The sequence below is a fragment of the endosymbiont of Galathealinum brachiosum genome (assembly GCA_003349885.1).
In the GTDB taxonomy this organism is placed as follows: Bacteria; Pseudomonadota; Gammaproteobacteria; order SZUA-229; family SZUA-229; genus SZUA-229.
On sequence record QFXC01000013.1, the window covers coordinates 576712 to 634382 of the forward strand.

At 38.9% G+C, this 57671-nt stretch carries 58 protein-coding genes and 1 riboswitch (2 of these 59 only partly in view); of the genes, 40 read left to right on the forward strand and 18 right to left on the reverse strand.

The window, feature by feature from the left end; translation table 11 throughout:
• A protein-coding gene (locus tag DIZ80_15510) for a phosphomethylpyrimidine synthase ThiC (protein ID RDH81485.1) crosses the window boundary here: on the reverse strand, positions 1–722 show its 5' portion. It extends 1168 nt beyond the left edge of the window; the window shows 722 of its 1890 coding nt (coding positions 1–722); its start codon is at positions 720–722; its stop codon lies off the left edge, out of view.
• Between the two features lie 40 nt (positions 723–762).
• A riboswitch (TPP riboswitch) is annotated at positions 763–957 on the reverse strand.
• A gap of 116 nt (positions 958–1073) precedes the next feature.
• Here DIZ80_15510 and DIZ80_15515 point away from each other — a divergent pair.
• Genes DIZ80_15515 through DIZ80_15540 form a run of 6 tightly spaced genes read left to right on the forward strand, consistent with a single transcriptional unit; the run spans position 1074 to position 6063 of the window.
• The gene (locus tag DIZ80_15515; GenBank protein RDH81486.1) at positions 1074–1733 is read left to right on the forward strand and encodes a protein-L-isoaspartate O-methyltransferase; all 660 of its coding nucleotides are present in this window, start codon (positions 1074–1076) and stop codon (positions 1731–1733) included.
• Between the two features lie 34 nt (positions 1734–1767).
• Positions 1768–3114: a type I secretion protein TolC gene (locus DIZ80_15520; protein RDH81487.1), complete on the forward strand. Its 1347-nt coding sequence runs from the start codon at positions 1768–1770 to the stop codon at positions 3112–3114.
• 37 nt (positions 3115–3151) lie between these two features.
• Positions 3152–4138: a lipid A biosynthesis lauroyl acyltransferase gene (locus DIZ80_15525; GenBank protein RDH81488.1), complete on the forward strand. Its 987-nt coding sequence runs from the start codon at positions 3152–3154 to the stop codon at positions 4136–4138.
• A gap of 16 nt (positions 4139–4154) precedes the next feature.
• On the forward strand, positions 4155–5378 hold the full coding sequence (locus DIZ80_15530; GenBank protein RDH81489.1) for a 3-deoxy-D-manno-octulosonic acid transferase: 1224 nt from the start codon (positions 4155–4157) through the stop codon (positions 5376–5378).
• Positions 5375–5638, forward strand: coding sequence for a transcriptional regulator (locus DIZ80_15535; GenBank protein RDH81490.1), 264 nt, complete (start codon positions 5375–5377; stop codon positions 5636–5638). Before DIZ80_15530 ends, DIZ80_15535 begins: the two co-directional genes overlap by 4 nt.
• Before the next feature lie 11 nt (positions 5639–5649).
• On the forward strand, positions 5650–6063 hold the full coding sequence (locus DIZ80_15540; protein RDH81491.1) for a GNAT family N-acetyltransferase: 414 nt from the start codon (positions 5650–5652) through the stop codon (positions 6061–6063).
• Positions 6064–6102: 39 nt separating this feature from the next.
• Here the strand turns inward: DIZ80_15540 and DIZ80_15545 are convergent, their stop codons facing one another.
• The gene (locus DIZ80_15545; GenBank protein ID RDH81492.1) at positions 6103–6519 is read right to left on the reverse strand and encodes a hypothetical protein; all 417 of its coding nucleotides are present in this window, start codon (positions 6517–6519) and stop codon (positions 6103–6105) included.
• 267 nt (positions 6520–6786) lie between these two features.
• Between DIZ80_15545 and DIZ80_15550 the strand changes: the two genes are divergently transcribed.
• Positions 6787–8442, forward strand: coding sequence for a hypothetical protein (locus DIZ80_15550; GenBank protein ID RDH81493.1), 1656 nt, complete (start codon positions 6787–6789; stop codon positions 8440–8442).
• A 99-nt stretch (positions 8443–8541) separates the two neighbouring features.
• On the opposite strand, the gene DIZ80_15555 is transcribed toward DIZ80_15550, so the two are convergent.
• The 4 genes from DIZ80_15555 to DIZ80_15570 form a co-directional block, all read right to left on the reverse strand.
• On the reverse strand, positions 8542–8907 hold the full coding sequence (locus tag DIZ80_15555; GenBank protein ID RDH81494.1) for a hypothetical protein: 366 nt from the start codon (positions 8905–8907) through the stop codon (positions 8542–8544).
• A gap of 42 nt (positions 8908–8949) precedes the next feature.
• Positions 8950–9189, reverse strand: coding sequence for a hypothetical protein (locus DIZ80_15560; protein RDH81495.1), 240 nt, complete (start codon positions 9187–9189; stop codon positions 8950–8952).
• A gap of 180 nt (positions 9190–9369) precedes the next feature.
• Positions 9370–9921: a hypothetical protein gene (locus DIZ80_15565; protein ID RDH81496.1), complete on the reverse strand. Its 552-nt coding sequence runs from the start codon at positions 9919–9921 to the stop codon at positions 9370–9372.
• 127 nt (positions 9922–10048) lie between these two features.
• A complete protein-coding gene (locus DIZ80_15570; protein ID RDH81497.1) occupies positions 10049–10813 on the reverse strand; it encodes a 3-deoxy-D-manno-octulosonic acid kinase in 765 nt (254 codons plus the stop codon).
• A gap of 509 nt (positions 10814–11322) precedes the next feature.
• On the opposite strand from DIZ80_15570, the gene DIZ80_15575 reads away from it, so the two are divergent.
• A complete protein-coding gene (locus tag DIZ80_15575) occupies positions 11323–12276 on the forward strand; it encodes a hypothetical protein (GenBank protein RDH81498.1) in 954 nt (317 codons plus the stop codon).
• A 146-nt stretch (positions 12277–12422) separates the two neighbouring features.
• Complete coding sequence (locus DIZ80_15580; protein ID RDH81499.1) at positions 12423–12743, forward strand: hypothetical protein; 321 nt, start codon at positions 12423–12425, stop codon at positions 12741–12743.
• A 112-nt stretch (positions 12744–12855) separates the two neighbouring features.
• Here the strand turns inward: DIZ80_15580 and DIZ80_15585 are convergent, their stop codons facing one another.
• Both DIZ80_15585 and DIZ80_15590 read right to left on the reverse strand, forming a co-directional pair.
• Positions 12856–13683: a fatty acid desaturase gene (locus DIZ80_15585; protein ID RDH81500.1), complete on the reverse strand. Its 828-nt coding sequence runs from the start codon at positions 13681–13683 to the stop codon at positions 12856–12858.
• Positions 13684–13720: 37 nt separating this feature from the next.
• Entirely contained in the window at positions 13721–17422 is a 3702-nt protein-coding gene (locus DIZ80_15590; protein ID RDH81501.1) for a methionine synthase, read from the reverse strand.
• Between the two features lie 168 nt (positions 17423–17590).
• Between DIZ80_15590 and DIZ80_15595 the strand changes: the two genes are divergently transcribed.
• From DIZ80_15595 to DIZ80_15695, 21 genes are all read left to right on the forward strand, one after another.
• The gene (locus DIZ80_15595; GenBank protein RDH81502.1) at positions 17591–18301 is read left to right on the forward strand and encodes an arginyltransferase; all 711 of its coding nucleotides are present in this window, start codon (positions 17591–17593) and stop codon (positions 18299–18301) included.
• Between the two features lie 349 nt (positions 18302–18650).
• The gene (locus DIZ80_15600; protein ID RDH81503.1) at positions 18651–18959 is read left to right on the forward strand and encodes a BolA family transcriptional regulator; all 309 of its coding nucleotides are present in this window, start codon (positions 18651–18653) and stop codon (positions 18957–18959) included.
• A 201-nt stretch (positions 18960–19160) separates the two neighbouring features.
• The gene (locus DIZ80_15605) at positions 19161–19925 is read left to right on the forward strand and encodes a transcriptional regulator FNR (GenBank protein RDH81504.1); all 765 of its coding nucleotides are present in this window, start codon (positions 19161–19163) and stop codon (positions 19923–19925) included.
• 164 nt (positions 19926–20089) lie between these two features.
• The gene (locus tag DIZ80_15610) at positions 20090–20593 is read left to right on the forward strand and encodes a hypothetical protein (protein RDH81505.1); all 504 of its coding nucleotides are present in this window, start codon (positions 20090–20092) and stop codon (positions 20591–20593) included.
• Between the two features lie 193 nt (positions 20594–20786).
• On the forward strand, positions 20787–21800 hold the full coding sequence (locus DIZ80_15615) for a tRNA dihydrouridine synthase DusB (GenBank protein RDH81506.1): 1014 nt from the start codon (positions 20787–20789) through the stop codon (positions 21798–21800).
• Positions 21797–22090, forward strand: coding sequence for a DNA-binding transcriptional regulator Fis (locus DIZ80_15620; protein RDH81507.1), 294 nt, complete (start codon positions 21797–21799; stop codon positions 22088–22090). Before DIZ80_15615 ends, DIZ80_15620 begins: the two co-directional genes overlap by 4 nt.
• A gap of 192 nt (positions 22091–22282) precedes the next feature.
• On the forward strand, positions 22283–23851 hold the full coding sequence (purH, locus tag DIZ80_15625) for a bifunctional phosphoribosylaminoimidazolecarboxamide formyltransferase/inosine monophosphate cyclohydrolase (protein ID RDH81508.1): 1569 nt from the start codon (positions 22283–22285) through the stop codon (positions 23849–23851).
• A 93-nt stretch (positions 23852–23944) separates the two neighbouring features.
• Positions 23945–25213, forward strand: a complete 1269-nt coding sequence (locus DIZ80_15630) for a phosphoribosylamine--glycine ligase (protein ID RDH81509.1) — start codon at positions 23945–23947, stop codon at positions 25211–25213.
• Positions 25214–25321: 108 nt separating this feature from the next.
• Positions 25322–26245, forward strand: a complete 924-nt coding sequence (locus DIZ80_15635; GenBank protein ID RDH81510.1) for a hypothetical protein — start codon at positions 25322–25324, stop codon at positions 26243–26245.
• Between the two features lie 489 nt (positions 26246–26734).
• Positions 26735–27313 (forward strand): electron transport complex subunit RsxA, encoded by a 579-nt coding sequence (locus DIZ80_15640; protein ID RDH81717.1) that lies wholly within the window; start codon positions 26735–26737, stop codon positions 27311–27313.
• 5 nt (positions 27314–27318) lie between these two features.
• On the forward strand, positions 27319–27879 hold the full coding sequence (locus DIZ80_15645) for an electron transport complex subunit RsxB (protein ID RDH81511.1): 561 nt from the start codon (positions 27319–27321) through the stop codon (positions 27877–27879).
• A gap of 51 nt (positions 27880–27930) precedes the next feature.
• On the forward strand, positions 27931–29529 hold the full coding sequence (locus tag DIZ80_15650) for an electron transport complex subunit RsxC (GenBank protein ID RDH81512.1): 1599 nt from the start codon (positions 27931–27933) through the stop codon (positions 29527–29529).
• 53 nt (positions 29530–29582) lie between these two features.
• A complete protein-coding gene (locus DIZ80_15655) occupies positions 29583–30668 on the forward strand; it encodes an electron transport complex subunit RsxD (protein ID RDH81513.1) in 1086 nt (361 codons plus the stop codon).
• Positions 30669–30675: 7 nt separating this feature from the next.
• Positions 30676–31368: an electron transport complex subunit RsxG gene (locus DIZ80_15660; GenBank protein RDH81718.1), complete on the forward strand. Its 693-nt coding sequence runs from the start codon at positions 30676–30678 to the stop codon at positions 31366–31368.
• Position 31369: 1 nt separating this feature from the next.
• Positions 31370–32065, forward strand: a complete 696-nt coding sequence (locus tag DIZ80_15665; protein RDH81514.1) for an electron transport complex subunit RsxE — start codon at positions 31370–31372, stop codon at positions 32063–32065.
• A gap of 12 nt (positions 32066–32077) precedes the next feature.
• On the forward strand, positions 32078–32713 hold the full coding sequence (nth, locus tag DIZ80_15670) for an endonuclease III (protein ID RDH81515.1): 636 nt from the start codon (positions 32078–32080) through the stop codon (positions 32711–32713).
• A gap of 9 nt (positions 32714–32722) precedes the next feature.
• Entirely contained in the window at positions 32723–33142 is a 420-nt protein-coding gene (locus DIZ80_15675) for a DUF1841 domain-containing protein (GenBank protein RDH81516.1), read from the forward strand.
• A gap of 197 nt (positions 33143–33339) precedes the next feature.
• Entirely contained in the window at positions 33340–33738 is a 399-nt protein-coding gene (locus DIZ80_15680; GenBank protein RDH81517.1) for a hypothetical protein, read from the forward strand.
• A gap of 233 nt (positions 33739–33971) precedes the next feature.
• Positions 33972–35456: an FMN-binding glutamate synthase family protein gene (locus DIZ80_15685; protein ID RDH81518.1), complete on the forward strand. Its 1485-nt coding sequence runs from the start codon at positions 33972–33974 to the stop codon at positions 35454–35456.
• Positions 35457–35545: 89 nt separating this feature from the next.
• Complete coding sequence (locus tag DIZ80_15690; protein RDH81519.1) at positions 35546–36148, forward strand: hypothetical protein; 603 nt, start codon at positions 35546–35548, stop codon at positions 36146–36148.
• Between the two features lie 305 nt (positions 36149–36453).
• Entirely contained in the window at positions 36454–36690 is a 237-nt protein-coding gene (locus tag DIZ80_15695) for an ATP-binding protein (protein RDH81520.1), read from the forward strand.
• A 10-nt stretch (positions 36691–36700) separates the two neighbouring features.
• On the opposite strand, the gene DIZ80_15700 is transcribed toward DIZ80_15695, so the two are convergent.
• Positions 36701–37153 (reverse strand): hypothetical protein, encoded by a 453-nt coding sequence (locus tag DIZ80_15700; protein RDH81521.1) that lies wholly within the window; start codon positions 37151–37153, stop codon positions 36701–36703.
• Between the two features lie 15 nt (positions 37154–37168).
• Entirely contained in the window at positions 37169–37750 is a 582-nt protein-coding gene (locus tag DIZ80_15705) for a TetR family transcriptional regulator (GenBank protein ID RDH81522.1), read from the reverse strand.
• A gap of 227 nt (positions 37751–37977) precedes the next feature.
• Here DIZ80_15705 and DIZ80_15710 point away from each other — a divergent pair, with 227 nt between their 5' ends.
• The 5 genes from DIZ80_15710 to DIZ80_15730 all read left to right on the forward strand — a co-directional run bounded on the left by DIZ80_15710 (position 37978) and on the right by DIZ80_15730 (position 45778).
• The gene (locus DIZ80_15710) at positions 37978–38967 is read left to right on the forward strand and encodes an ABC transporter (GenBank protein ID RDH81523.1); all 990 of its coding nucleotides are present in this window, start codon (positions 37978–37980) and stop codon (positions 38965–38967) included.
• Between the two features lie 6 nt (positions 38968–38973).
• Positions 38974–39747 (forward strand): ABC transporter permease, encoded by a 774-nt coding sequence (locus tag DIZ80_15715; protein ID RDH81524.1) that lies wholly within the window; start codon positions 38974–38976, stop codon positions 39745–39747.
• 131 nt (positions 39748–39878) lie between these two features.
• The gene (locus tag DIZ80_15720) at positions 39879–42503 is read left to right on the forward strand and encodes a hypothetical protein (protein RDH81525.1); all 2625 of its coding nucleotides are present in this window, start codon (positions 39879–39881) and stop codon (positions 42501–42503) included.
• A 55-nt stretch (positions 42504–42558) separates the two neighbouring features.
• On the forward strand, positions 42559–44211 hold the full coding sequence (locus DIZ80_15725) for an acetolactate synthase large subunit (GenBank protein RDH81526.1): 1653 nt from the start codon (positions 42559–42561) through the stop codon (positions 44209–44211).
• A gap of 148 nt (positions 44212–44359) precedes the next feature.
• Positions 44360–45778 carry an aldehyde dehydrogenase gene (locus DIZ80_15730; GenBank protein RDH81719.1) on the forward strand — a complete coding sequence of 473 codons (1419 nt, stop codon included), beginning with the start codon at positions 44360–44362 and terminating at the stop codon, positions 45776–45778.
• Positions 45779–45796: 18 nt separating this feature from the next.
• Here DIZ80_15730 and DIZ80_15735 read toward each other — a convergent pair whose 3' ends face one another.
• On the reverse strand, positions 45797–46849 hold the full coding sequence (locus DIZ80_15735; GenBank protein RDH81527.1) for a small-conductance mechanosensitive channel-like protein: 1053 nt from the start codon (positions 46847–46849) through the stop codon (positions 45797–45799).
• Positions 46850–46966: 117 nt separating this feature from the next.
• Between DIZ80_15735 and DIZ80_15740 the strand changes: the two genes are divergently transcribed.
• The 3 genes from DIZ80_15740 (at position 46967) to DIZ80_15750 (ending at position 49332) form a co-directional block, all read left to right on the forward strand.
• On the forward strand, positions 46967–47359 hold the full coding sequence (locus DIZ80_15740; protein ID RDH81528.1) for a hypothetical protein: 393 nt from the start codon (positions 46967–46969) through the stop codon (positions 47357–47359).
• Between the two features lie 9 nt (positions 47360–47368).
• On the forward strand, positions 47369–48181 hold the full coding sequence (locus tag DIZ80_15745; GenBank protein ID RDH81529.1) for a hypothetical protein: 813 nt from the start codon (positions 47369–47371) through the stop codon (positions 48179–48181).
• Positions 48182–48243: 62 nt separating this feature from the next.
• A complete protein-coding gene (locus tag DIZ80_15750; protein ID RDH81530.1) occupies positions 48244–49332 on the forward strand; it encodes a glycosyl transferase family 1 in 1089 nt (362 codons plus the stop codon).
• Here DIZ80_15750 and DIZ80_15755 read toward each other — a convergent pair.
• Complete coding sequence (locus tag DIZ80_15755) at positions 49315–50391, reverse strand: glycosyl transferase (protein ID RDH81531.1); 1077 nt, start codon at positions 50389–50391, stop codon at positions 49315–49317. The two genes, DIZ80_15750 and DIZ80_15755, sit on opposite strands and share 18 nt — an antisense overlap.
• A 5-nt stretch (positions 50392–50396) precedes the next feature.
• A complete protein-coding gene (locus DIZ80_15760; protein RDH81532.1) occupies positions 50397–51155 on the reverse strand; it encodes a glycosyltransferase family 2 protein in 759 nt (252 codons plus the stop codon).
• A gap of 104 nt (positions 51156–51259) precedes the next feature.
• On the opposite strand from DIZ80_15760, the gene DIZ80_15765 reads away from it, so the two are divergent.
• Positions 51260–52312 (forward strand): CDP-glycerol--glycerophosphate glycerophosphotransferase, encoded by a 1053-nt coding sequence (locus tag DIZ80_15765; protein RDH81533.1) that lies wholly within the window; start codon positions 51260–51262, stop codon positions 52310–52312.
• Positions 52313–52320: 8 nt separating this feature from the next.
• On the opposite strand, the gene DIZ80_15770 is transcribed toward DIZ80_15765, so the two are convergent.
• Positions 52321–53046 (reverse strand): hypothetical protein, encoded by a 726-nt coding sequence (locus DIZ80_15770; GenBank protein ID RDH81534.1) that lies wholly within the window; start codon positions 53044–53046, stop codon positions 52321–52323.
• 263 nt (positions 53047–53309) lie between these two features.
• On the opposite strand from DIZ80_15770, the gene DIZ80_15775 reads away from it, so the two are divergent.
• The gene (locus DIZ80_15775) at positions 53310–54095 is read left to right on the forward strand and encodes a glycosyl transferase (protein ID RDH81535.1); all 786 of its coding nucleotides are present in this window, start codon (positions 53310–53312) and stop codon (positions 54093–54095) included.
• Positions 54096–54097: 2 nt separating this feature from the next.
• On the opposite strand, the gene DIZ80_15780 is transcribed toward DIZ80_15775, so the two are convergent.
• The 4 genes in view from DIZ80_15780 to DIZ80_15795 are tightly spaced (at most 47 nt apart) and all read right to left on the reverse strand, a layout consistent with a single transcriptional unit that may run on beyond the window.
• On the reverse strand, positions 54098–55174 hold the full coding sequence (locus tag DIZ80_15780) for a hypothetical protein (protein ID RDH81536.1): 1077 nt from the start codon (positions 55172–55174) through the stop codon (positions 54098–54100).
• A 47-nt stretch (positions 55175–55221) separates the two neighbouring features.
• Positions 55222–56256, reverse strand: coding sequence for a nucleotidyl transferase (locus DIZ80_15785; GenBank protein ID RDH81537.1), 1035 nt, complete (start codon positions 56254–56256; stop codon positions 55222–55224).
• Positions 56253–57236 (reverse strand): hypothetical protein, encoded by a 984-nt coding sequence (locus tag DIZ80_15790; GenBank protein RDH81538.1) that lies wholly within the window; start codon positions 57234–57236, stop codon positions 56253–56255. Before DIZ80_15790 ends, DIZ80_15785 begins: the two co-directional genes overlap by 4 nt.
• A 3-nt stretch (positions 57237–57239) precedes the next feature.
• Positions 57240–57671 carry the 3' portion of a hypothetical protein gene (locus DIZ80_15795; protein RDH81539.1) on the reverse strand. Its footprint extends 378 nt past the window's final position, so only the last 432 of its 810 coding nucleotides appear in the window; its start codon lies beyond the right edge, outside the window; it ends in the stop codon at positions 57240–57242.

The window sequence follows — 57671 nt, forward strand, 5'->3', positions numbered from 1 at the left end:
GTGACCGCCGAGTTACCGATATTAGTGTTCACTTTCACGCGAAAGTTACGTCCGATAATCATTGGTTCAACTTCAGGGTGGTTTATGTTTGCCGGAATGATTGCACGGCCACAGGCAATTTCAGAACGTACAAATTCAGCTGTCATTTCATCGGGTATTGATGCCCCGAAGCTTTCACCCGGATGTTGTCTAAGTAATTTTTTATATGCCGGGTCTTTGCGTAGTTCAGTTAATTTCTGATTTTCACGAATCGCCACATACTCCATTTCAGGTGTAATAATGCCCTGTCTTGCATAATGCATCTGCGTTACATTTTTACCCGCTAAAGCACGGCGTGGTTTGCTGATATGCTCAAAACGTAAACTGGCTAATTCAGGGTTATTCTGGCGTTCAGTACCAAACTCGGATGTTGGCCCATCTAACTCTTCCGTATCATTACGTTCTAAAATCCAGTTGCCACGCACATCAGGCATGCCTTTCATCAGGTCAATCTCAACTTCCGGATCAGAGAATGGCCCGGATGTATCGTAAACAGGAATCGGCGGGTTAACTTCAAAACCCATGCTGTCAGGCGTATCGTCCTGATCAATCTCACGCATACCCACACGTATATCATCACGTGATCCAGTCACATAAACTTTACGAGAGTTTCTAAAAGGTCGTGTAACCTCTTCTGATAACTTCGAGGTATTCTTAATAAATTCTTCTGGTATGGCGCTCATAGTGTTTCCTCATAATGAGTGTGACTATGGCAAAAGGAAGGAGCAAACAGCAAAGCTTCCCTTCGCCAGTGTAATCTGGTTCAGGTTCTAAGGGTTTAGGACACAACGAACAGTTATTCGTAATACCCTTATCTAAATCAGGAAAGATCTCTATCACTTAAAGATCACCGCGCTTTAGACAATTCTCAAAACTGTGCACTTTTAGAGCCTGCACAGAGTTCCCCTAGCTTGTGGCCGCTAAGTTTACCTGAGCATGATCATTAGGTATAGGACTATCCAAGATAGTTGACAGGGGGTAGAATCAGGCACAAATAATATAAATATTACCAATAAATACCTCAGGGGAACTCAATGCCGTCACATCTGGATCAATGTCGTTACAATATGGTTGAACAACAGGTACGCCCATGGGATGTACTGGATGATAAGGTGTTGAGTACTCTGGAAAATATTCCCCGTGATCAGTATGTGCCAGCGCAGTATTTAAATCTGGCTTACGCAGATACAGCCATTCCCCTGAACGATACCCAGAAAATGATGCATCCAATAATTGAAGGCCGCATATTACAGCTACTGGATATTCAGCCAGAAGATGATGTTCTGGAAATTGGCACCGGTAGTGGTTACCTTACGGCCTGCCTGGCAAATCTGGCCTGTCATGTAGAAACCGTTGAAATAGATGAAACTTTGGCCAAGAAAGCGGCTCAAACTTTGCTCGAGCAGGGTGTATTTAACATTAGCCTGAGTTGCACTAATGGCCTTGATTTGCCTGATGTAAATAATAAATACGATATTATTGTTTTAACCGGTGCAATCAACGAAATTCCCCAGTCATTTAAAAACGCACTCACCGACAACGGAAAAATGTTTGTAGTTGATGGCGTAGACCCGGTAATGACTGCGCACATTATTACACGTACCGGTGATAATGAGTGGTCTGATGAAACAATATTTGAAACTGTATTAACACCTTTGGTACACGGTGAACAGATACCTGAATTTAAATTCTAAGCACACTTAAAATTAAAAAGTAAATTTGTAAAATATGAAAAAAATAACCCTTGGCATAATGACTGCCTCCTGCCTGATATTTAACTTTCAGGCACACGCACAGGACGATGCACCTTATACATTTAACTTCGCACAGGCTCTGGAAACGGCTTCATCCCATGATCAGGATTTGCAGGCCGCCGAGTTTGCTTATCAAAGTTCAGTTGCGGGTCGTGGTTTAAGTAAAGCCGCTTTATTGCCTCAGTTAAATTTTTCAACTTTTGTCAGTCATACAGAATCAAAAACTGAGAATAGCTCAAACGCGTTGATTTCAGATGGAACCATCGATTTCGATACCGAAGGTTACAACCTTTCCCTGAGCCAGTCACTTTACAACCACAGTTTATATAAAAAGCTTCAACAGACTGATATGGCAATTGCATCTGCTACCGCCACAGTAGAAGCAGCAAGACAGGATTTAGTGGTTCGACTGGCAACCGCCTATTTCAATGCACTGGGAGCACAGGATAATTTAAAATTTGCCACCGCAGAAAAAGAAGCCATTGGCAAACAGCTGGAACAGTCACAGAAACGTTTTGAAGTGGGTTTAATTGCCATCACGGATGTAAAAGAAGCACAGGCCAGTTACGATACCTCTGTAGCTCAGGAAATAGATGCACAAAATATACTAGCTGCACAGTTCGAAGCATTAGCAGTCATCCTGGGCACTTATACTACAAGCATTGCCGCCATGAAAGAGGACATTCCTCTGTTAATTCCCGAACCAGCCAGCATGATAAAATGGACTGAAAGCGCTGAACAAAACAATCTGGCGTTAAAAGCAGCCCAGTTTAATTACCAGGCATCTCAGAAGCAGGTGGATGCTGATCAATCTGAACACTACCCATATCTCGATCTGGTTGCTCAACATAATTACAACAGCCCTGATGGTGGTCGTTTCTCATATTCTGATTCAACAGACACAGACATTAGAGTTCAGTTAACCATCCCTATTTATAGCGGTGGCTTTACCAGCTCTAAACATAAACAGTCTGTTGCATTAAAAGAGCAGGCACGTTCATTAAAAGAAAAAGCGAAACGTCAGACGCAACAGCAAACCCGTGACGCTTATCTGGGTGTTACTTCAACCATCGCTCAGGTTAAAGCACTAAAACAGGCACTGCTTTCAACTCAGGCAGCACACGAAGCAACTCAGGCCGGTTTTGAAGTTGGCACCCGTACAGCGATTGATGTGCTATCTACCTTACGTGAAGTCTATCGAGCAGAACGTGATTATGCTCGTGCCCGTTACAACTACGTAATTAATACCTTACGTTTAAAACAGGCGGCTGGCACACTATCCATGGAAGATGGCCAGAACATTAATGCTTTTCTACAATAATTTTTTCTAAAATTTAATATTTTACTAAAGCAGATGAATAGGCCTGCCTTTTCATCTGCTATTTTACAACCCGTTAAGAGTGTCTATTTTGATAAAGGCAGTTAAATTCAGCGACTACCTTGCACCTAAATACTGGCCTACCTGGTTTGCTCTGGCTATATTACGTCTGGTCGTTTTTCTCCCCTTACCCGTCATAGAAATATTCGGTGCCATACTGGGTAAATTAATTTATCTGGCAATGCCAGACAGACGCACCGTTGCAGATATTAATCTACGCTTTGCGTTTCCTGATGCCGACGAAAAAGAAATTCTTCGTATGCGCAAACTCTGTTTTAAAAATATGGGTATCGCCGGTTTCGAGCTAGCGCTTAGCTGGTGGCAGGACAAACGCCTGCTTGAACTGTGCGAAGTAGAAGGCCTGGAAAATATCACCCGGCAACAGGAACAGGGCAAAGGCGTTATTATTTTAACCGCGCATTTTACCTGTCTGGAAATTGGCGGTCCTGTGCTTAACCATTACGTGCCCTTTCAGGTTATGTACAAACGGGCGCATAATAAATTGTTTGATGCCTTTATGCGTTATCACCGTGCTCGTTTATATAAAGCCATTGTTGATTACCATAAACCTATATCGATGATTAAAGGTTTGAAAAAAGGCAATGCAGCCTGGTATGCACCCGATCAGGATTTTCGCGGTAAAGATATGGTGTTTACACCCTTCTTTGGTGTGCAGGCATCTGCTTTAACCGCACCGGCACGCTTTGCACAAATGACCGGCGCTGCGGTTGTGCCTTATTATATAAAACGTAAAGATGCAGGCCAGGGTTACAAACTGGTAATATTGCCCGCACTGGAAAACTTCCCTACAGGTAATACTGAAGAAGATGCGGTAATTGTTAACCAGACACTTGAGCATTTGATAATGCAAAACCCGGATCAGTATCTCTGGGTCCACAAACGTTATAAAAACAGGCCCGAAGGCGAAGCGGCGGTTTATCCTCAGAAGAAAAATAAATCTAAATGAGCATTAAATTAAACAGATGATATACCGACTTCTGACAATTGCTTTATGGCCCGTATTTTTCATATACACATTAAAAATTGCTCTGCGAGACAAATCATCCCGTTACTTTTTTCAACGACTGGGGTTTTCCTATCCTGCCCGAGCAGACAAAAACATCTGGATTCATTGTGCCTCGGTTGGTGAGGTCAATACTTATCTGCCATTACATATCGAATTACTCAAGCAGTTTCCCGACACACAATTTGTCATTACTACCAATACCGTCACAGGTGCAAGCACCGTTAACCGACACAAACTTGAACGAACCCGTCATTGTTACTTACCCGTAGAATCCGCCTTTGCAATAAAACGTTTTTTCAAAGCGTGGCAGCCAACTCAATGCCTTATTATGGAAACCGAATTATGGCCCCTGTTATATCAACTGTGTCATATTAATAATATTTCAATTTCTATTATTAATGCCCGTCTGTCTCATCGCACACTGTCTGCAAACAACTGGATTAAGTCACTTTACAAAACCAGTTTTTCTTATGTTGACAACATAATCTGTAAATCAGATATTGAATTAAATAATTTCATTTCACTTGGTGCATCCAGCACTCAACTATCAACGGGTGGAAACTTAAAATTTGTTCATACCCATAACGAACAAACTATCAAACCGATAAAACTTAACAACCAGCCTTACTGTGTTGCCGCATCCACCCATAACGATGAAGAGTTACAGTTAGCCAGGCTCTGGCAGAAACTTAACCCTGACATGTTGTTAGTAATTGTTCCACGGCACCCTAATCGAAGTAGCCAGATTCAAAAGCAACTGGACTCATTAAATACACGTTATGCCGTTCGCAGCCAGAACCAGGACATTAAGGCTGACACAAAGATATACCTTGCAGATACACTGGGCGAGTTATCTAATTTTATGGCCGGTGCCGAATTTGTGTTTATAGGTGGCTCGTTAATTAAACACGGTGGTCAGAATATTCTTGAATCTGCCCGTTTAGGCAAACTAACCTTGTGTGGCCCTCATATGTTTAACTTTAAAGACGAAGTTGAGTTCCTCCTTGATAACAACGCCTGTTTACAGGTTAAAAGTATAAATGAGTTAGAGCCTGTAATATCAGGCTACTTCAATAAACCTGAAAACTTCGTTTCAATTGCTAACAATGCTAAATACGCATTACAAAAACAGTCAACGATATTAGAAACCTATCTTTCTAAAATTCCTGAAGTGAAATGAATATATGTGATTTAAAAGGGCTGGGGCCAAAAAGTTCAGCAGAACTATTAACTATTGGCATTTCAACCGTTGATGAATTTAAACAGGCAGATGCATTTGAGATGTACCGTCTTTTAAAAGAGCATAATTCAAACACCAGTTTAAACATGCTTTACGCACTCGTCGGTGCTCAGGAGAATATTAACTGGCAAGATATAGCAAAAGAGCGGAAAGTTGAAATCCTTATGCGACTGGATGATATGGGGCTAGCACCTAAATAGAAGAAATAAATATGGATATACAATACAAAATAAACACAAGCATAACAACAGAACAATTTATAGACTTACTTAAAAGGTCAACATTGGCTGAACGTCGACCTGTCAATAATTATAAATGCATGCAAGGCATGATTAACAACAGTAACTTAATTGTAAGCGCGTGGGACAAAGATAAACTCATTGGCATTGCTCGATCAATAAGCGATTTTCATTATGTCTGTTATCTGTCTGATTTAGCCATTGATAAAGAATATCAGAAAAAGGGTATTGGCCTGAAACTACAGATATTCACTCAGGAACAACTCGGCCCGGAATGCAAACTCATATTAATATCCGCGCCGGATGCTAATCCTTATTATAAACACATTGGTTATATGCAGAATGAAAGATGTTGGGTATTAAACAGTGATAAAAAACTAAAATAAAATACTCAGTTATGAAGAGCAAACAATAGATTAATTTATTTATAAATCTTTTACATAACCTTCATATTGAAGATATGATTTAAAATTAATATCTCCTTTTAAAATATCATCGATTAAAAACCTGGCCATACCATCAAAGCATTTACTTAAATCATGCTCCGTTTCAATACCTTCACAAATACGTTTTGTCGTTTCTACCTGAACAAGCAACTCGCGATGATACTTTTTATGCTCTTCTAATTCCGGATATTTCACTTCTAATAAATATTTCTCTTCTCTTTCAAAATGATCATTAGCTTCTTTTAAAAGTGAAGTTAATAGTTGTACACATTTTTTATTATCACCCTCTTCAATTGCTTTTCTGGTATTCAGCATAATACTTAACAACCTCTTATGATCATCATCAATAAACTGAACACCAATTTCAAAAAAGTCGTGCCATGACAAATCATTCATGGGTGGATCACCTTTCAGGATTTACTAATCAATTCATGCTAATTATAGCATTAGTAAAAAACACGCTACGATACTCATTTTTTATTTATGACCCTGACTTAATAATGATTCTAATTTAGTAATTTAGAATATTTGATAATTTTACAATGAATTATAAAACACTGATTCACCTACAAAACCCATGGTTGCAACGTTTTTTAAAGCCGACTATATTGATCAGGAATTAAAACGTACTTTACAAGCCAGCTCTCCCCCGGGGTTTCGTTTATGTTGTTATTAAGCAGTGGCCGATTCGTTGACCTTTCAACGAATCGCGCCAAGTTTCATGCGTTAAAGAATCATGGGCCTGCTCCCTATGCAGGGCATAAAGCACTCTACCCGTTGGTAGACGTGATTTATCGGTACTGCGATGAAAACAATAATCCCAAACATGGCAGCACTGAACACGACTACCGCTATTCCGGTTACACTTTGAAGACGATTCAACAGGCAAAAGACTGGAGCATTGAAGAAAAAGCTGAATTAGCCTGCTGGATTACGAAAGACATACAGGCAAACACAATAGAAACAGCACGCCGTCGCCTGGTTAACAAACAAAGTCAGATTACGGCCAAACACTACACTGCACCTCAACGCCTCTACAGTCTGTTAACTCAACGCCTACAAAAACTGCCCCTGCATCGCGCCAATACACAACAATGGATCTCGACCATAAATAATATGCAAAAATCTGGCATTCGACAGGAAGAGCTAGTCTGGTCAGGTTTAACATGCTTTTTATCTAAACAAAACAGCGAACATATATTGAGCAAGCAAGAAATCCTTAACGCCATAAATTTTAAAAATATTCATATAGAATTAAGCGCAGAACAAATACAGGGAAAAGATGGTGGCCTGGGTTTTAAAGAAGTAGCACAGCGCATGCCTCATCAGGCCGTATATCGCGCAGCATTAAAACTGGATAATAGCTGTCACTGTATTTTGCGATACATCGATGACACCTGTAACTATCGAGTAGGTGTTGTTAAAACGCTCAACTACGATCATCACATGTCATTAAATAAATACTGGTTTGCATTAGACAATTACGGTCGCGCCATTATCGATAAAAATAATAGCAGCCTGTATTACAATAATAGCGAAGAAGCCAAAACCGCTGCTAATCAACATGCCCGTGACTCTTTAGGTATTCATAGCGGCACTCATTTTAATACACATTACGATCACCTCACCCTGTTTGGTGGCAACCACTACCGAGAATGGATTATCAGCCTGCCAGACTACCCTCGCACTTTTTTTGGCGCGCATTATTTTGACCATAATATTCTGGCCCATATCCGCACCACAATCCGTCGCGACAATAAAGGCCGAAAATTATTATTTATAGAAGAAGTGCAAAGTGACTGGCACCAAAATGGCCGCACCCATGGCTACGATACAAACTACTGGGGAAAAGTTGCTAACGCTCCCTTTAAAAAAGAGTGGCCAGCACTGGCTGCCAAATTAATATTAATTCAGGCTAGTCAGAATGGTTTTGATGGCATTGCCTGGCCACAGGGTAATATTCAGGAAACCCGTTACAACAAAAGTCTGCAGGCCATTAAACGCCATTACGATATAGAAATTCCAAAATCATTAAATCGTCTGGGTAAAACCTTTTCATGCACAGTAGAACTCACACATATAGACACCCGTGATCCATGGTTAAATCTGGTAAAGAAAAACAATAAATGGCAGGTCAGCGATGGCAGCGGAAAATTTCAAACAAAAGATAAATACCATAGTCGCGATGAAGCCATGATGGTGCTACACCGCCACTGTAAAACCATTCAACTGAAAGTGAATAGCTTTATCATTAATAAAACACTGCGAAGAAAAATAGCCAATCATGGTTTGCCTTTGTTTGGGGACATGATTGAGTAAGTTATAAACAGGGGTAGAGATCAAAACCCTCTAATATTACCAACAATTGTTCTCTAAACCTGTTTATTCTGTTTTTTTCCATTAGATGCCATGAACTGACTATGCTTCTGTTATGACTTTATCTTTAGTAAAAAACAGTAGACCACCTGCTATTCCTAGAGGAAAAACAAATAACGCCTGACTAAAACCAAAAAACAGAATTGGTAGAAAACCTAAGACTATGAGTAAGACGCTATTTATTAATTTGTTACTCTTATCACGTATAAGTAGAAAACAAATTATTGCACCAGAAACACCAACTATTAAATGTATATCTGAGATCATATAAAATCGATCCACGGATGCTTGTGAATAGCGACCATCTCCGCTACTCATTAATGATTGCGTTAGAAAATAAATATAAATTGCATAATCAAATGATGCGATTGTTCCAAGCATTGCTAATACAGTTGCGGATTTTTTCATTTTTATTCCCTTAAATTATGGAAATTATTTCCATAATAAATTTCATAACCATCGAAATTCAAACATCTTATTTCTTACACATATCTTTGCCGTGATAGCAACGCCATTCCAGCTTCCACTTACATTGGTTGTTGTTACTGTATAAGCACCTGCAGCTGTACCACATGCCCGTTTTCTATTTGGCGTTGAAGTTTGCCATATAACCTCTGCTACACCGTTTGCATCACTTACACCACTGATTAGCGTTACACTTTCCGGCCCGGCAAAATCACTTATACACACCTTAAAACACCTTTTTCTAGTTCAAAAATATCATGCCTGATTTGAAAAATATGTGACATGCAATACTTAAAATTCAAATATGGCACAGGCAGTTGAATTACCGATTGAGTAAAACAGAAAATAAATTTGAATTATGCTGTTTTCGGGGGGCAGTATTAATACCACACCCCGAACATAAATTCATTTACGATCAAAATGATAAATTGAATCTTTCAGGTATTTACTAGCTTTCCAGCTGGTATATGTGGTTTTAAGATGGTTGCCCTTATTTGAAATTTCATGTGTGATTTTGTGTATGTGATTCTGCCCTGACTTACATAATGCTGTGGTCATATCACAGTCATAAATCAGCCTGTTTGATGTGCTTAATGGGTTAGCTAACATTTCTGGCTGATTTTGCTTTACACAATAATGCGTCGCTTTAACCTCAGAGCACGCAACATCTTTGCAGTGATACATCGAAACCATTTCTTTTTTTGTATCAGGAAGAAGCGTTTCCTGCACCGTGCTGCCTTTTCCAACCAGTTTGAAATTCATTGCAACAACATCTGTACCAACCAGAGGTGCAACCAGTTTATGTTTAGTTGCTTTTCCCTGTTGTTTATCCGCTGATAACACCCACTCACCTTCCAGTGTTTTTGTTGTGCTGTATATTTGCATGGCATTATCGGAATAACAGGGCCTGCTCAGAACAGTGACCGCCGTAATGAGTAAAAATATAAATTTTGTCATTTCGAATTCTCCTTTCTGACTTTCTCAGGAGTACCATTATAAACCCAATTAAGCTTACAAATAGCTTTACCCAGGCACCTGCAAAATGCGGTTTAATTCGAAGAGGTAACTCTAAGTTGTCTCTGGGTTATTCAGCGTATGCTTTCAGGAGTTGCTGCCAGTTATCTTCATTGAAGTAATATTGTTGATGTATCGATTGCTGCTTCACTAACGATCGCTTAAGCCGCTGTAGATTTTCCTCTTTCCATAAGGCATTTTCCGGCTGATCGTCTCTTAACTCACCTTTATCAAAATCAATCAGATAGACAGTGGACTGCGCATTCAGCAATATATTGTTGGCATTCAAATCTGCATGATAAACACCCGCGTTATGAAAACGCCGAATGCATTGCCCGACAGCCTGCCAGACGTTGTCTTCTATTTCTTGCTGACTCAGGATGTAATCCAGTGTTTCAACATCCGGCAGTCGCTCAATCAATATCTGCGCATGATATAAAGGACTGTAACTGAAAGGATAACGGCAGATAGAAGCGGCAACAGGCCGTGGCACAGGCAAACCCTGTTTAAACATCCACTGCAATAAACGCCATTCTTTAATAGACCGGGTATTTTCATGACTCAGGCTGATATAGGTTTGCCGGTTTAGTCGGGCAACTAGTCCGCCACGCATATATTTACGGTATACAGCCGATATTTCACCCAGCTCGACGAACCAGGCCTGGCCACGCCCGCCACTCGTAATAAGCTGATAATTATCTGCCTGCTTGAGTATATCCCGACTTAATAAGCTGGCTTCAGGTGAGCGTAATAGTTCAGAGTCATACAGCAAAAAACAGCCCTTTTTATCTGTACAATAACTCTCATTACTCTGGTTTATATGTTTCTGGCTCAAAAATTTTGCCTAATTTATTTTTATTAACAGTCAAAGCCTTATCTATCAGCCTATGATACCTAAAACTGCAAAATAGACAGCAAATTTATAGTTTTTTATATGACTTTAGGCCTAGTTATGCACAGTCAGGATATTCAACGTCCACACCCTATTTAAGCGACCATTAATACTTACAAAGTGTCAAACATTATTTAATCTATTTTTAAGTCATTGATATTTAAAGCAATAACAGCATTGTTTATTTTTTGTACAATCTGATAACAATTCCGTCATAATCGTATTTCAGACCCTATTAATAGATTCATCCACAGAGTTATCCACAGAGTTTGTGGATAACCTTTTTCGTCACTTTTTAATATTATTATTCTGGTATTTATTCTTTAAATACGGTATATCACCCAATGAAAAGGCATGTTTTAGAAATTTTTACCTTTATTTATTGTCAAATCAGGCAGTAGATCATTTGTTAATCAGGATTATCATCGTCTTTATAACAGATCGAGAAAATCATGCTCAAATCATTGTTTAAAACACCCACTCTGGCTCGTCTGATTTTTTACCCCGTTACTGTACTCATTGGCTTTTATATTCTGAGCCCAGGTGTCTTTTCCGGCCAGTACAACGATTTTGATATTAGCACAGGTGCTCTGGTCCCCAAATCTGAAATACACCATGGAGGGCCTCCCAGAGACGGAATCCCCTCAATTGATAAACCTTTATTCATCCCGGCTGCTGAGGTTAACTTTTTATCAGGTAATGACAGGGTGATCGGGCTTATAACTCAGAGCGGCCCCAAAGCTTACCCGATACGAATTTTAAACTGGCATGAAATAATCAATGATGGTGATGTTGTTGTCAGTTACTGCCCACTGTGTGGTACCGGCATGGCGTTTAAATCACCCGGAGCTAATTTTGGCGTATCCGGTTTGCTCTACAACAGTGACATGCTGTTATATGACAGGGAAACCGAGTCTCTCTGGTCACAGATTATGGGCCAGGCCATTAGCGGAAAGCGCAAAGGGGAATCACTCAAAATGCTGGTTGCAGATAATACCAGCTGGGAAAACTGGCAATATCGATACCCCGCCACTCACGTGCTATCAGATAAAACAGGATTTTCTCGTGATTACCGCAGGTCACCCTATGGCAGTTATGCATCAAACGAATCTTTATACTTTCCTGTAAGCACTAAGAGCCCTCGTTTTCATCCAAAAGAAAAAGTTATTGGACTTGAACTCAACGGTCACTATAAGGCTTATGCATTTATTGAACTGGATAAATCAGGTGGAAAGATCATACGGGATAAAATTGCAGGTCGTGATATTGAAGTGCACTTTAATAGCCAGCATAGAAGCGGTTTTATTCGTTTAAATTCTGGCGAGACTTTGCCCAGCCTTACGAGTTACTGGTTTGCCTGGTATGCATTTCACCCTGAAACCGAAATTTATACAGCTGAAAATTAACACCCGCCCCTGCTGCTTTTAGCCATATTATCTAAATGAATACAGCCGGAAATCCATATTTATATAAATATGGTCTATTCTATATATGTATACACAGCGGTTTACCTACCCCCACTGCTCTACTTAACTTTTTACGGTTTTATTCTATGAGTTTTAATGTTCGTGATGTAAATTTTGTTACATATCGGTTATTTTTTATCTATTTATTCTTTTTATGCGGTGCCGGTGGTCTGGCTATCGTAGCCCTTGAGTTTGTGGGTATCAGTGTTATTCGTTTAGACCCTCGAACATCCTATGACGCTTATATTGCGACCTGCTGGGTTGCCAGTATTGTTAGCTGTGGCATGGGCTGGTTAATGCTTCAGTTAATTAAGGAACGCCGGGGCAAAAAAGGCAAGGATCGTCGACAAAGAAATATTCCGATTGATTTTCCAGATAGACGTAAGGGCGACAGACGCACCGCTTAATATTTTAATTCGCATTACAGGCTCCCGGGCGACTGACCGGGAGCTTTATCTAATTTAACCAAACAACTCAAACCTGGCCATAACAGCCAGACTCAACCGTTAGACTCAATAGCTAGTCACCCAAAACCATATTCGATATGGCTGACTTTGTATAAAGATGATCTGGTATTTTATCTTTTATAGTTTCATGAAGCTGGGGTAACCGGGACCAGTGCACACCCTGTTTATGATGATGTGCTGTGTGATAACCCAGATTACCTGTAAACAGGTTGTACATTCTGCTTAAATTATTTTTTGATGCTTCAAATTCATTTTGCGTATCCAGACCCGCATGATGATCATATGTAACATAAGCGGTAAACAGTAAACTGGTTATCATAGGCAAAACAAACAACAGCAGCGCTTCTACAGGTTTATACCAGATGAGCACACCAAGAATAGAAAATGTAATAAGCGTATTTAACAGAAAAGGTTTAAGTTGTTTAGGGTGTTTTTTACCGACAACATAACCACGAGGATAAGCGGTTAACGCAACATTTAAGGTGTATTCAATAACCCCCATTTCCGTACCATCTTTGCGTTTCCAGCGACTTTCATCTTTTTCCTGATCAAGAAAATTCAGGTGATGCCCCAATACATGATGCAAACGCCAGAGATGGGTTGTTACACCAGTATGTAATGCATACGCAAACTCAAGCCCTCGATTAAGTAAAGTATTTCTAAAGGTAAAAAGATGCTGATGATGGTGATTCCACGCACAGATAGTGCCTTTAGGTATGACCATCAAAAGATAATATACAAACAGTACCAGCGCATTACTCACGGTAAAGTACAGAATAAAATCAATCAGCGTTAAAGCCAGAATAATTAATACAGGTAAACGATCTTCCTTATACCTGAACATACTGAATCCATTCTGAGCCGCTTGTGTTTCACGCATATATTTACTCAGTTAATATTTTAAATGCTAGATAAATCTAATTATCATAGCCAAGATTTGGAGATAACCAGCGCTCCGCTTCAGCTAATGTCATGCCTTTACGTTTTGCATAATCTTCAACCTGATCACGATTAATTTTAGCGACCGCATAATATTTTGATTCTGGATTACTAAAGTACCAGCCACTAACCGAAGCAGCAGGTAACATTGCAAAATGCTCAGTAATCGTAATACCTGCATTCTTATCTGCAGAAATTAATTCCCAGAGTTTTGCTTTTTCAGTGTGATCAGGACAGGCAGGGTAACCCGGTGCAGGACGAATACCTTTATATTCTTCTGCTATTAATGCTGCATTATCCAGACTTTCATCTTTGGCATAAGCCCAGTACTCGGTACGCACGCGTTTATGCATTAACTCAGCAAACGCTTCCGCCAGCCTGTCGGCTAATACTTTAAGCATAATCGCCTGATAGTCATCATGATCTTCTTCAAAGCGCTTTACATGCTCTTCAATGCCAATGCCCGTTGTTACTGCAAAAGCACCAATATGATCATTTAATTTAGTTGCTTTGGGTGCAATAAAATCACTTAAACAGTAATTAGGTCGGCCCGGTGGTTGCTGGGTTTGCTGACGTAAAAAATTAAGCGTAGTTGACACATCACTGCGTGAATCATCGGTATAAATTTCTACGTCATCACCATCAATGCTATTAGCTGGAAAGATACCCACTACAGCTTTCGCCTGCAGCCACTTTTCACTGATAATTTTATCCAGCATGTTTTTAGCATCATTAAATAATTTAGTCGCCTCTTCACCTTTTTCTTTATCCGTTAATATTTTCGGATAACGACCTTTTAATTCCCAGGCAAAGAAAAATGGCGTCCAGTCTATATACTCTCTTATCTCTTCCAGTGAATAATCATCAAATACTTTTACACCCGTAAAAGCAGGTGAACCTATATCACTTGTATCCCAGTCAATTTTTGTTTTATTTGCTCTGGCATCTTCTATTTTTGCCCAGTTAGTTTTCTTACGACGACCCGCATGATTAACCCGTACCTGCTCATAATCTGCTGCTAGATCTTTAAGGAAACCTTCTTTCAAGTCTGTCGAGATTAAACTCTGCGCAACACCCACTGCGCGTGAGGCATCTTTCACCCAGACTGTTGGGCCTTCATAATTCTGTTCAATTTTAACAGCGGTATGCGCTTTAGATGTTGTGGCACCACCGACCATTACAGGTATATCTAAATTAAGACGCTGTAATTCTTTTGCGATATACACCATTTCATCAAGTGATGGTGTAATCAAACCACTTAAACCAATGATATCCACATTTTCTTCTTTGGCGGTTTCAATAATTTTGTTTGCGGGTACCATCACACCCATATCAACCACTTCAAAATTATTACACTGCAATACAACACCCACGATGTTTTTACCAATATCGTGTACATCTCCTTTTACCGTGGCCATTAATATCTTGCCATTGGATTGCACATCACCATCTTTTTCAGCTTCGATAAAGGGAATCAAATGTGCAACCGCTTTTTTCATTACCCGGGCAGACTTAACCACCTGAGGTAAAAACATTTTACCGTCACCGAATAAATCACCGACCACATTCATACCGTCCATTAACGGACCTTCAATCACCTGAATAGGACGATCGAAACTTAAACGTGCTTCTTCAGTATCTTCTACCACATAAGCATCGATACCTTTAATCAAAGCATATTCGATACGTTTGCTAACTTCATATTCACGCCATTCTAAATTTTCTTCTTTTTTACCCGTGCTGCCATCACCACGATATTTATCAGCAATATCCAGTAAACGCTCAGTCGAATCTTCACGTCGGTTTAATACCACGTCTTCTACATGTTCACGTAACTCTTCAGGTAAATCATCATAAACCGCGAGTTGCCCCGCATTAACTATACCCATATCCATGCCGGCTTTTATCGCATGGTATAAAAACACCGCATGTATCGCTTCACGCACCGGGTTATTACCCCGGAAAGAAAATGACACATTCGATACACCACCCGAAACCATAGCATGGGGTAAGGCTTTCTTAATAACATCTGTGGCTTCGATAAAATCTAAACCATAATTATTGTGTTCTTCTATACCGGTTGCAACGGCAAAAATATTCGGGTCAAAAATAATATCTTCTGCGGGGAAACCAACAACTTCAGTCAATAATTTATATGCACGGGTACAGATTTCAATTTTACGATCACGGGTATCCGCCTGGCCTGTTTCATCGAAGGCCATAACAATAGCAGCAGCACCGTATTTACGAATCAGTTTTGCCTGCTCAATAAATTTATCTTCACCCTCTTTCATGCTAATGGAGTTAACGATACCTTTACCCTGAATACATTTAAGGCCCGCTTCAATGATGTGCCATTTTGATGAATCGATCATCACCGGCACACGCGAAATATCCGGCTCCGATGCAATCAGATTTAAAAAGGTCACCATGGCTTTCTCACCATCGAGCATACCTTCATCCATATTAATATCGATAACCTGTGCGCCGTTTTCTACCTGCTCACGCGCAACATCCAGTGCGGTTTCGTAATCTTCTTCCAGTATTAAACGTTTAAATCTTGCCGAGCCGGTAACATTCGTTCGCTCACCCACATTAACGAATAAAGATTCGGGGGTGATGCTCAAAGGTTCCAGACCACTTAATCTGCACTCAACTTTTACATCGGGGATTTTTCTCGGCGGGTATTTACTCACCGCTTCTGCGATCGCTTTTATATGAGAAGGCGTGGTGCCACAGCAACCACCAATAATATTCAGATAACCTGAACTCGCCCATTCTCCAATTTGCGCAGCCATATCTTCAGGTGATTCATCATACTCACCAAACTCATTTGGCAGACCCGCATTGGGATGCGCATTAATATTGCAACTTACAATGCCTGACATTTCTGCTACATACTGACGCAGTTCATCGGCACCTAATGCACAGTTAAAACCAAAACTAATCGGGTTAACATGGCGCATTGAATTCCAGAACGCCTGTGCAGTCTGGCCTGATAGTGTTCGTCCGGAGGCATCCGTTATCGTGCCGGAAATCATCACGGGTATTTCAGTATTATGATCATCAAAATATTGCATCACAGCAAAAATAGCCGCTTTTGCGTTTAATGAATCAAAAACCGTTTCTATTAATAGAATATCTGCGCCGCCATCAACCAGACCACGAGTTGCTTCAGTGTACGCTTCAACTAACTGGTCGAAACTTACATTTCTATAACCCGGATTATTTACATCCGGTGAAATAGAAGCAGTGCGATTGGTGGGGCCAAGCACACCCGCAACAAACCGGGGACGCTCAGGGGTAGATAATGAATCCGCAGCTTCACGGGCAACTTTCGTGCCTTCCAGATTAAGCTCATAAGCAAGCTCTTCCATCGAGTAGTCGGCCATAGCAATTGATGTACCATTGAACGTATTCGTTTCAACAATATCGGCACCAGCCTCAAGATAAGCTTTATGAATATCACAGATAATACCCGGCTGAGTAATGCTTAACAGGTCATTATTACCTTTTAAATCTGACGCCCAGTCCGCAAACCGTTCTCCACGGTAGTCAGCCTCTTCCAGTTTATAACTTTGAATCATCGTACCCATGCCGCCATCCAGTATTAGAATGCGTTCTTTCAGGGCCTGTTTTAGCTGTTCAATTCGAGTATTGCGTTGAGTATCAGGACTCATTTTTTATAACCGGTAATGACGAAGGCGCGCATTATATCACCCTATAGGCATGGCTATAAGGGGAATTTAAACTGATTTTCAAGTCTATTCTGGAGCACATTTCTATTACAAACGAGAAGCTGGCAGATTCGCTGGTTTTTATATCGATAACTAAATAAGATACACATCATGAATTCACAAAACCTCAGTTTATATATCACTGCGGAACATGAGTGCGGTTACTATGATGACCGGCAAACGTCCAACCTGATTCCCGATCCACAGATAGAAATGGGCTCGAGTTTGTATAGTCTGTTACTCAGTAAAGGTTTTAGACGCAGCGGTGAATTTGTTTATCGCCCTCATTGCAAAGAATGCGCTGCCTGTATTCCCTGTCGAATTGATGTATTCAGTTTCAAAGCCAGCCGTAATCAACGCCGCTGTTTAAGGAACAATCAGAACCTGACCACTCATATTAAACCCGCCCGCTTTAGTGAAGAGTATTTCTCTCTTTATAAACGCTATATAAATGGCAGGCATAAAGACGGGAGCATGGCGGATCCAACACCCGAAGATTTCAGTAATTTTTTATTAAATAACTGGAAAACCAGCATATTCATTGAGTCTCGAATTAAGGGCAAATTATTATGCGTAGCTGTTGTGGATTTTCTAAATGCAGGCCCTTCTGCGGTTTATACTTTTTTCGAACCTGAAGAAAAGAAACGCAGTTTAGGTACATTTGCAATACTACAACAGGTCTGGCTCGCCAGGCTTTATCAGAAAGAACACCTTTATCTGGGGTACTGGATCGAAAACCACCCGAAAATGGAATACAAACGTAAGTTTTCAGGGCTTGAAATCTACCAGCAGGAAATCTGGCAGGCATTTCCTGAAGCTTAAGAAAACCAGCAAGCTGTTTTTCTTGATTTAAATCAACGATCTTTTCATGACAACTCTCTATGCTTCAACCATAGTAAACCACTAGCAACAAAGTGGTTTACAAAGAATTTACTGGTTGAGTAGCCATAAAACATGTACTTAATCAGATATAAGGAATCTCCTGAGGAGTACGAACAAACGTCGTACTCCTCAGGTTGTAAAGAATCTCCTGGGGGGGAGTTAAAGAGCGGGTCACCACTTCGTGATGACCAGCTCTTTTTTTTGTCTTTAAAAAAACAACTTATACTATAAGGGAATATCTACCGTATTCTTGATAAGATTAGCTTTTATTCAAACACATCGAGCTAATATGAGCATAGAAGACGACATCATTGAAAAATTAAAAAGTGCACTGAGTCCAGTTCATTTAGAAGTAACCAATGAAAGTGATATGCATAATGTGCCTCCCGGCTCAGAATCTCATTTTAAAGTTGTGGCTGTTTCCGATGAGTTTAATGGAAAAATGCTAATTGCACGGCATCGCCTTATCAATAAAGCACTGACTGAAGAACTTGAAGGGCCGATTCATGCTCTTGCACTGCATACAATGACACCTGAGGAATGGGACGAAAAAGGAGCCGCACCTGTATCACCTCCCTGCATGGGCGGAGGCAAGTAATTCTTCTATTTATACACCTCGAAAACTGTATTTTTTTGCTCTTCAAACGCACTTAATAAATATAAAAATACACCTGTTACCTTGACTTAAGTCAAGACAGGCCGGCCTTATTAACTATAAAGATTGCATATTAGGGCTTACGTTTATTAGCGGAATTCGATACACTTACTCACACTATTGTAAGCACAGTTGTAATTAATTATGGCGACCACATCTATTAAATTATCCGCTCTGAAAACTGCCTGTAAGAGCTGCAGTTTACACGACCTCTGTTTACCGCTTGGTCTTGATATTGGTGATATCGACAGGCTGGATAATATTGTTAAACGCAGCCGCCCATTACACAAGGGCGAATACCTGTTTAACAGCGGCGAAGCATTTACATCTATTTTTGCTGTGCGTAGTGGCTCAATTAAAACATTTACTGAAAGTGAACAGGGTGACGAACAAATCACTGGCCTGTACTTACCCGGTGAACTGATTGGCCTGGATGCAATTCATGACGCAAAACACCCCTGCTCTGCAATCGCATTAGAAACAACCAGCCTGTGTGAGTTACCTTTTGATACTCTAGAAGACCTGAGCAGCGAGATACCTGAATTACATCATCAGTTATTTAGAATAATGAGTAAGGAAATTGCAGGTGACCAGTCACTGTTAATGCTAATGGCACAAAAAAGTGCTGACGAACGACTCGCTGCATTTCTGGTCAACCTGTCAAGCCGTCTTAAAGCACGTAATTTTTCTGAGACTGAATTTAACCTTACTATGTCACGTAAAGATATCGGCAACTATCTGGGGCTAACAATAGAAACCATTAGTCGCACATTTAGTCGTTTTCAAAGTGAAGGCCTGTTATCAACTCAACGTAAATATGTAAATATTCATAAATTAAATGAGCTCAAGGAACTGGCTGGCATATCTGATCACTGCACCACAACTGATTGCCCTAGCAAGACAGCTTAGAAAGACAACCTGATACAACTTGCCTGGTAATTTAGATTTAAAAAAATACCAGACAAGTCAAAGAGCAACCTCCACTTAATACTTCAACTACCTGGTTTACATTCAGGCACCTCCATTTGCCTTTATCTCACAGCAATTTTTAAAAAATGTGCCAGACTTGATACATGGCTGAAAATATTCTTCACATCCTCAGTAAAATACCATTATTTAATGGCCTGAATAATGATGAACTCAAAATCATTCTGAATTTATGTCAGTCAATTAAAACGGATGCAAAAGAAGTTCTATTTAAAGAGAGCGACCCCAGCCATGAAATGTACATTTTACTTTCTGGTGAAATCAAATTAAGCACTCAAAAGTCTGGCACTATATTCACTCTGGGTAATTGTGATATTTTTGGTGAGATTGGCCTAATCACTCAGAGAACACGTTCAGCTAGCGCTGTAAGCCTGTGCGAAAGCAGCCTGTTATGCATCCATCATATTGAATTTAATTTACTAGCCGGCAAACACCCCCGTATATTTTCAATATTAATGAAAAACATATCAACCAACCTTGCAAACCATGTCATTCGTATGAATAACGCACCACTAGATCATATACCCGATGATTCCGACTCTAAAACACAAAACACATCAAAACACGTATTAAGCACAACGCAGGAATAGCCGACTCACGCACTTTTTTTGCTTGCCCCTCTTTTAGTGATAAGCACAACTTTCGTTAATAGCACCTCCAAGTATCTGATTTTTTTAGACACCTTGAAAAGCAAGCCCTTTTTGTGAAAAAAAAGTAAATATATTTATTTTTTATCACGGTTTATAAGGGTAATATTAGTCGTCCATTGAAACGGATAACTTAATGCAACTCGGTCCTTACACTCTTTCATCCCCTGTTTTTCTCGCTCCTATGGCGGGCATTACTGATAAACCATTTCGACAGCTGTGTCGTAAGATGGGCGCTGGACTAGTTGTATCTGAAATGGTGACCTCTGAACCCCATTTGCGAAATAGCCATAAAACACGTTTGCGTATGGACCATCAGGGAGAAACAGGACCTGTAAGTGTACAAATTGCTGGTACTGATCCGGCTAAAATGGCCAATGCTGCACAGTTCAATGTTGAACAGGGTGCTCATATAATTGATATCAATATGGGCTGTCCCGCTAAAAAAGTTTGCAATGTAGCGGCAGGCTCCGCTTTAATGAAAGATGAAAAACGTGTGGCTGATATTTTACAGGCGGTGGTAAACGCTGTAGATGTGCCTGTGACTTTAAAAATACGCACTGGCTGGGATCATGAAAATAAAAATGCACCCACCATCGCACGTATTGCTGAAGACAGCGGTATTCAAATGTTAAGCATGCATGGCCGTACACGGGAAGATGCTTACAAAGGCGAAGCTGAATACGAGACCATCACTCGGGTTAAACAGCTTATAAAAATACCATTAGTCGCAAATGGTGATATTACATCTGCGCAAAAAGCCCGAAAGGTGCTGGAATTAACCGACGCTGATGCTGTTATGATTGGACGTGGTGCTCAGGGAAACCCCTGGATATTTCGTGAAATCAACCATTATTTAAAAACCGGGGAAATACTGACTTCGCCAGATCAGCAAGAGATCGTTCAGGTAATAGAAAATCATCTGACGGATCTTTATAATTTTTATGGCGAACAAAGGGGCGCACAAATTGCTCGCAAACATATCAGCTGGTATACACAAAAATGTTCATTCATTACTGCTGAGCAACAAAATGCATTTCGTAAACATATCAATCGTTATAAAGAAGCACCACAACAACTAAGTGAAGTTATTTCATTTTTTAATAACTTTCCTAATATAAAAACAATAAACAGGCCAATTGCAGCATGAATAATAGCAATGTTATAAATTTACATAATTCCCAAAATGATAAACTAAATGATGATCAAAACTCAGGGCTAAACAGCATTATTCGTTCATCACTGAAGCAGTTTCTTGATGATCTGGACGGTGAAAATCCCGGCAACATCTATGATCTGGTAATGCAGCAGGTAGAAGAGCCTTTACTGGAACTCATTATGCAGCATGTGGATGGTAATCAGTCTAAAGCAGCAGAATGCCTGGGCATAAACCGTGGCACTCTGCGTAAAAAGCTTAAATCTTACAAACTAATCAAATAAGCTCACAAACAGGCATTTGCCCGTGCGTATAATCGCTAACCAGCGCTTTCGCACACGGGCAAAATTAATCAGGCCACCCATACAAAAAAATTCCTGAATCCATACGTTAAAACACTTCATTTATCTTCTGACTACCTCCTAATTAGTTTATAATTCGCACCCTTGATTGACATATTGCGGATTACAGAAACTATGAGTAATGATACCCGCCCTGTAAAACGGGCCCTGATGAGCGTTTCAGACAAAACCGGCATTGTAGAGCTGAGCAAGGCATTAATTGATGCAGGCGTTGAAATTCTTTCTACAGGTGGCACAGCCAAATTACTGGCTGATAATAACCTGCCCGTTACTGAAGTTTCTGAGCACACCGGTTTTCCTGAAATGATGGATGGCCGGGTTAAAACCCTGCACCCTAAAATTCATGGTGGCATATTAGGCCGTCGCGGTATTGACGACGAAGTAATGCAGGCAAATGACATTGCTCCTATTGATCTGGTAGTTGTTAACCTCTACCCATTTGAAGCGACTGTTGCAAAACCCGATTGCAGCCTTGAAGATGCTATTGAGAATATAGACATTGGTGGCCCCACCATGGTTCGCGCGACTGCAAAAAACCATGCATTTGTCACTATAGTTGTAGACCCTGCAGATTACGCCAGAGTAACCAATGAAATTAAAGCCGGTGGCATAGATCAGGCAACTCGTTTTGACCTGGCTGTTAAAGCATTTGAGCACACTTCAAATTATGACGGTGCTATTGCTAATTATCTTGGCACTATCAATGCCGATGGTAGCCAGTCTAACTTCCCTCGCACTATCAATATGCAGTTCGATAAAGTACAGGAAATGCGCTACGGCGAGAACCCTCACCAGCAGGCAGCATTCTACAAAGAAGCAAACCCTGCTGAAGTTTCTGTTGCCAGTGCAACTCAGGTTCAGGGCAAGGAACTGTCTTATAACAATGTAGCCGATACAGATGCTGCTCTTGAATGCGTTAAATCATTCCCGGAACCCGCGTGCGTTATCGTAAAACATGCCAACCCCTGTGGCGTTGCCATTGCTGACAATGCAATGGATGCATATGAAGGTGCATACAAAACAGACCCCACATCAGCTTTTGGCGGTATCATCGCGTTTAATCGCACACTCGAAGAAGATGTTGCAGCTGAAATAATTAAACGTCAGTTTGTTGAAGTCATTATTGCACCAGAAGTAAGTGATGCAGCAAAAACAGTATTATCTGAAAAGAAAAATGTTCGTGTTTTAGAATGCGGACAGTGGGATAAACAGGTTCCTGCTCTTGATTTTAAACGCATCAATGGCGGATTACTGGTACAGGATCGCGATCTTGGCATGGTTGGTATTGACGACCTTCAGGTTGTTACTGAAAAGAAACCGACTGAAGATCAAATGCGCGATTTATTATTCGCATGGAAAGTTGCCAAATTTGTTAAATCTAATGCCATTGTTTATGTTCAAAATCAGATGACTATTGGTGTTGGTGCGGGTCAGATGAGCCGTGTTTATTCTGCGAAAATTGCAGGCATTAAAGCATCTGATGAAAACCTGCAGGTTGAAGGTTCTGTTATGGCATCTGATGCGTTCTTCCCTTTCCGGGATGGAATCGATGCCGCAAATGAAGCCGGTATTACTGCGGTAATACAGCCAGGTGGTTCAATGCGTGATGATGAAACTATTGCTGCCGCCAATGAACACGGCATGGCAATGGTATTTACCAGCATGAGACATTTCCGTCACTAATTTTTTGACACAGAGACACAGAGGCGTAGAGCTATTTTTTAATAAATACTCTTTTTTCTGTGTCTCTGTGCCTCTGCGTCAAAAGAGAAAAACATGAATATACTTATCATAGGCGGCGGTGGTCGCGAACACGCTCTGGCCTGGAAGGCTGCTCAGTCTGAAGACGTTAAAACTGTTTTCGTTGCACCTGGTAATGCGGGCACAGCCCATGAAGATAAAGTAAAAAATATTGATATCAATGCTGAAGATATTGATGCGCTAAAACAGTTTGCGATGCAAAACGAAATAGCCCTGACCATTGTTGGCCCTGAGGCACCTCTGGTAAATGGTGTTGTTGATAGTTTTCAGGCGGCAGGTTTAAAAATATTTGGCCCAACTCGTGGCGCAGCACAACTTGAAGGCTCCAAAGCATTCACTAAAGATTTTCTTGCTCGAAATAATATCCCCACTGCTGCTTACGGTAACTTCACTGATGAAGCCGAAGCTATTACTTACATAAAACAACAGGGTGCGCCTATTGTAATTAAGGCGGATGGTCTGGCTGCAGGTAAAGGCGTTATTCTTGCGCAAACCGAAGATGAAGCCATTGATGCGGTTAAAGATATGTTGTCGGGCAATAGCTTTGGTGATGCAGGTGCACGAGTCGTAATTGAAGAATTTTTAACCGGTGAAGAAGCCAGTTTCATCTGCATGATCGACGGCAAAAATATATTACCTATGGCAACGTCACAAGATCATAAAGCACGTGATGAAGGCGACACAGGGCCAAATACCGGTGGCATGGGCGCTTACTCACCCGCTCCTCTGGTAACTGATGAAATTCACCAGACAGTCATTGATGAAGTTATTCGCCCGACGGTGGACGGCATGGCAAAAGAAGGCCATTCATTTACCGGTTTTTTATATGCAGGTTTAATGATTGAAAATAATAAACCAAAAGTTCTGGAATACAATGTCCGTTTTGGTGACCCTGAAACTCAACCGATTATGATGCGCTTACAATCTGATCTGGTTGAATTATGTCTTGCAGCCGTTGATGGCAAACTGGATCAGCAAAGTACTCGTTGGGACTCACAGTATGCTTTAGGAGTTGTACTCGCTGCGGGTGGTTATCCCGAAAGCTACAATAAAGGTGACGTTATTAGTGGCCTTGAAGGCCTGGACACCCACAAATCTAAAGTATTTCATGCAGGCTCCGCAATTAAAGACGGACAGATTATAACCAATGGCGGACGCGTATTATGTGCATGTGGCATGGGGAATACTGTCGCAGAAGCACAGAAAGCCGCATATGAAATTGTTGAAAAAATACACTGGGATAAAGTATATTATCGTAAAGATATCGGCTTTAAGGCAATTTAATAACACCTGACCCATCGGGGACAGAGCTTAAAAAAACAAGATTTGTCCTCGAATAAAAAGTCGCTTCAAAATAATTAAAAAAGAAGAGAATTTAAATGGATCATTTATATGGATAATAAAAAATTTAACGTCACTATTCTTCAAACGCAAACGTCTGAATCATTGGCTGGCCAACTAGCCAAACTATTTAAAATTTCCCCAGAAAAAGCCCTGCAAATTCTACAGAAAGAATCTTTTATAATAAAAAAACAAACCGATAAAACAACTGCTGAAAAATTTCACAAGGCAATTTCTTCTGTCGGTGTAAATTGCCGTATCGATGAAATAATAACTGAAGAAGAAAGCGCATTACCCGAAATTGAAGAAGTAAAAACCAGCGCACAGGCAAAACCACTCACCGATATAACTCGACCCGAAATCACACCTCTGCATAGCGAGCACGCAAGCCTGAGCCTTGCCGATGGGCCTGCAGATAAAAACACACCCGACACACAGGATGTTATTAAAGACATTGACCCGGCCAACTTCTGCCCTGACTGTGGAACAATCCGGGCAAGTGCAAATTCAGCTTGCCTTCACTGTGGTTATGACCCGGAAGAACTAAAGAGAAACAAAACCAAAGCAACATTAATAAAAGCGGGCATAATATTTATTATATTCATTATTTGTGCAGCTATCGCTTACCCGTTCTACCAGCAATACGCCAGACAAAAGAAAATCGAAAAAGATCTTATGCTGGCTTATGATACTCGTAACGCGGTGACTGAATTTATTCTCAAAACAAATTTCTGGCCCAATCAAAATATTGATGCGGGGCTGGACAAACAGATCAGTAACCAGACATTAAAATCAGTCACTGTGGGAGAAAGCTCAACCATCACTGTTGTTTTACGTGCCCAGGCATTAGACGGTGAAGAACAGACACTAATTTTCACTCCCCATACATTAAAAGGACGAATTGTCTGGAATTGCCTGAAAGGAACACTAAAGAATGAGTTCAGACCTGAGCTTTGTAGAACTCAGACAGAGTAGTTACAACCTGATGGTTAAAATTTACATTTTATACAGGCATAAAAAAAGCCGGCTTAGAGCCGGCTCCGAACATTACGGATTTCCACGCTAGTTTAAAATGTTTGACCCGATTTTAAGCGTTTCCTGAGGAACCGATGCCACAACCACAGAGGCATCACTTAGCGGGAAAGACGATCATTAACGCATGCTTCTACCATTAAAGGCAAGACCTTTTATCTGCTACTTGAATATTTAAGCCGAATATATACAAACCCCCTTTTATGCTCTATATCAGTAATTCCCTATATTTATATTTATCAGCCCCCAAGGGCTGTGTATTAAGGTAAACTCTTATCTCTATGGCTTAAATAATATATATTTAAATGATCAACTGAGCCCTTTCATTACTAAGAATATGAATGGATATGACTGAATACGCACTAATCTTAATCAGTACTCCTGATCTAAATGATCAACTGAGCCCTTTCATTACTAAGAATATGAATGGATATGACTGAATACGCACTAATCTTAATCAGTACTATATGGGTAAACAATTTCGTATTAGTGAAATTTCTCGGTCTGTGCCCGTTTATGGGGGTTTCACGTAAGCTCGAAACCGCTATAGGCATGGCTCTGGCAACCACTTTTGTGCTTACACTTTCATCTATATGCAGTTATCTGGTTAACCAGTATATTCTGTTACCCCTCGATATTGTCTACTTACGCACTATTATGTTTATTCTGGTGATTGCCGTTGTTGTGCAATTTACTGAAATGGTCGTACATAAAACCAGTCCGGTACTCTATAACGTACTGGGCATTTTCCTGCCTTTAATTACCACCAACTGCGCTGTACTCGGTGTTGCTCTGCTCAATACACAGGAACAACACGGTTTTCTTCAATCGGTTTTTTACGGTTTTGGTGCTTCTGTTGGTTTCTCAATGGTATTAATACTCTTTTCCGGTATACGTGAACGTATAGCGGTTGCCGATGTGCCCGAAGCCTTTCAGGGCACCGCAATTGCTATGATTACTGCTGGTATAATGTCACTGGCCTTTATGGGCTTTATTGGTCTGGTGAATTAAATTTAATGTCGATACTTGTTGCTGTTATCACACTGGCCATTATTTCGCTTTTATTCGGTATTTTGCTGGGTTATACCTCGGTCAAATTTCACGTAGAAGGTGACCCCATTGTTGATAAAATAGATGCACTACTGCCTCAGACACAATGTGGTCAATGTACATTCCCCGGATGCCGCCCCTATGCAGAGGCTATCGGCAGTGGTGAAGCGAATATTAATCAGTGCCCTCCTGGCGGAGAGGTCACGATGCTTGCACTATCCGAGCTATTAGGTGTAGAACCTGTTGCACTTGACGAGGAACTTGCGAGTGATCCCGAAAAAACAGTTGTTTATGTTGATGAGCAAACCTGTATAGGTTGCACATTATGTATTCAGGCATGCCCGGTTGATGCCATATTAGGCGCTGCCAAGCAAATGCATACTATTATAGAAGCTGAATGTACGGGTTGTGATTTATGCATCCCTCCCTGCCCGGTTGATTGTATTCATATAAAAACAGTTAAACCCGAACTGGATACCTGGCGCTGGTCATTACCTGAATCCGATGACACAACACCCAAAGCATGAACTTATAATTAATTTAAAAAGTAAAAAGACAATAGTGATTAAATTCTAAACATGACGCGATCTTCTCAACAGCTCTGGCATTTTCACGGTGGCTTGAAACTCGACAGCAATAAAGCAATGTCGACCAGCGCACCAATTGTTAAAGCCAATATGCCCAAACGTCTGGTATTGCCAGTGCAACAGCATATTGGTGAAGCTGGTCAGTTACTGGTAACCATCGGTGACAGGGTATTAAAAGGACAACCCGTTACAGAAAGCACTGAATACATAAGTGCGCCAATTCATGCACCTACATCCGGCACAATTATCGACATTGATAAATTTCCTGCACCTCACCCTTCTGGTTTGAATACACTGTGTGTAGTAATAGAACCTGATGGTGAAGACAAATGGGTCGAACTGGAAACAACGCTTTACCCAAACACAAAATCACCCTCTGAATTACGCCAGATAATACGTAATGCAGGTATTGTGGGTTTAGGCGGTGCTGCTTTTCCTACCGCAGTAAAAGTAAATCAGGGTCCGGGAGCCCATATTGAAACACTGATTATTAACGGAGCTGAATGTGAACCTTATATCAGTTGCGATGATATGCAGATGCGAGAATATGCGAATGAGCTTATTTCTGGCTGTGAAATTATCCAGTATATTATCTCGGCCACACATTGCCTGATCGCAATTGAGGATAATAAGCCCGAAGCAATAACAGCCATTGAAACTGTTATAAAAGAAAAAGCATTACATACCATCGAGGTAGTGCGCATACCAACACTCTACCCTACCGGTGGTGAAAAACAGTTAATTAAAGTACTTACTCAAAAAGAAGTACCCAGTGATGGCTTTCCTTCAGATATTGGTTTACTAGTACAAAATGTCGGTACAGCAGTCGCAGTTCATAATGCAGTTGTTCGTGGTGAGCCACTTATATCACGCATTGTTACGATTACTGGTGATGGTGTAAATCAACCACAAAATATGGAAGTATTATTCGGTACATTTATATCTGAATTAATCGAGCAATCCGGTGGCTACCATGAAGATGCCAGTAAGTTGATTATGGGTGGACCAATGATGGGCTTCACCCTACAGACAGATCACTTACCTGTTATTAAAGGCAGTAACTGTATTCTGGTAGAAAATACACCAATAGAAACACCCGCGACCATGCCATGCATTCGTTGTGGTGCCTGCGCAGCTGTTTGCCCTGCACAACTTTTACCTCAGCAACTTTTCTGGATGGCCAGTTCAAAAAATTTCGATCTTGTGCAGGATTACCATTTATTTGACTGCATTGAATGCGGATGTTGCGCTCAGGTCTGCCCTAGCCAGATTCCACTGGTTCAATATTATCGATTTGCAAAAACAGAAATATGGAATCAGGAACGGGACAAAATTAAATCCGACCACGCCCGTGTTCGCCATGACTTTAAACAGGCTCGCCTTGACAGAGAAAAGATAGAACGCGCAGAAAAGTTACGCAAGAAAAAAGAATTACTCGAAAAGAAAAAAATGGCAGAAGCAGCTGCAAAAAAAGAAGAAGGTGACAATGAAGTTGACCCGAAAAAAGCAGCTATTGAAGCAGCCATGAAACGGGTACAGGATAAAAAAGCGGCGAAACTTGCAAGCAAAGAGAACATTCATGAGAAGTAATAACTGGCGTGACTTTTTGAGCAATCAAAACTTAATAACTTTCGGAAAATACAATGCTATTTAAAACTGCCAGCTCACCACACATAGCACAGCAAAACAGCATTCAGACTTTAATGTTTAAAGTTTTGCTAGCTATGGTTCCTGGCACAATTGCTATGATTCTTTTCTTTGGCTGGGGTGTATTAATAAATATTATTCTTGCTTCTGTGGTTGCATTATCTGCTGAGGCATTAATGTTATGGATACGAAAACGCCCGATAAAACCTTATATTACAGATGGTAGTGCACTACTTACCGCATGCTTGCTTGCACTTGCTCTACCGCAGTTAGCACCCTGGTGGTTAACCGTTATCGGTACATTGTTTGCAATAATTTTTGCCAAGCATTTATTTGGAGGTCTGGGATTCAACCCCTTCAACCCTGCAATGGTAGGTTATGTGGTTGTTATCATTTCCTTTCCTCGCGAAATGACTCAATGGGTTCCACCTTTGTTAGAGACTTATACCCAACTTACATTTACTGAAACGTTAAATATTATTTTTGGTGGAAATTTACCACTCACCTATACCTGGGATGCTATTACTATGGCAACACCTCTGGATACGGTAAAAACTCAATTAGGTCTTGAACTAAGTATTAATGAAATTGAAAATCATAAAATCTATGGCCCGATGTTTGGCTCGGTCGGTGGTTTTGGGTGGGAGTGGGTTAATGGATTATTTCTGGCGACAGGATTATATCTTGCGTTAAAAAACATTATAGACTGGCGCATTCCCGCTGGACTGATTATTGCGCTTTTAGTTTTATCAAATACATTTGCGCTTTACGATTACGCTTCATTTACTCCACCTACTTTCCATTTATTTAGTGGTGGCATTATGTTAGCTGCCTTTTTTATTGCAACTGATCCTATAACCGCTTCAACCACAACAAAAGGACGTTGGCTTTATGGTGCAGGCATTGGCATATTTATTTTTATTATTCGCACATGGGGCGCTTACCCGGACGGTATCGCCTTTGCAGTCCTCTTGATGAATATGGCTGTGCCATTACTTGATTATTACACTATGCCCCGGGCTTTTGGTCATAGCTGGACAGAATTTCCACATCACCATAAAGTAGATGATGATGAGCAATAAACGTTATATTTTAGTCAGCGGATTAATACTCGGCCTGTTTGCCGTTATTGGTACAACTCTTGTCGGTATCACTTTTCAGGCAACGTCTGAACAGATTGCTGATAATGAACGCCTTGCCCTGCTAAGAAAACTTAATCAGATATTACCCAGTGAAAAATACGACAATGATCTATTACATACGACCATTAACATCGAAGCAGATCATCGATTAGGCCAGGATAAAACTTCTACCATTTATATAGCTAAACGCCAGAACGAAGTCAGTGCAATGATTTTTTCAGTCATTGCACCAAAAGGTTATAGCGGTGAAATTAAAATGCTAGTGGGCATTAATATAGACGGAACACTGGCAGGCGTTCGAATCGTAAGCCATAAAGAGACTCCTGGGCTAGGTGATGCAATGGAAACTGAAAAAAGCGACTGGGTATATGCTTTTAATGGAAAATCTTTACATTCACCCGCGGAAAAACAATGGAAAGTTAAACGCGATGGCGGTGTATTTGATCAGTTTACCGGTGCTACAATTACACCTCGAGCAGTCGTTCAGGCTGTACATTTATGTCTGGTATACTTTGACAGGCATAAAAAAGAATTACTGGCACAGTATGAATCACAGACACCATCACCAACACCTGAGAACAAAACTAACGACACAGAAAAAAGTCAGATAAACCTACATATAAACGAAGTGAACGCATAACGTGAATGACGACAACTATAACGAGATCAGTAAAAATGGACTGTGGAACAATAATGTTGCACTGGTACAACTGTTAGGTCTCTGCCCTTTACTTGCGGTAACAGGTACAGTGATAAATGGTCTGGGGTTAGGCATGGCAACCATGTTAACGCTGATTATATCCAATGCTGTTGTCTCCCTCATCCGTCATCTGGTACGACCAGAAGTGCGAGTACCCGTTTTCGTTCTGGTCATTGCATCGGTAGTCACCGCGATAGAGTTATCCATGAATGCCTGGTTATACGAACTGTATACTGTACTGGGTATTTTCATTCCATTAATCGTCACCAACTGCGGCATTCTCGCCAGAGCTGAAGCATTCGCATCTAAAAACAGACTATTACCTTCTATAGTTGATGGCCTTATGATGGGATTTGGGTTCACACTGGTACTGGTTACACTGGGCGCTATCAGAGAAATACTCGGCTATGGCACATTTTTTAGTAATGCACATCTAATGTTCGGTGAAAGCGCACGTAACTGGACATGGGTATTTGTTGAAGATTACTCAGGCTTTTTATTAGCTATTCTTCCCCCGGGCGCATTTATTGGTATGGGTTTAATTATTGCACTAAAAAATGTCATCGATAATCGAAATAAGAAGAAAAAGACACTTAGCGCATCTCAGACAATTTCTGCAACTGAAGTTTCTGTTTAATCGCGACTGAAAATGAATAAACTGAAACGCAGTGAAATATTTTCACGACTACAGGCGGAAGACCCTGAACCCAAAACAGAGCTGGAATACACATCACCATTTGAGTTACTGGTGGCGGTTGCTTTATCGGCTCAATCAACAGACAAAGGCGTAAATAAAGCCACCAGAAAATTATTTGCTATTGCAAATACACCAGAAAAAATATTAAAGCTAGGTGAAAGCGGTTTAAAAAAACACATAAAAACAATTGGTTTATATAACACCAAAGCCACAAATATTATAAAAACCTGCAAGATGCTAATCGAGCTCCACAATTCAGAAGTGCCTGATGATCAACAAGCACTTGAAGCCCTGGCGGGTGTTGGCAGAAAAACAGCTAATGTTGTTCGTAACACTGCTTTTGGTCATCCTACTATGGCTGTAGATACCCATATCTTTCGGGTTTCAAATCGAACAAAAATCGCACCGGGAAAAAATGTTCTGGAGGTGGAAAAAAAATTACTTAAGTTTATACCTGAAGAATATATGCTGAATGCCCATCACTGGCTTATTTTACATGGGCGATATACCTGTATTGCACGTAAACCTCGCTGCGGCTCATGTATAATTGAAGACCTTTGCGAATTTAAACAGAAGAATATTGATTAGGGCTCCCTGATGTTTGGTAATGATAGAAATCAGCTAAGAAAAATGTATAAAACTGCATGGGAGAAATTCCAGCAACAGACAATTTTAACCCCGCTGGAAATACAGATAACCGATGTCATAAAAGAACATCCGGAATATCACGACTTTGTACTTCAGTTAGATAAAGACTTTCTACCTGAATCAGGGGAGACTAACCCTTTTTTACATATGGGATTACATTTAGGACTAAGGGAACAACTGGCAACCAACCGACCTCAGGGTATTACCGATATTTATCAACGACTGATTAAAATAAAAGGTTCAGCCCATGATGCTGAACACAGTATGATTGAATGCCTTGCTGAAGCAATGTGGTCATCACAGGCAAACAATACACCACCTGACGAAGCAAAGTATCTGTTATCTCTTAAAAAATTATTACAAATATAACCGTTGTTATATTCGGTTTTTCTTATATAAACTAAAATTTAGACATATTAAGGAACTTGGATTAAATTCAGTGTCTAAGTTTACTCAAAGTTAAAAAATGTGAACTTGTAGATAATCCCTGAGACTAATCTTATGTCAATTCGGAATGAATCAGGATAGACTCAGGCACTGAAACCAACCCAGAAGGTATAAAAAAGATGACTAAATTATTCAACAAATCTCTTATTGCAGCATTAAGCTTTTTATTTGTAATGGCATTTAGCCCAATTACAAACGCAGCGGAAAATCCATTCGGTATGAGCAGCATAGATGCTGACCAGATCACTGTTGCAGAAGGCAAATGTGGTGAAGGTAAATGTGGCGGTAGCGACAAGAAAAAATCTAAGTGTGGCGAAGGCAAATGCGGCGGTAGCGACAAGAAAAAATCTAAGTGTGGCGAAGGCAAATGCGGCGGCAGCGACAAGAAAGAATCTAAGTGTGGCGAAGGCAAATGCGGCGGCAGCGACAAGAAAAAATCTAAGTGTGGCGAAGGCAAATGCGGCGGCAGCGACAAGAAAAAGTCTAAGTGCGGCGAAGGCAAATGTGGCGGCAAATAATAGCTAATACATAAGCACACACGAATTCTGACTTTCAGTATTCGATAATAAAAAAGGCCCCGACACTTCGGGGCCTTTTTTATTACAGAACCGTTTCATATTCTAATAACTACTTATCTTATTTAGCTAAATAAAAATTGTAAAATCTGAAAACAATCACCACAACTAATACAGCAAACTCTAATAATTACTGCTATTTTATGTATACAACAAAATAAATTAGTTGAACAAATATGACTGAAATCCCTTTCGTACACGACTTTCTGCAAGTTCTTGCCATATTATTTGTAACTTCCATCGGCGTTGCTGTCATTTTTATAATTGTTATTTATATTATTGACCGTAACCAGACTGTACATGCAATTCGTCGTAACTACCCTGTTATAGGTCGTTTCAGGTACTGGTTTGAACATCTGGGAACTTTCTTTCGTCAGTATTTTTTTACTATGGACCGGGAAGAGTTACCCTTTAACCGTGCTGAACGCTCCTGGGTTTATCGCGCAGCTAAAAACATCAGTAATACTGTAGCTTTTGGTTCAACCCGTGACTTAAAACCTGCTGGCACCGTTATTTTTGTTAACTGTCCATTTCCGACTCTGGGAAAAGATGCTGTCAAACCCAAACCGGTAACCATTGGTGAGAACTGTACACAACCCTATACAACTTCATCTATTTTTAATATTTCAGGCATGAGTTTTGGCGCACTTTCAAAACCTGCTGTCATTTCATTATCTCATGGCGCAAAAAAAGCAGGGGCCTGGATGAATACGGGTGAAGGCGGTTTATCTCCCTATCACCTTGAAGGTGGTGCAGATATTGTTTTTCAGATCGGTACCGCTAAATATGGCGTTCGAGATAAAGAAGGAAATTTATCCGATGAAAAACTAAAAGAAATGGCGGCAATTGACCAGGTAAAAATGTTTGAGATCAAACTTAGTCAGGGTGCGAAACCAGGTAAAGGCGGCATACTTCCCGGAGATAAGGTCACCGCAGAAATAGCCGCTATTCGAGGTATTCCAGAAGGTGAAGATTCAATCAGCCCTAACCGCCATACAGATATCAACTCTAACGATGACTTACTGGATATGATTTATCGCATTCGTAACGTCACGGGAAAACCTGTTGGCTTTAAAGTTGTTATTGGTGCCTATGGATGGATTGATGAATTATGTAAAAAAATACAGGAACGTGGTTTAGAGTATGCACCAGATTTCATTACAGTTGATAGTTCAACTGGTGGAACAGGTGCAGCACCTATGAGCCTGATAGATTACGTAGGCCTGCCAATCCAGGAAAGCCTGCCTCTAGTAATTGATAAATTAAAAGCTCACGGTCTACGTGAGCGCACAAAGGTCATTGCCTCTGGTAAATTAATCACACCAGCAGAAGTTGCATGGGCATTATGCATGGGAGCAGATTTCATTGTTACCGCTCGCGGTTTTATGTTTGCTCTCGGTTGTATTCAGGCTCTACAATGTGATAAAAATGCCTGCCCTACTGGAATTACTACTCATAATATAAAATTACAGCGAGGTCTGGTTTATACCCAAAAATCCTGGCGTGTGACACATTATATTAAAAATATAATTCATGAAGTTGGCGTTATCGGGCACTCCTGCGGCGTGAAATCACCCAGAGAATTTAATCGTGATCATGCAAGAATTGTTCAGGCAAGTGGCAATTCCAAATCCTTATCAGAGTTATATCCTGGTGAATAACCCTGATAGGTACATGGAAACAAATATGAACTTACTCTATGACTATCAGTCAATGTAACATAATAATTTTTTTTAAAAGGCCCCCCCTTATGAACAAGTTAATCGACATGATGGCAGACACACATGCTTTCTTTCTTGAGAAAATAAGATTACTCGATTTTATTGCTCCGTTATTATTACGGCTTTACCTGGTACCCATTTTCTGGATGGCTGGCACAAAAAAACTCGCTAGCATGGAAGATACAATTGCCTGGTTTGGAAACCCGGACTGGGGTTTAGGTATGCCTCTTCCCGGTTTAATGGCCTACCTTGCGACCTTCACTGAGATTATCGGTGCTATCTTTTTATTCTTTGGAATTTCTGTTCGCTGGATATCGATCCCTCTTATGTTCACAATGTTTATCGCAGCAGTCAGTGTTCACTGGGAAAATGGCTGGTTAGCTATTGCAGAAGGCTCCGGTTTCTTTGCAAGTGACCGAACGATTGCAGCCATTGACAAGCTTGATAGAGCTAAATCAATTTTGCAGGAAAATGCGAATTACAGCTGGTTAACCGAAAATGGCAGTCTGGTTATACTCAACAACGGTATTGAGTTTGCGACAACTTATTTCATTATGTTACTTGCTCTGGTTTATCTGGGTGCTGGTAAATTAAGCGTTGATCACTTACTGCATAAACGGTTTATGAACTAAAGCACTTTTAAGGAACATCTCCATCGGGGATGGAACTCGTTTTTTGATCTCCGTCCCCTTATTAAGGCCACCAAAAGCTGTACGGAGTCGTTCATCGCTCTGCCAATCTGATCGGAATCACCCCATGGGACAGGGCGCTAAAAAGCAGCGGACTGTCCCATGTGGATATACGCCATAACAGACAGAGACCTTTCCCTCATCAATCCCCCTTATCAGCAGCTAAGCTCATCAATTAATTTTCTTTGATTTTTGCACCATTAATTTTTAAAATAAAGGAGCGTATTCTAGCTAATAAGGAGGGTGTTATGGATATTCATATGTCAGATATTATGCTGCATATTGATGAAGACCTGAACCAGAAAGAACAGCTGATTCTAGAGTCACAGATGCGGGATCAAACGGGTGTGATTGGCTTAGGTTACCACGGTACACAACCACACTTGATGATTGTTGAATATGACCGGGATGCAACAAGTCCGAAAACCCTGTTACATGCAGTTAATAATTACGGCCTACATGCAGAGTTAGTTGGTTTTTTATAACCGTTAAAAGTTAAGCAAAGATTTTTTGCCACCAACGACGCCGGTTGTTGGCAGGTTGGAGTGCGTCCTGTAAATTAACCGGTTTCATTTTAGACATAACCCAGCCAGGTAATGGCGGATTTTCACTAAAACCACAGCTCACTCCCAGATTATTTGGATCAAATATTTTAATAAAATCCGGACATTGATGGTTATCCGCATAAACAATACCGCAGTATCTTTCTTCATGCTCTTTTTGAAGTAACTGATCTATTTCAGTTATAAAACTAAGCACGCTTTCTTTACTACTGGGCATAGCAGGTGCAGTTTCACCGACAGCATAAATATACCAACTGTCATCTATCTGCGGGCGCAGTGTTTCCCAGAACTTTTCTAGCTGCTCCCAACGCATTAATGATTCAAATCGACCTTCCTTAAACCGTTTTACATAGGGGTCCGAAAATGATGAGTTCTGATTATTCATAATATACGTATCTATTTAGTTACTCAGAGTCTGATTAAGCCAGCTTTGTATATCTTTAATACCCCTGTGTAAAAAATCGGCATCATTATATACATTCGCAATAATAATAATTCCCTGCATTTTTGCTAACAGATCTTTAGCGACTTCATCACTACGCGTGTCCTGCCCTAACTGACTTAATTGTTCCTCAATCCAGCTTTTTAATAAATCAAAAACAGCTGTCAGTCGTGCATGTGATATTTCTGTATCCTGCTCTTTAACAAGTTCAGAACTTAGTGATCCAATTGGGCAACCATATTGCAGTACCTGAGCTTCACGCTGAAGAGGAAACTGAGTAAGCGCATGCAGACGTTCCAGAGGATCAGTTGTTATATCCTCACAACTCTTTAACATACCTTTAAATTCAACCAGACGCGCATCAACAACCGCAGCAAGAATGTCTTCTTTAGTTTTGAAATAATAATAAAAATTACCACGAGGTATACCCGTTTCATCAGAAATATCACTAAATGAAGTCTGGTTATATCCGCGCGAATAAAAAAGATGGTCAGCAGCATCGACGATTCGTTGGCGGTTAGCTGATCCTTTAGTTCCCATAATTTTACCTGTGTATTTCTGATTACTGAATAACCTGAGCCCAAACTCTGATTATAGTGGCATTTCCATTATTTTCTAATGATATACATTATTTATATCACACCACAATTAATTCTAAGACAATCGTATTATTATTTATGGTTTTTTTCAAGTTATACCTGATAAGCGGTCAGATTGTCATATATAATCAATAACTTATTAAAAATAATGATCACGACCCGAAACCTATGAATGCCCTTGAAATAACCAACTTACAGAAGACATATAAAAATGGTACTCAGGCCCTTAAAGGTGTCGACCTTAAAGTGAAAGAAGGTGATTTTTTTGCCTTGCTTGGTTCAAATGGAGCAGGAAAATCAACCACAATTGGCATAATATCGGGGTTAGTAAATAAATCAGCCGGTAAAGTAAATATCTTCGGCTTCGATTATGATACTCACCAGGCACAGGCTAAATCCTGCATTGGTCTGGTACCTCAGGAGTTTAATTTCAATCAGTTTGAGCGTGTCATTGAGATTCTGGTTAATCAGGCAGGTTATTACGGGATTCCCCGTGAGCTTGCCTACCAACGAGCTGAAACTTATCTGAAACAACTGGAATTGTGGGATAAGCGCGATGTAATGGCACGTGAGTTATCCGGGGGCATGAAACGCCGTTTAATGATAGCTCGAGCCCTGATACATCACCCTAAGCTACTTATCCTTGATGAGCCTACTGCAGGTGTGGATATCGAGATTCGACGCTCTATGTGGGATTTTTTACGCAAGATAAATAAGCAGGGAACAACAATTATTCTAACAACTCATTACCTTGAGGAAGCCGAGAGTCTGTGCAAAAACATCGCTATTATTGATCATGGCTACACTATTGAGCATACCAGCATGAAAGCGCTGCTAAGCCAGTTAAATACAGAAACTTTTATACTGTATTTGCAGTCTCCACTAATAGACACCCGATGCCTGCAAAATAGTGAGTTATCCCCTTTTGAGATTCATACGGTTGATGAAAATACACTGGAAATTAATCTGCATGAGAAATCTCAGTTAAATGAGTTATTTAAACTACTCACTAATAATAATATTCATATATCAAGTATGCGAAATAAAACCAATCGACTTGAACAGTTATTTATGTGTCTGGTTGAAAAAAATCGCAATAACCCTGACCTCATTGAAACACTGCAACAAACATCTCATGCAGATAATTTAAGCGGATAATTAAATATGACCTGGGCTGAAAAATTTAATGCATTAAAAACCATCGTTATCAAAGAGTATCTACGGTTTATTAGAATCTGGATTCAAACTGTATTACCGCCTGCAATAACCACGGCGCTTTACTTTGTTATCTTTGGTAATTTAATCGGCTCACAAATCGGTGATATTAATGGGCATAAATATATGGATTATATTGTGCCCGGTCTGATATTAATGGCTGTTATTACCAATTCATATGGTAATGTTGTTTCCTCTTTCTACAGTGCCAAATTTCAGAAAAGCATAGAAGAATTACTCGTTTCACCCACACCTAACTACCTGATTCTTATTGGTTATGTATTAGGCGGTGTCGCCAGAGGTATAATTGTTGGTATTGTCGTCACACTGGTTGCTATGTATTTTTCTGATATTCGGATACACAGCTATACTTTAAGTCTGCTCGTTTTTGTATTAACAGCCACACTCTTTTCAATTGCCGGATTAATTAATGCCATATACGCCAACAGCTTTGATGACATTAGTATTATTCCTACTTTTGTGCTGACACCGTTAACATATCTGGGCGGTATCTTTTACTCTATCGATATGTTGCCAGATTTCTGGCAAACCGTTTCACTAGCCAACCCGATACTTTATATGATCAGTTCATTTCGTTATGGAATGATAGGTTCCAGTGATACTGACCTGACCACTGCTATCATTATAATTATTGGTTTCACACTCATACTGTTTACTTATGCCATGTATCTGCTTAATCGGGGTATAGGCATTAAGAACTAGAAAGCCATAGTCAATTTTGGTCTATTCGTCTATACTCAAAATCATTGCTATAGCTGAAAAGGACACGCAAAAGACGCCTCTAGTTAGTTAATGACTAATTTGTTGCTTCATTTTGTTAAAGCTTACTCATATTGAAACCTGAAAAGACAAATTATTCATTTTCATTCAAGGACTATGCGCTTGCCATTATGGTTCTGATTGGCCTGAACTGTGGTTTCATTGCTATTTCTATATGGATGAGTCAACAGGATATACAGAGCAAGTTTGCACAACGCACCCAAACCATTCATAACACCTTACTAAACAGACTAAATAATATTGATGTTGCCCTGATCTCACTGGTTGGGTTAAACCATATTTCGGCCGATAACAAACACGACGATGTTTCTAAATTTTCAACCGACATACTAAATAGTTTTGATTTTGTAGACGCAATTTATATTAGTAACAAATCAACCCCTGACAAACAAACAGCTGAATTACACAAAAACTCATATATTATAAACACTGTCGAGCCCTACACAGAATCTACCTCTAAATTAATTGGCATTGATTTTAATACTAACGACCGATATTCCTCGGAAATATCAAAAGCCATTTCACTTGGAACAATAGTAAACACAAAACCTGACAATAAGTTATTTAAGTCAGATTCACATTATTATTTATTAAAATCCATTTACTCCGGATATTTCAAACCTGCAGCAGAATCATCCAGAATAAATCAGGCTGTTTCTTTAGCCATAATACAAATAAATGTGAAAAAATTAATTCCTGACTTTGTGACATTTTATGGTGAATTTAATATTGCTATCACTGAAAAAAAATCAGGCTTTATTTCTGTTGAATCAAAAAAAGAAATTGATATTCCATTCTGGCATACAGACCCTCTTCGCTTTTCGGCGTTATTAAAAATTCACGATAGCAATTTCGAACTAAATATATCTAAATTTTTATCCATCGATGAATTTATAAACAAAAAATTGTACACGGCGAGCATTCTATCTTTTAGCATAAGTCTGGTATTTATTCTGCTTTTACATAGCCTTAGAAATTCTCAATACAAACAAACAATATCACAGGAAAAGCTTTTCGATCAGCAGGAAAAAGCACGCATCACCCTTACTTCAATTGGTGATGCTGTAATTTCTACCGACATACATGGAAGAATTGAGTTTATTAATAATGCAGCTGAACAACTATTAGGATATACACTTAATGAAGTTTACGGAAAGGAATTTTCTCAAACTTTTATTTTAGTTGATGAAATTGATCCTAATTCGATAAAAAAACCGGTTGAATACTGCCTCAATAATCCGGCAACTGGAACCCTGTCTGAAACGGCCATGCTACTACACCACAATGGCACCCCTATTTCTATTAATACAAATGCTGCAAGCATACACAACTCTTCGAACCAGCTAACCGGTGTTGTACTCGTTTTAAGAGACATCAGTAAAGAGAGAAAACTGGTTAGAAAAATAGCCTACCAGGCTACTCATGACGAATTAACAGGATTAACCAATCGGCGTGGGTTTGAAACACAATTGCAATATGCTATTGATGATCGACGTAGTGACACCAGTAAATACAGCTTCTGTTACATCGATCTGGATGAATTTAAAGTCGTTAATGATACCTGTGGACATACTGCAGGCGATGAATTACTTAAACTGATTAGCTCTAAAATTAAAAAACACATTAGAAAAGATGATGTTCTTGCACGCCTGGGTGGAGATGAGTTTGGTATATTATTAACCAACTGCGATATTAAAGTTGCTGAAAAAATAGCCAACAGCATACGAGAAGAAGTCAAAAAAACTCAGTTCGTCTGGGAGTCAAAGTTATTCACTGTCGGTGCCAGCATCGGCCTGGTATTTATAGATAAACATACTGAATCTATAACGGATGTTTTAAGTGCTGCCGATTCAGCCTGTTATATAGCAAAGGAGAATGGACGCGATTGCGTTCATATCTATACACCTGATGATAAAGCGATTGCAGAACATATTGGTTTAATGCAATGGCCGACACGTATAAGGTCTGCGCTACAGGATCAGAATTTTGTTCTTTACAAACAACTGATAGTACCGACAAACCCGGATACGACAAAACCAATCACAGAATTTCTTATACGTCTTAAATCAGATGATGGTGACCTGGTACCACCAATGGCATTCATTCCGGCAGCTGAACGTTATAATTTGATGCATGAAATTGACTGCTGGGTAATAAAACACGCCATCAATGAAATAGAGTATCTGGCTAATGCAAATATGCTTTACAGCATTAACTTATCTGGTCAATCACTGGGTAAAGCTAACTTATATGAGTATATAGCTAATAATATTACTCATACAGGAATTAACCCTAATCAACTCTGTTTTGAAATAACAGAAACGGCTGCGATTACCAATCAGGAAGCGGCCTTAACTTTAATTACACAACTCAAAAAACTTGGCTGTTCATTTGCTTTGGATGATTTTGGCACAGGCCTTAGCTCTTTCTCATACCTTAAAACACTACCTGTAGATATATTGAAAATTGATGGCGTATTCATTCGTAATATGGTCACTGATAAGATTGACCAGTCACTGGTTAAAACTATTAATCAAATTGGACATGAACTAAAACTTAAAACAATTGCCGAATGGATAGAAACCGAAGAATCTAAAACATTACTGACCGATATGGGCGTTGATTATTTACAAGGTTACTATATAGAAGAGCCTGTCATCGCCAGTGTATTTTTATAAACCATATTTATTGAACTACACTTAATCTACTCTATTATTTCAGTGAGAACCCAAAATGAAAGCATCTGATTTATTTGTTAAATGCCTGGAAGAAGAAGGCATTGAATATATTTATGGCGTACCTGGTGAAGAGAATGCTGATTTTATGATCTCGCTGGAAAAATCAAAAAAAATTCAGTTTGTTTTATGTCGCCATGAACAGGGCGCTGCTTTCATGGCCGAAATTTATGGCCGCCTAACAGGAAATCCAGCGGGCTGTTTAGGTACGCTAGGCCCTGGAGCAACCAACCTTATCACCGGTGTAGCAGATGCCAATATGGATCATGCACCAATGCTGGTACTAACCGGACAGGGTTCATCACAACGATTACACAAAGAGTCACATCAGGTCATGGACGTGGTAGCAATGTATGCCCCTGTCACTAAGTGGGCAACCAGTGTTTTACATCAGGATAATATTCCTGAAATTATTCGTAAAGCGGTTAGAGTCGCTCGCTCAGAAAAACCCGGGGCCGTTTTAATAGAACTACCTGAAGATATAGCTAAATTACAGACAACAACGACACCCATTCCACCTCGTCGTTTCCGTCGACCTGGGCCTGACAATAAGATTATTGATGAAGCTTATGAAATGCTTAAAAAAGCTAAACGCCCTATTATTCTTGCGGGCAATGGCTGTATCAGACGTCGCACCAGTAAACAGTTAAGAAAATTCTGTGAAGCTACCGGCATTGGCGTAGTCAGTACATTTATGGGTAAAGGCAGTGTAGATATGGATGCTGATTACTGCCTCTACACTATTGGCTTACAGTCCAAAGATGTTGTCGCTTGCGCTGTTGATGCTGCCGATCTGGTTCTGACCCTGGGTTATGACATGGTTGAATATCACCCTAACCTGTGGAATAAGGATGGAAATAAAAACATTATTCATGCCGATTTTTATCCTGCAGAAATAGATGCACACTACCATCCGGAAGTTGAATTAATTGGTGATATGGCACAAACCATCACCATGTTACTGGATCGAGCAGAACAAGATGGTGGCTTAAGCTTTGACCTGTCACAACAAAAAGCAACACGTGAACAAATGCATGATGAATTGGCTATGTATAAGGATGATGATGCCAATGATGTATTAAAACCTCAGAAAGTTTTATGGGATGCACGTGAGGTGATGGGACCACATGACATTATGTTGTCAGATGTCGGTGCACATAAAATGTGGGTAGCAAGACATTATCAATGCCATGAACCCAACACCTGCTTAATCCCGAATGGTTTCTGCTCTATGGGTTTCGCATTACCAGGAGCAATTGCCGCTTCGATGGTGCACCCGGATAGACGCATTTTAGCTGTTTGTGGTGATGCTGGCTTTATGATGAATGTGCAGGAAATGGAAACAGCCAGACGTTTAAATGTTAAATGCACTGTCATGGTATGGGAAGACAATGAATATGGTTTAATTGCCTGGAAACAGCAAAGTCAGTTTGGTAAACATACTGACCTCGCATTTGGTAATCCCAACTGGATGCAACTCGCTGAAGCATTTGGCTGGAATGGACATAAAGTAACAAAATCATCTGAAATTAAAAACACGCTTGAGACGGCACTAAATGAAGACGGCCCAAGCCTGGTACTTATACCTATTGATTATCGTGAAAACATGATACTCACAGAACGTTTAGGTGATATAGCCTGCCCAATTTAAGGTATAAATTTTTATCTAGTATCGTATCGTCAGCTGAAGAGCTAACTCCTACAAACAATGATTTTTGTAGATATAATCTTTAGTTAGTAATGATATATAAAATTCATAAATATATAAGGTTTTACAGATGGCTTCGCACTACCAAAATATGATAACCGGTAACATAAAAGCTAGTGGAAAGCTGGATGTTACCGCACCCTATGATGGTCAGTTAATTGCGACTGTTGATAAAGTCGATAAAAACGCTATTGACCATGCGCTTAATATTGCCAGTGATTTATATAATGACCGATCAAAATGGTTAAGTGCTGATAAACGTATCGAAATACTCACACGCTTATCTGCTTTAATGGAAGATAACGCTGAACGTTTAATTCTAATCTCTGCTCAGGAAGGCGGTAAACCTTTAAACGACACAAAAGTAGAAATGGCTCGTGCCATTGACGGTATTAACAACTGCATAGAGTGTATTCGTAATAATCATGGTGAAGAGATCCCCATGGGCCTTAATGCAGCATCTATGAATAGGTTAGCTTTTACATCACATGAACCTATTGGCGTTGTGGTTGCGGTTAGCGCGTTTAACCACCCTATTAATTTAATCGTTCATCAGGTTGGCCCTGCAGTAGCTTCAGGATGCCCTGTAATAATTAAACCCGCAGATGATACTCCTCTTTCATGTTATGAATTAGTAAAACTTTTTCACCAGGCCGGTTTACCTGAAGAATGGGCACAAGTTGTAAGCCCAGAAAGTCACGATGTCGCTGAAGCCCTGGTAACTGATTCAAGAGTGGGTTTCTTTAGTTTTATTGGCAGCGCCAGAGTCGGATGGATGCTGCGATCAAAACTAGCTCCCGGTGCAAGGTGCGCATTAGAACACGGAGGCGTAGCACCTGTTATTGTAGCCGCTGATGCCGATCTGCAAAGCGCCTTACCTATGCTTGCAAAAGGTGGTTTTTATCATGCAGGACAAGTTTGCGTATCTGTACAACGTGTATTTGTAGAAAAAGCGATTGCTCGTCAAGTGGCTGAAAAAATAGCCGAACTCGGTAATAAAATGACTGTTGGTGACCCTACATCTGCAGATACAGATATTGGCCCAATCATTCGACATTCTGAAACTAATCGTATAAACGAATGGGTAGAAGAAGCTATTAATGCTGGCGCTGAAAGAATATCTGGCTCGGGAAAAATATCAGATAGCTGTTATTCTCCTACCGTGTTATTTAATCCACCTGAAAATACATCTGTTACCTGCAAGGAAATTTTTGGACCCGTGATCTGTGTTTATGAATATGAAGATATTGATGAAGCAATTAAACGCGCCAACTCTCTGGATGTTTCATTTCAGGCAGCCGTCTACACCTCAAATTTAGATACGGCAATGCACGCCTATAAACAACTTAATGCATCAGCAGTTATGGTTAATGATTTCACTGCATTTCGTGTTGACTGGATGCCATTTGCCGGTCTGCGCCAGTCTGGTATGGGTGTAGGCGGTATACCGCATACCTTTAAGGATATGCAGATTGAAAAGATGATTGTGATTAAATCAGGTAAATTGTAGTTTATCTGGCTATTATCACTAAGCCATATTCACATGCGTAATCGGTGTAGCCAATGAGATATCAAATTCCTGTGCCGTTTTCAAAATGCATTCTCGAATAGCCTGCCTGTTTTTAATTAAAGCTTTTACATCTTTGGTAAAATAATAAACACCCCATTCAATTGCGTGATCACCTGTATTTAATATTCCAATTTCAAATGTATTTTCTTCACCCAACTTAATGCCGCAATCACTTTCCAGTCTTTTTTCAGCTTCACTAAACATCTGTCTTACTTTTTCAGCTGTCACATCATAGCCAATTTTAAATGTAAGCTGCTCTCTTAAACCCTTAGCTGAGGCAAACTTTGATAAATTGTGAATAGTAAATTCCCTTAAGCGTGCATTTTTAATCATGACACGATGATTATTCACCAGATTTAAAACTTCTGTATGAAACATCTTGGTTTTAAAAACAACACCAATAAAAGAACCATTATCATCAAGCTCAATAACATCTCCTTCTTCGATCATACCGTTATTAAGAAATATCAGGCCACTAATGATATCCGGTGCCCAGGCATTCTGAGTTAATGCCAGAAAGACACCAATAATGCCAATTACACCTCCAGCCTGTAACAGGCTATTAAATTCAAGTACATTAATGATAGAAATAAGGGCAATGACAAAAATCACTACACCCGTCAGTAAACTTAATAATCGACTGGTATAAGTTTCTATACTTTTACTCTCACCATTAATATCACGTAATTTGCCATATTTTTTACGTACCCAATAACTAAGAATTTGCTTTGTCAGATAAGATAGATAAATCAGTACCCATATCGAAACCAGTTTCAATCCAGGGCCGCTATCTATAGTTTCGAGGTAAATATTGCTATAACCATAACTTAGAATAATTAAAAGGTTTAAAGCCCTGAAAGCCTGAACTTTAAGAATAAATGTAGATTTATCACTCTCTTCTTCCCTGAAAAACAATAAAATACGTTTAGCTAAGACCAGTAATAACAAATTCAAAGCAATAAGCAGATAGTCAAACAACTCAATACGATCTAAATAACCCTGTAAATCCATGGAAATACCCTTAATAATCATTCATATAGACAGAATATAGCGTTTTTTAAAAAAATTAAACATCAACGTATATTTACATTTATAATATAGCCAATATTCCACCACAAAATAAACATTATGAAACAAGTACTTATCCCCATATCACCCGGCGAGCTACTGGATAAAATCACCATTCTTGAAATTAAATCAAAATGCATTGAATCTGCCGAAAAAAAAGCCAATGTAGATAAAGAGCTAGCTATGTTAAACGAGGTCTGGGCTGATGCTGTGACCGAAGATAGCGATATCAAATCGATGAGATCGGACCTGAAATCAATCAATGAAAAGCTATGGGATATTGAAGATGATATTCGCGATGAAGAGCGTAATAAACGTTTCGATGCTCGTTTTATTGAATTGGCTCGCAGTGTTTATGTTGTAAATGACCAGCGCGGTGATGCTAAAAAACGTATAAATGTTTATTTAAAATCTGATATCGTGGAAGAGAAATCTTATCAGGATTACACGTAATTATTATCTATGCATTCAAAAAAAGAATCTCTACTTAAACGCTGGCATAGTTTAAAAATAAACCCAAAAGCATGTGAAAAAAAATGGAATCATCAATACTGGAATGATAATGACGGGTTTCGTGTTGTATCTTGTATAAAATGCCCCAGTTTTGACTCCAAACAGCAACTCTGTGGGATTAATTACGGCACCCCACTTCGTAAATGTGTGTCTTCCAGCATAGAAGCTCATTTTTTTAACAGCCAGAACAAAAATATTTTAGAAGTTGGTTTTGGTCGCTCTAATCTAGCTAAAAATCTTATAAATAGAAGTGGCGGCACCTGGACAGGGATAGACCCTAAGCGCCCCAAAAATGAATCGGCTACTATGGGGAAAAGCGGATATGGTCATGCGACACATATTCCTTTTGCTGATCAGACATTTGATAAAATATTTGGTATTCAGTCAGTTGAACACTGGCGACAAAATGCAAATAGCGTCCTGAACCCTTCTTCATATCAAGATTGCATTACCGAAATTCATCGTGCATTAAAACCCGGCGGCAGCATTTATCTCGATGCTCCAATTCATTTTCATGGCAACGAAATGTTTATTATGGGCGATATTGATAAAATAAAATCATTATTCCCTGATAGTCACTGGAAAAACATTCAAATAGAAAAATGGAGAGAAGACTATCTGCCTCTGGAGCGTTATACACCCTCAGAAAATGAATTTGAAGACTGGGCTGTTGAAATAACAACCTATCCAGAAAACCAGATTACAGAAGCAAGAAAAAATGGCGTTGTTTGGTTAATAGTCATCACTGCAGAAAAAATTTAAACAATAACTTTTAACTTACACATAATAATTTTAATGAAAATAAATATAGAGAATACTAGCCAATGAATATCTTAGCTTGTACTTCAGGTGATTGCTCACATAATAGTCTTCGACCTGAACATGAAATCTATATCAGTCTAGCCAAAGCCGGGCATAACGTTACAATAATTACACATAACAATGAAATTTATAGTAAACGTTTTCTAGATCATAATATAAACTTAATTGAGCAACCTATTGTAAAAAAAATCAGCATAAAATCTATTCGCCTGATTAGAAAAATAATTAAAGAACAAAGTATTGATATAGTTTACGCTACCAACTCAAAATCCATACCTAACACAGCTTTTGCATGTATAGGTCTTCCCGTTAAACTTGTTGTATATAGAGGTACTGCAAGCGGCCTGTACTGGCATGATCCGGGTAACTACCTAAGTGTATTGCATCCCAGGGTTGATGGCATCATATGCGTTTCAAAATATGTTTATGATTATGTTTCATCTCTTAAAATTCTGAAAAACAAAAGCATTACTTATATATACAAAGGACATGATATAAATTGGTATGACAAGCCATCAGCAGATCTAGCAGAGTTTGGTATTGGTCGGAATGATTTTACTGCTATATGCGTCACTAATGCACGCCCACACAAAGGTATTCATATAGCACTTGAAGCAACTAATAAACTTGCTGATATTAGTAACTTTCACCTATTATTGGTTGGCAATGGCATGGACAAAGAACCATATAAAAGCCTGATTAATAATAGTAAAATGAAACAGAGAATTCATCTTGCTGGATATAGAAATGATGCACCTGAACTTATTTCAGCGAGCGATATACTGATTCAACCTTCAATTTCAGGGGAAGGTTTACCAAGAGTAGTTCTTGAATCAATGGCATATGGTACTCCCGTAGTCGCATCAGCTAACCCGGGCAGCATGGAAATCATTGATGATGGAATAAATGGCTGCATTGTTCCTGTAGGTGATTCAGATGCCATAGCAAAAACTGTACTCAACCTTTACGAATCACCCGACCTTTTAAAAGCGCTATCCAGTAACAGCCCTAAAGTACTTGAAGATAAAATGTCACACACCAGAACCGTAGAAGGATATATTAAATATTTTAAATCACTCCTTAATCACTGATGTTTTATCAGATGAATGTTTAATAACTCGATCAAGCTGTCTACAAACTTCATCTACTTCAATCAACTCCATTACACCCGGCTTTTCAATTTTTGTTCCCCAGCGTAAATCATTTACTGATTTATTCAAATACTGTTTAGCTGCAGTTTCAAATTTATCAACACAATACTCAAGTGAGTTATAAGGACCGCTACGCTTACTCCAGGTACAGGCATACAAACCAATAACAGGCACACACATGGCATTTGCTATATGTGCAGGCCCGGAGTCAGGTGACACTACGACTGTAGCTTTGCTTAATAACCCGACTAGTTGTTCAAGCGTATCTTTACCTACAAGGTTCAATGCACTAGTTCTCATTGAGGCTAATATTTCATTTGCCATTTCAACTTCAATATCCGCCGGCCCGCCACTCAATATGACCTGCATGCTATAATGTTCTACTGCATAATCAGCAAGTTCAGCATATTTAGACACACTCCAATTACGTAACTTATGGCTTGAGCAAGCAGATATAATCAGTACTTTTTTATCTTTATCAATATATTGTTCAGCAAATTTTCTTGCCTTTTCTGTCACTGGAATTTCCCAGCTTGGCTCGTCGAGCTGAAGGCCTAACTCTCTTGCAAATGATAAAAAACCCTGTACCTGATGCTGTTGATTCTCTCTTGCAACTGAATGATTAATAAATAATTGATGAAAATCTCTAGATCTTGATTTATCCCAGCCAAGTTTAATATCAGCTTTTATACCCAGACTGGCAATATTTGCTCGTGCAGCTACCTGCATATGCAATAACACATCAAAATGATCAGATTTCAGAGCATTCCATAATTCACGATAAGCTTTTATTCCCTTTTTTTTATCAAAAATAATGAAGTTAATACCTTCAATAATATTTAATAATTTATATTCAAACTTTCCACATACCCATGTTATTTCTACACCGGGCCATTGCTTCTGCATTGCTCTAACCACAGGAATTACATGCGTTACGTCCCCGATAGCAGAGAGACGTAATATACATATTTTTTTATATGACGGTGTAAATTCTAACATTTAGATTATTTAGAAATATTTTTGAACTTAAGAAAGTTATACTTATTGAATGTATATTGCATTTGTATAACTGATATTAAAAAACCTTGATAACCATCTAAAAAACCCCGGCGCACTATATAATGCCTGATAAAGGCAAACAGCGTATGGTGAATTATTTCAAATAATCCTACTTTTCGTCCTTTAGCGTAATGACTTTCAGCCCAGGCTTTTGCGTAGCCATTTCTTTTATCTATATACTCTTCTAGTGACTCAAAAGTATAATGAAACAACTTACCTTCCAAATCAACTTTTTCTGCGTCTTTACAATCAACCGATTCATGTACAGTCTTATCATTATATGTATAATATTTTTTATTAAATAAACGTACAACTCTATCCGGTTGCCAGCCACTATAATAAATAAATTTATTACAAAAGTGAGTCAGTCGATTAATTCGGTAAACGGTCTTTTCATCTAGCCCTGACATACAATCAAGAATTTCATCCCTAAGCTGCTCACTCACGACCTCATCACAGTCCAGTGATAATACCCAGTCATTAGAAGCTTTATCTACTGCCAGTCTTTTTTGAAGCCCAAAGCCAGACCAGTTGGTATTCACAAAAATTTTATCTGTATACTCGGCAACAATATCCAGTGTTTTATCAGTACTACCAGAATCAATAACAATAATTTCATCCACCCATGTAATTGATTCAAGGCACTGTCTGATTCTACTTTCTTCATTCTTACATATAATGACGACTGATAATTTTACTTTCATATAACGACCAAGCTGTGGGCACTGCCTTTTCATAACTAATTTTTAAAGGGCAAGCAACTTAATGTTCTATACCGCAATGTGATATTCGTATTATACTCATCTCTATGAAAAAATACCTTCTTTTCGCTGAACAGCTCTATAGTTACCCCATATTACGCCCCATCCAGCAAGCCATTCTTCAGCGTGGTGATCAAGTAGCATGGTATTTACATAAGATTCCAAATTTACTGTCACAAGATGATGCTACAGTACTGACAAACGTAGAAGAAGTACAAAAATTCAAACCTGATGCCGTATTTGTGCCCACTAACTGGGTACCTGACTTTTTCCCGGGGGTTAAAGTCGAAGTTTTTCACGGTTTTAATGTTGGAAAGCGTGCAAATAGCAAGCAGGACCATTTTCGTATTCGTGGTCATTTCGACCTATATTGCACACAAGGCCCTGACACAACCATTCCATTTCAGGAACTGGCAAAACATCATGGTTATTTTAGTGTTTCAGAAACAGGATGGTCTAAACTGGATCCAATGTTTAAGTGTGATGACCCGCAATTATTACGTAGAAAGATAAATACCAGTAAACCCATTATATTTTATGCATCAACCTTTAGTCCAAAACTGACGTCAGCACCTTATCTAGCTCCCTATATACAGAAACTTTCAGAGACAGGTCGCTGGCACTGGGTAGTGACAGTTCATCCTAAGTCATTGAAAGAGACTATCGATACATATCGTAATATGCAGGGAGAAAACTTAACCTTCATTGAGCCAGGTGAAGAGGTCATACCGATGTTAAATGCGGCTGATGCCATGTTATGCGATACGTCGTCAATTTTTATTGAATTTCTACTATTAAATAAACCCGTAGTAACATATAAGACATCCGTGCCCGGACCACATTTACTAAACATCAATAATCCTGATGATATTGAAAATAGCCTGGAAAGAGCATTAAGCAGACCAACTGACTTAATGGGTAATATAGAAACCTACTGTAATAGCATTCACCCCTGCAGGGATGGCAATTCATCTGAAAGAATCATTCAGGCAACAGAGAATTTTTTAGAACATGAATACAAAAGCATGAAACCTAAACCTTTAAATTTAGGTCGTAAGTTTCAAATGCGTAAAAAAATGTCATATTATCGAATAAAATAGGATCAAAATTATTTCTTAAACCATCTCTTTATTGATCTCGGTAACATTTTCAAGTTGCCTTTTACAGAATATAACTTATTCATTTTTGATATATAAGTTTCAGGATGAACAACTGACAAAGGAAAACGAAATTCTTCAGGTGCTGGTAATTTCATCGAATCTAATTTTTCTTTTTTAACAAACATGAGTATATTCTGTCGGTACCATACCGGAATAGCCTCATCATTCCAGATCTTCATTCTTATAAAATCAATAAGAACATAATTTTCTTTTTCAAATAAATCTACCCAATAATCAGGCCATTGCTCATTTACATGATTAGTTCCACCTTGAAAAGGTATTGCAGCCGAGAACATCACATAATCAGATGCCGTAGTTAGTGACTGAACAAATTTACTGGCAGTTTCAGGTTTTAGGTGCTCTGCCACCTCCAGAGTAATCGCTAGATCATATTTTTTGTCTAACTTAACGCCTTTTTCAAAATTAACTTCTGTTAATTCCTCTTCAGAAATTTTAAGAAGATTTTTCTCTACCCAAGCACCCTCCAGCCCTCTTACGTCAGAAACACCTTTTTCTTTTAATACAGAAAGCCAGGTACCTACACCACAACCGAAATCTACAGCAGACTCTAACTTAGGTAACGCCTCAATCACTAACGATAAGATGTTATTCGCTGCATCAATAGTACTTTGATGACGATCTTTGTAAAAATTATGCTTATAGCCTTTTTTCATACAATAGTGCCTGTTTTATTTATTCCTGAACTACCTGCTTATTCTCTCATCAGGTAACAACCTTAAAATCAGGACGAATAATACTATTTCATTGCGATTATTCCTACTTAAATGATACTAAATGAATAATAAGCTTATAAAACAGCAGGTTATGAATTAAGTTATCCCTTGAAGATGGATTTATTCCCTATATAATTCAACTAGAAAGGATAATTAGAATTATTATCACATTTGACCAAAAATCGTACCCAATTGGACGTACTATGCATACTTTATCAGCAATAATCATAAGCATGAATGAAGAAGACAGAATCACACCTTGCATGGAATCATTAAAAAATTATGTTGATGAAATTATTGTATTTGATTCAGGAAGTACAGATAAAACAGTTGATATTGTTAAGCGATATACAGATAAAGTATGGGTTACTGAAACATGGCCAGGTGATGGATTCCAGAAACAACTGGCTCTTGATCAAGCAAGCTGTGACTGGGTTTTAATGATAGATGCCGATGAATACCTTGATATCGAAATGAAATCAGCAATCACTGATATTCTGTCACAAGATATGATTACTGAAACAGCTTTCAAGCTCCCCTGGGGGAACATCATTCTTGGCAAGCAACTACGATATGGCAGATCAGCAAGAGCACCTGTTCGACTATTCAAACGCATAGGATCTCATATTACTCAGGTAGTAGTACATGGCCAGGTAGTAACTGAAGGAAAGATATCGACTATTAAGAAAGGTTTTCTAATGCATAATTCATTAAGAAACTTTGAGCACCTGTTGGAAAAAAATCGTAGTTACTCATGGGAAACAACACTAAAATATTTTTCTCAAAAAAAGCGAAGCTTTGGTATAGAAATCGCTGTACTTAGAGCTTTATGGACATTTATCCATATATTCATACTTCGTTTAGGGTTTCTTGACGGGCACAGAGGCTTATTGATGGCTGTTATGTTTGCTCAAGCATCATTTAATAAATATGCAGGTTTATGGTATTTAGAAAATGAAGAAAAAAATAAAACTAATCCTGACCTATAGATTCAATAATCAGACTCTACAATAAAGTTATCATTTATTGTAGCTTCATAACTTGCGTATATCGATTCAACTTTTTCACGTATTATACTATTTTCCATATTTAGTCTAAATGAAATTATCTTTAACTCATCGCCAAAAATCAGTCTACAGCTATCAAGTGCGGCCGAATAAAATGAAGCCAGCACTATAGGGCGTGGTCCAATAAATGCTAATTGATATTCAATAGGGTAATCAAATAAAACAACTTTAATACCCAGTTTATTTTTAATTAAATCAAGTTTCTCAGCTGAATCTCTTCGATGCGCAATATAAATAAGGGGCTTTTGACCGAAATATTTTTTAACTTTACTTAACTGCGTTAAATACTCATCTTGAGTGATAATAGTAATTTCACTAAGAGGCGAGCCAATAAAGTAAGCTTCGTCTATAGTCGGAAGAGAATCAACATTTGACCTTAAATAATTAAACTCATTCTTTACAACTCGATCTGTACTTCGAACAGATATGTCATACGCAGTAAAAAAACAGGCCTTATCCTCTTCCTGTTCTTTAATTCCCTGTATTAATCTTTTACCATAGAGCTTTATTTTTTTTGAGAGTTTAATATTTGAATTTTTATTAAATCCATTTTTTCGTTTTTCAGATAAGTCTAGCGTGCCATTTCCATCATCTAAAAAAACAAGTTCACGATGTGGCGTCACATTAATAAAATGATTCATATAGACATAATTTGTGTATCCAACAACAATATACTCAACATCACCGAGATATCTACTTATTTTATTAAGTCTTGGAACATAAAAAAATGAACGTTTAAAATATTTTGACTGCTGTAGCTTGCCAAATATTGATGTGATATTTTTTAAAAATGGACTACCGAAGAATAAATTTATTTCATTTAAAGAAACAACATCACACCACTCATCAATTGATTCTGTTAATGCCTGAATTTGTGGCTGGCTTTTTCTATCTGCCATAATTATGACAATACAATCATCTTTTGACAACTTAAAGTAATGCTTTGCTTCAATTGCATTTAATAATTGCAACGGAGTTTTAATTAAAAAAACACTTTTCATTTTTAACTCATTATTCTTTTAATTATTAGCTCAAATAACTAACTGGTTTAATGTTTATTATTACTTTCCATTTTATTAACAATACTTACATAATCGTCTGGCAAACCCATATCAATCCAGTAATCATTTATTTCATACGATTTATTAACATAACCCTCATCATTCAACAGTGTAAATAATGTAGGTAAGTCAAAAAACTCATTTTTAGGTACGTGCTTCAAAACATCAGGACTCAGAACATAAATCCCAGTATTTATATAATAATTATGCTCAGGTTTTTCCTGCAAATTAAGTATATTATTCTGACTATCTATTTCGATTACACCATAAGGTATCTGATAGCTACTCTTTCTTACGCACATAGTGGCACTTGAATTGTTTTTATTATGATAATCTAGCAACTTTTCATAATCAACTGAAGTAATAACGTCACCATTAGTCACAAAGAATGGCTCTTTAATTTCAGTATTAATTAAGCTTAAAGCACCGCCAGTTCCTAATCGTTTTGTCTCTTCAAGGTATTTAATTTCAACACCCAACTCATAACCATCTTTAAAGTGTTGCCTGATAATTTCAGATTTATAATTAACACTTAAAATAAACTTAGTAAAACCATGAGAAATGAACATCTCCATAATATGCTCAAGCATAGGTTTATCACCAACCATCAACATCGGCTTAGGCGTATGTTTTGTCAAATCGCCTAATCTAGTACCTAAACCGCCAGCCATAATAACAACCCAATTAGGCTTTAAATCAAACTCTTCATCATCAAGCGTAATAACATCCTGCAAGACCATATTACTATCAACAATTGGCATGTGTTTTCTATGAAGTTCTTTTAATTTATGTACAACCTGTTTTCTTGTTGCATTAATATCCATAACAACTGGGTCTTTATTAATAATCTCAAGTAAATTCGTCTTATCATCTAGTATTGCTCGTCTGATATCACCATCAGTAAGGATACCAACCAGTTTATTAGCATCATCTACCACGGCCAAAAAACCATTACCATTGGTATCAATCATTCTGATAGCTTCTTTGAATGTCGACTTACTTGATAGAACTAGGTTTTTCATAATATATTCTTTTGAAGAAATGCAGAATCATATTCCACATTATATTTTAATGTTTTTCCAATTAAAAGCTGGGGATCATCAATAGCACTCTCATTATCTATCGTTTTCATATTGATGTCATTTTCAGATAAGATGCAACCTACCAACAAATCTCTAGCCGCTACTGGTACCTTCTGCCTATTCCTGTAATTTATTTCTTTTTCATTCATAACAAAAAGATGATCGTCGTTTAAATCAAGAATTTCGTCAAGATACGTAAGCTTATTAACTATACTTTTTAACTTATCTATCCCTACAGCAGATTGAAAATCAATTCGTTCCTTTCCTTCATTTATTGTTATATGTTTTTCAAATACTCTCGCACCTAATGCGTAAGCATACTCATTACTTGTTACTGACATCTCACTGTCATATGATGAATGATCTGCATATCCAATAGTACAATTAGGATACATACTAACTAACTCTTTTATTCTTCCTAATTTTATGTCATTCAGGTCGGATGGAAATGATTGAAAGCCAACCATTAAAGTTACATCTCTGCTTTTATGCTTATTAACTAGAAACGCAATTTCATCAAGCGTTCTACCTCCTACACCTAATATTAATGGCACAGAAAATTCATCTAATTTCGATAATAATTTTTTATCTTTAAATGATACAGAATGTATTTCAACATACCTAACATCAAAGCTAGAAATCAACTCAAAAGCGCCCACATCAATAGGCATTAAAATAATGTCCAGACCAATACTTTTAGCATGTTCAAAAATTTCTTTCCAGTCATCTATAGAAAACACCCACTTTTTAGCATCTTGATAAGAAGAGTGACGTGTCGACATAAGTTGATTTAAGTCCATCAAAACTTGAAATTTAATACCTTGTAACCCGGCATTTTTAGCTTCATCAATTAGCTTTAATAAGTATTCTTTATCGCCTTCATGATGAAATGCTGTTTCAGCATATATATAAAAACTCATTAATCACCCAATTTCAAAATAATTTGATTCTTTAATACGCTTATTCATATCTTCCTGAAACTCATCGAAACTTATTTCTTTTCCATATGGCATCTTTATATTTCCTGATGACTCTATTTTACTATTCGCTATTTTATTCTCATCTATAATTGCAACAATATCTTTTAAATTGATTTTCAAGGGATTTCCAGAATAATATTCTAAAATGCTTTTTGTTCGATCTAGATCTTTATTGGTATCAACCGTAACGGTGTAGTTAGAACATGATTTAAGATCTCTAATATTTACAACGCCACATTTAAAATGTTCTGGCTTAAACATATACAGCAACAGATATTCACTTATAGCAGGATCAATTAGATCAAAACATTCTTTAACGGCCGTCAACTTCATAACTTCTGCTGTTGCCCCTACTGGAACATCAATAATCCTGGT

Excerpts from the sequence above, each read along its gene's own strand:
- DIZ80_15515 (RDH81486.1), top strand. The coding sequence starts at position 1,074 with ATGCCGTCACATCTGGATCAATGTCGTTACAATATGGTTGAACAACAG.
- DIZ80_15520 (RDH81487.1), top strand. The coding sequence starts at position 1,768 with ATGAAAAAAATAACCCTTGGCATAATGACTGCCTCCTGCCTGATATTT.
- DIZ80_15530 (RDH81489.1), top strand. The coding sequence starts at position 4,155 with ATGATATACCGACTTCTGACAATTGCTTTATGGCCCGTATTTTTCATA.
- DIZ80_15535 (RDH81490.1), top strand. The coding sequence starts at position 5,375 with ATGAATATATGTGATTTAAAAGGGCTGGGGCCAAAAAGTTCAGCAGAA.
- DIZ80_15540 (RDH81491.1), top strand. The coding sequence starts at position 5,650 with ATGGATATACAATACAAAATAAACACAAGCATAACAACAGAACAATTT.
- DIZ80_15545 (RDH81492.1), bottom strand. The coding sequence starts at position 6,519 with ATGAATGATTTGTCATGGCACGACTTTTTTGAAATTGGTGTTCAGTTT.
- DIZ80_15550 (RDH81493.1), top strand. The coding sequence starts at position 6,787 with ATGTTGTTATTAAGCAGTGGCCGATTCGTTGACCTTTCAACGAATCGC.
- DIZ80_15555 (RDH81494.1), bottom strand. The coding sequence starts at position 8,907 with ATGAAAAAATCCGCAACTGTATTAGCAATGCTTGGAACAATCGCATCA.
- DIZ80_15565 (RDH81496.1), bottom strand. The coding sequence starts at position 9,921 with ATGACAAAATTTATATTTTTACTCATTACGGCGGTCACTGTTCTGAGC.
- DIZ80_15575 (RDH81498.1), top strand. The coding sequence starts at position 11,323 with ATGCTCAAATCATTGTTTAAAACACCCACTCTGGCTCGTCTGATTTTT.
- DIZ80_15580 (RDH81499.1), top strand. The coding sequence starts at position 12,423 with ATGAGTTTTAATGTTCGTGATGTAAATTTTGTTACATATCGGTTATTT.
- DIZ80_15585 (RDH81500.1), bottom strand. The coding sequence starts at position 13,683 with ATGCGTGAAACACAAGCGGCTCAGAATGGATTCAGTATGTTCAGGTAT.
- DIZ80_15590 (RDH81501.1), bottom strand. The coding sequence starts at position 17,422 with ATGAGTCCTGATACTCAACGCAATACTCGAATTGAACAGCTAAAACAG.
- DIZ80_15595 (RDH81502.1), top strand. The coding sequence starts at position 17,591 with ATGAATTCACAAAACCTCAGTTTATATATCACTGCGGAACATGAGTGC.
- DIZ80_15600 (RDH81503.1), top strand. The coding sequence starts at position 18,651 with ATGAGCATAGAAGACGACATCATTGAAAAATTAAAAAGTGCACTGAGT.
- DIZ80_15605 (RDH81504.1), top strand. The coding sequence starts at position 19,161 with ATGGCGACCACATCTATTAAATTATCCGCTCTGAAAACTGCCTGTAAG.
- DIZ80_15610 (RDH81505.1), top strand. The coding sequence starts at position 20,090 with ATGGCTGAAAATATTCTTCACATCCTCAGTAAAATACCATTATTTAAT.
- DIZ80_15615 (RDH81506.1), top strand. The coding sequence starts at position 20,787 with ATGCAACTCGGTCCTTACACTCTTTCATCCCCTGTTTTTCTCGCTCCT.
- DIZ80_15620 (RDH81507.1), top strand. The coding sequence starts at position 21,797 with ATGAATAATAGCAATGTTATAAATTTACATAATTCCCAAAATGATAAA.
- purH (RDH81508.1), top strand. The coding sequence starts at position 22,283 with ATGAGTAATGATACCCGCCCTGTAAAACGGGCCCTGATGAGCGTTTCA.
- DIZ80_15630 (RDH81509.1), top strand. The coding sequence starts at position 23,945 with ATGAATATACTTATCATAGGCGGCGGTGGTCGCGAACACGCTCTGGCC.
- DIZ80_15635 (RDH81510.1), top strand. The coding sequence starts at position 25,322 with ATGGATAATAAAAAATTTAACGTCACTATTCTTCAAACGCAAACGTCT.
- DIZ80_15640 (RDH81717.1), top strand. The coding sequence starts at position 26,735 with ATGACTGAATACGCACTAATCTTAATCAGTACTATATGGGTAAACAAT.
- DIZ80_15645 (RDH81511.1), top strand. The coding sequence starts at position 27,319 with ATGTCGATACTTGTTGCTGTTATCACACTGGCCATTATTTCGCTTTTA.
- DIZ80_15650 (RDH81512.1), top strand. The coding sequence starts at position 27,931 with ATGACGCGATCTTCTCAACAGCTCTGGCATTTTCACGGTGGCTTGAAA.
- DIZ80_15655 (RDH81513.1), top strand. The coding sequence starts at position 29,583 with ATGCTATTTAAAACTGCCAGCTCACCACACATAGCACAGCAAAACAGC.
- nth (RDH81515.1), top strand. The coding sequence starts at position 32,078 with ATGAATAAACTGAAACGCAGTGAAATATTTTCACGACTACAGGCGGAA.
- DIZ80_15675 (RDH81516.1), top strand. The coding sequence starts at position 32,723 with ATGTTTGGTAATGATAGAAATCAGCTAAGAAAAATGTATAAAACTGCA.
- DIZ80_15680 (RDH81517.1), top strand. The coding sequence starts at position 33,340 with ATGACTAAATTATTCAACAAATCTCTTATTGCAGCATTAAGCTTTTTA.
- DIZ80_15685 (RDH81518.1), top strand. The coding sequence starts at position 33,972 with ATGACTGAAATCCCTTTCGTACACGACTTTCTGCAAGTTCTTGCCATA.
- DIZ80_15690 (RDH81519.1), top strand. The coding sequence starts at position 35,546 with ATGAACAAGTTAATCGACATGATGGCAGACACACATGCTTTCTTTCTT.
- DIZ80_15695 (RDH81520.1), top strand. The coding sequence starts at position 36,454 with ATGGATATTCATATGTCAGATATTATGCTGCATATTGATGAAGACCTG.
- DIZ80_15700 (RDH81521.1), bottom strand. The coding sequence starts at position 37,153 with ATGAATAATCAGAACTCATCATTTTCGGACCCCTATGTAAAACGGTTT.
- DIZ80_15705 (RDH81522.1), bottom strand. The coding sequence starts at position 37,750 with ATGGGAACTAAAGGATCAGCTAACCGCCAACGAATCGTCGATGCTGCT.
- DIZ80_15710 (RDH81523.1), top strand. The coding sequence starts at position 37,978 with ATGAATGCCCTTGAAATAACCAACTTACAGAAGACATATAAAAATGGT.
- DIZ80_15715 (RDH81524.1), top strand. The coding sequence starts at position 38,974 with ATGACCTGGGCTGAAAAATTTAATGCATTAAAAACCATCGTTATCAAA.
- DIZ80_15725 (RDH81526.1), top strand. The coding sequence starts at position 42,559 with ATGAAAGCATCTGATTTATTTGTTAAATGCCTGGAAGAAGAAGGCATT.
- DIZ80_15730 (RDH81719.1), top strand. The coding sequence starts at position 44,360 with ATGATAACCGGTAACATAAAAGCTAGTGGAAAGCTGGATGTTACCGCA.
- DIZ80_15735 (RDH81527.1), bottom strand. The coding sequence starts at position 46,849 with ATGGATTTACAGGGTTATTTAGATCGTATTGAGTTGTTTGACTATCTG.
- DIZ80_15740 (RDH81528.1), top strand. The coding sequence starts at position 46,967 with ATGAAACAAGTACTTATCCCCATATCACCCGGCGAGCTACTGGATAAA.
- DIZ80_15745 (RDH81529.1), top strand. The coding sequence starts at position 47,369 with ATGCATTCAAAAAAAGAATCTCTACTTAAACGCTGGCATAGTTTAAAA.
- DIZ80_15750 (RDH81530.1), top strand. The coding sequence starts at position 48,244 with ATGAATATCTTAGCTTGTACTTCAGGTGATTGCTCACATAATAGTCTT.
- DIZ80_15755 (RDH81531.1), bottom strand. The coding sequence starts at position 50,391 with ATGTTAGAATTTACACCGTCATATAAAAAAATATGTATATTACGTCTC.
- DIZ80_15760 (RDH81532.1), bottom strand. The coding sequence starts at position 51,155 with ATGAAAGTAAAATTATCAGTCGTCATTATATGTAAGAATGAAGAAAGT.
- DIZ80_15765 (RDH81533.1), top strand. The coding sequence starts at position 51,260 with ATGAAAAAATACCTTCTTTTCGCTGAACAGCTCTATAGTTACCCCATA.
- DIZ80_15770 (RDH81534.1), bottom strand. The coding sequence starts at position 53,046 with ATGAAAAAAGGCTATAAGCATAATTTTTACAAAGATCGTCATCAAAGT.
- DIZ80_15775 (RDH81535.1), top strand. The coding sequence starts at position 53,310 with ATGCATACTTTATCAGCAATAATCATAAGCATGAATGAAGAAGACAGA.
- DIZ80_15780 (RDH81536.1), bottom strand. The coding sequence starts at position 55,174 with ATGAAAAGTGTTTTTTTAATTAAAACTCCGTTGCAATTATTAAATGCA.
- DIZ80_15785 (RDH81537.1), bottom strand. The coding sequence starts at position 56,256 with ATGAAAAACCTAGTTCTATCAAGTAAGTCGACATTCAAAGAAGCTATC.
- DIZ80_15790 (RDH81538.1), bottom strand. The coding sequence starts at position 57,236 with ATGAGTTTTTATATATATGCTGAAACAGCATTTCATCATGAAGGCGAT.